Source organism: Methylophaga sp. UBA3192, from assembly GCA_002363955.1.
GTDB lineage: Bacteria > Pseudomonadota > Gammaproteobacteria > Nitrosococcales > Methylophagaceae > Methylophaga.
The window spans coordinates 629,317-686,987 of record DEXE01000006.1 but is presented as its reverse complement, the minus strand read 5'-3'; the positions used below and the strand labels follow the sequence as shown (position 1 = coordinate 686,987).

Sequence of the window (57,671 nt, the reverse complement as noted above, 5' to 3'; positions counted from 1 at the left end):
GGCCGGGGCCGATGACTATATGAGTAAGCCCTTTGATTTAACCGAACTGGTTGCCCGATTACATTCATTAAGCCGTCGGGCTGCAGGGCGTGCCACGCAGACCATCCAACATGGCAGTCTGCAGTTTGATCCAGCAACGTTGCAGGTTACCCTGAATAACAAACCATTGAATTTATCCCGCCGGGAAATCACTGTGTTGGAAACCCTGTTGCAACATCCGGGCAGAGTGGTCACTGCCGCACAGTTACAAGACAGACTTTATGGTTGGGCTGAGGGCATTGAAAGTAATGCGGTTGCAGTGCATATCCATAATCTGCGTCGTAAATTGGGCGATGAGTGGATCGAGACCGTCCGTGGTATGGGCTATCGGTTGGGGGGTGTCAATGAATCAGGCTAAAGCCAAAGATTATCTGCGCTGGCAGTTATTGTGGCGTATTGGAATTTCGGTATTGCTGATGTGGCTGTTGCTGGCACCATGGCTGTTGCTGAGCGTGCAGAAAGAAATGCAGAACACATTGGATAACCGGCTTGCCGCTTCAGCCAAAATGTTGATGTCCCTGATGTCGCAATATGATTTGGATCCACTGGTAAACGGTACTCAGCGCAGTCCGCTGTTTGATCAGACGGACAATCTGGATTTGCCGGCCACCCTGGCGTGTAAAGTGGCTAATGTGGCGGGCGATATTATTGCCGTATCACATGATGCTCCGGAAAGCGTGCTGACCACCACACAGCAAGGCTATCAGAATCGTATGCAGGATGGTGAACCGTGGCGTGTTTTTAATTTATCGCAAGCGGGCTTGACCATTACCACGGCTGAGCGTCTGGAAACCCGGGATACTCTGATGCGTTCGGTGGTTATTGCTGCCGGATTACCCTTTTTTCTGAGTTTGGCTGGTACTTTGGCAGTTGTCTGGTTTGGCATTCTGCATGGCTTTAAACCCTTGCATAGTCTGAGTGAGAGTATGGCGCGACGCAATACTGAGGATTTAACGTCTCTGGTATGGGAACAGCGTCCGGCTGAAGTCCGCCCTCTGGTCGATGAAATAAACCGTTTATTACAGCGTATGCAGCAGTCTTTATTGCGTGAGCGCCGGTTCACCGGCGATGTGGCTCATGAGTTACGAACGCCTTTGGCCGGGATCAAAACCCAGTTACAAGTCGCCCGTTTAACAGACGGTGGCAAAGCCATGCATGCCTTATTGCAGGCTGAAAAAGCGACTGACAGATTGCAACGTACACTGGATCAATTGTTATTACTGGCCAGAGTAGAGGGCGATGGTCAATTAACCGAAACAGCACGTTTACCGGTTGCTGAAATTAACAATATGGCGCTAAGTGATGTGCAGCATCTTGCCAAGCAACATCAAGTGACCTTGCGCTTCAATGATGACGTAGATGAGAAAATTCAGGCATCCGCTATTTTACTCTCGGCGGCATTACGCAATCTGCTCGAAAATGCCATTCGCCATGCACCGGAAAATAGTGTGGTGACACTTTCTGCCACCGAGCAGCAAGGTCAGTTGCACTGGACGGTGGAAGATGAAGGGCCCGGTGTTTCGGAAAAGTTGCTTTCAGAGCTAACCCGACGCTTTGTGCATGGACACCAAAACAGTGGAAGCGGTTTGGGGCTGGCCATTGTGGATGCTATTGTCAGACGATTTAAAGGTGAGTTACATATTAAAAACGGCGTGGCAAAAGGATTATTGGTGACCATCAGTATTCCTCTGCAATCCGGCGTTTAGACATCAGTGAGAGTATCAGGAAAACGTATGCGGATTGGGGTGCTGAAAGAAATCAAAACTCAGGAACACCGGGTCGGACTGACGCCTGCGGGTGTACGGGAACTATGCGCTGATGGCAATGAAGTTTGGGTTGAGCATTCTGCCGGTAAGGCAATTGGTTTTACCGATGCGGATTACCAACAGGCCGGTGCCAATATTGCCGAAAATGCAGCAGCCGTCTTCGCCAGGGCGACGCTGATAATCAAAGTCAAAGAACCTCAGCCAGCCGAAATCGAACAGCTAACTTCTGAACACACCTTGTTCACTTATCTGCATCTTGCACCGGATCGATTACAAACAGCGGCTTTACAACATTCCGGAGCGACCTGCATTGCCTACGAGACAGTAACCGATAACCAGGGAGGCTTACCGTTATTGGCCCCGATGAGTGAAGTGGCGGGACGCATGGCGATTCAGGCGGGCTCCCAGGCATTACTGATCCATGAAGGAGGCTTAGGTATTTTACCGGCAGGCGTTCCCGGTGTTGCTCCAGCCAATATTGTGATTATAGGCGGTGGCGTGGTCGGTGTTAATGCTGCCCGCATGGCAATGGGGATCGGTGCGGATGTCACTGTATTGGATAACTCACTGACTAAATTACAGCAATTGGATCTGCAATTTGGCCCGCGGTTGAAAACCTTATATTCCAATGCAGAGGCCATTGATAGTGTCGTACAACATGCTGATATGGTGATTGGTGCCGTGTTACTGCCGGGGGCCACAGCACCCAAAATCATTGAATACCGGCATCTTGAAATGATGAAAACCGGCAGCGTGCTGGTGGATGTCTCGATTGATCAGGGAGGCTGTTTCGCTTCTTCCCGTCCGACAACGCACGATCAACCAACCTATATCGAACAGGGCATCGTGCATTATTGCGTAGCCAATATGCCTGGCGCCGTTGCCCGAACCTCCACGCTGGCACTCACCAACGCTACGTTACCGTATATTCGGAATCTGGCCCGTCAGGGGAGTAAAGCCGCTTTTTTAGCGGACCGCCATTTGCTTAACGGACTGAATATTTATCAGGGTAAAATTACGCATCAAGCCGTTGCTGACGCGCAGGGTGAAGCCTATTCTGATCCATTTTTGTTAATGAGTTCTGCCTGATCATCCCAGATACGTTGCCAGACCCAATGCAATCCATTTATCGCATTACGGGGCATCGATAATTGTTTTGGTGGCAATGTAATGACTTCATCATTTTCAATTCTGGCCAGTTGAAAACGGAAAAAATACGCTGGCTCCATCCCCATCCTCAAATCGGTTGCCAAAATAATGTTTTCCAGCTGCTGCAACTTGAAATTATTCTGAGTAAACCAGTCTAGCCGTTCGAGATCAGATTGATCCGGTAGCAGACCTTTCAGTTCGCTGCCTCGCTCATACTGGGTAAATCTAAACGCTGCATCACCATCAAATACTGAACGAAATGCTTCGTAATAGACAGCTTCATCAATCACGACAATGCGCCATAACAACGTGTTTAAAGGGGCAGGGGTGATTTTAATATGCTGATATTCAATTTGCTGTTCTGCTAAAGCCTGTTGAGTTTGCCTGGTTACCCAGTGTTGGGCTGCCAGACTCCAGCCGAGATATGCCGTAGTAAGGATCAGAGCACCCAGCATGATGAAATGGCTTAGCCGGTTTCGGGCGGCAATTAAAATCGCCAGAAATCCTGCAACGAGTGGCAGGCTATATAACGGGTCAATGATAAATATACTGCCAATAGAGACAGGCGGAGGCATAAAGGGCCAGAATAGCTGGGTCCCGTAAACCGTCATTGCATCCAGTCCACTGTGTGTGACCCATACCAGCCAAATCAGCATAAACCATCGTCGAAAATCAAATACTGGCGCTAGCTTACACATTAACCAGGCAACAATGGGAGCCAGCAGACTTTGCATGAGCCAGGAATGCGTCCAGCTGCGATGTAATGTCATGGTATCCAGGTCATTGGCATACTGAATGAATACATCAAGATCAGGCAGGATGCCGAACGTCGCACCGTAAAATATGGAAGCCCTGGGGGCTTTGCGTCCGGCAACGCTGTAAGCCACTGCACTGCCGAGTAACGCCTGCGTAATCGTATCCATGAATTAATGACTCCCTTGTTATGAATGTTAAGCAGACCTGAACAGCGTATTTTTGGTTCGGTTATCTGCTTTGAATTTATTCGGCATAAAAATCTGGGAAGATATCTTGCCTAAGTAGGAATTAGTCATGTAAATTGCAGGAAATACCTCCTGAAATTAATGGAAAACCTGCTATGAAACAGCCGATGCCAAGCCCAACGCCGGGACAGGCCGATTTACAAGCGATTATTCAGGCCTTGAACACAGGGCAAGTGGGCTTTGCTGAATCAGCATCTAAAAAATTACTTAAATCCTATCCACGTTCATTTCCGGTTTTAAATCTGTATGGCAACGCTTTGGCCGCGCAAAACAAATTTAAAGATGCCGTCATGGTTTTTCGCAAGGCAACAGAAATTGACCCTAATGTACCTGAGATTTACTTCAATATGGGCATTTTGTTGACCAACCTGAATCGCATTGATGAAGCTATCAACAGCTACAAGAAAGTCTTGCGTTTGAAGCCTGAACTGACAGATGCTTTATATAACCTTGGATATGCATTACAGACCCAAAACCGTTTTGAAGAAGCCGGTAATTATTATCAAAAAGCCATTGAACAACAGCCGAATTTTCTTGAGGCCATCGCCAATCTTGGGGTCTGCCTGCAAGAACAGGGCAGACTGGATGAAGCGGTAGCGATTTATCAGCGGGCTTTGACTATTTCTCAAGATGCCAAACTGTATTTCAATCTGGGAACGGCGCTTAAGAATCAGGGAAAACTGGCCGATGCCATTGCTACCTATAATAAGGCATTGGAATTAAAACCGGATTATGCCGAGGTGCATAGCAATATTGGTGAAGTGTTACGGGATCAGGGCCGTTATGATGAATCGGTAGCGGCTTATAAACAGGCACTGGAGTTAGATCCGTCATTGCCGTTAGCCAATTACAGTCTGGCGGTATATCTCTATGACAGTGGAGATTTGCAGCAGGCTTTGAATTACTTCCAACGATCCCAGTATGCCGATTGGCAGGAACGTTCGTTGTATTGCCTCTATAAAACTGAGCGCTTTGAGGATTTCAAACAAGGTTTGGACCAGCTTAAAAAAGCTCGTCATAGCTCACCGTTTCTGGCGACATTAGCTGGGCATTATGCCGAGAACTTCGGTACGGTGAATGACTATAATTTCTGTAAAAGCCCACTGGATCTGGTATGCCATGTTCAGGTGCCGGAATTAAAAGGTGACAGCGAATTGTTAAAACAGCTGCTGGCGGATATTGAGCAGGCCGATATAGAAGAAAAAAGTCAGGGCCGTTTACATAATGGCGTGCAATCGGCCGGAAATCTGTTTAAACGTTCGGAAGCCAGCTTTCAGCAGATTGCCAAACTGGTGGCGCGAGCCATTGACGATTATCGTGAAAACCTGAAGGGCGAAAGTGGCATTTTTGCGAAAGGTTTTCCCAAACAAACAGTGTTTGCCAGCTCCTGGTACGTCAAAATGAAAACCGGTGGTCATTTAACCTCACATATCCACGAAGAAGGCTGGGTGAGTGGCGCGTTATATCTGGCCCTGCCTAAGCAGAAAACGCATCCCGATGAAGGCAGTATAGAGCTCAGCACGCATGGGGATGATTATCCCAAACAACATGACAATTTCCCCAGTAAAACCATTGCACCGGAAGTCGGGGATATTGTCATGTTTCCATCCTCGGTATTTCATCGCACCATTCCATTTAATTCGGATGAAGAACGGATCTGTATTGCTTTTGATCTGAAACCGGCCTGATCCGAATTAATGAATGCCAGCAGACATGAAACACCGCGCTCCACTGAGTGCGGTGTTTCGTACTTGACCTGTTTTATTGGTTTAGAAACGCAATTTAAGTATTTGTTTATATACGCTTTATTTAAAGTGAATTACTTTTGATTATAAGGTTTTGATTACGTCCAACACCTCATCGATATGCTGTTTGACTTTAACATTCCGCCATTCGTTGATGAGTTTGCCTTCTGTATCAATGAGGAAAGTGCTGCGAACGATCCCCATATATTCACGGCCATAATTTTTCTTCAGCTGCATGACGCCAAACAAATTACAGACTGTTTCATCAGCATCAGAGAGTAAATCAAAGGGAAACTGCTGCTTTTCCCTGAAGTTTTCATGAACACGTACGCTGTCTCTGGAGATACCGAATATCAATGTGTTGTGGGCATTAAATGTTTCAATATGGTCACGGAAATTCTGGCCTTCCAATGTGCATCCCGGCGTGTTGTCTTTGGGATAAAAATAGATAAGCACATTGTTACCACGTAAGTCGGAAAGCCGGATGGTTTTATCGCCAGTGGAGGGCAATTCAAAATCCGGTACGGTTTGCTGTAAATTAACTGTGGTCATTAAACGTTCTCCGTTAGTGATTATTCTGCTGGCAGTACCTTAACCAAAGCAGCCCGGTCTTGTCATCTACCGGCTGGCAAAGTACCATGCCAGTTTATTTTCGCGGAGTCTGATGAATATGTTCAGCGGCAGTATGGTAGCTCTGGTAACACCCATGCGGGCGGATGGCTCGTTAGACGGTGAAAGCCTGCGCAAGCTCGTCGATTTTCATATTCAAAATGGCACCAGTGCTATTGTCGCGGTTGGTACTACAGGTGAGTCTGCCACATTAAATGTTGATGAACATACAGATGTTATCCGACAGGTAGTCGAACAGGCTGCTGGACGTATTCCGGTGATTGCCGGAACCGGTGCCAACTCCACTGAAGAAGCGATTGAATTGTCGCATTACGCTAAGCAATTAGGTGTTGCGGCTGTTCTGTTGGTCACACCTTATTACAACCGACCGACTCAGGAAGGTTTGTATCTTCATTTTAAAGCGATTGCAGAAGCAGTTGATATCCCGCAGATCCTGTATAACGTTCCCAGTCGTACGGCCTGTGACTTGTTGCCGGAAACCGTCGGTCGGCTAGCTAAAATCGGTAATATTATCGGTATCAAGGAAGCGACTGGTGATGTGCGGAGAGTGAAGTTAATCCAGGATCTCTGCGACGATAATTTTGCGCTATACACTGGAGAAGATGCCAATACCGTCGATTTTATTCTGGCGGGTGGTCGCGGGGTTATCTCTGTAACAGCGAATGTAGCTCCTGCTTTAATGAGCCAAATGTGTGAAGCTGCTTTGAATGGTGATGCTGAGACTGCTCGTGAAATTAACGATAAATTATCTTTATTACATCAGCGGTTATTTTCTGAGTCCAATCCGATCCCTGTTAAATGGGCTCTCCATGAGATGGGAATGATTCCGGAAGGGATACGTCTACCAATGACAGTTTTGTCTGAACAATTTCATCAACCGGTTCGTGAGGCGCTGGTCACTGCCGGTGTTCTGAATCCATAAGTGAGTGAATGTAATTAAATGAACACTAATCGTTTTAAGTTGAAAGCCTGTGGTGTCTTGGTCGCAGTGAGCGTTTCAGGTTGTGGGCTGTTGCCATCACTTGATGAAGTTGCTCCTGACAATACTCAGAAATACCGTAAGGCAGAAACTATGCCGCCTCTCGATATTCCACCTGATCTGAGTACATCACGAATCAATGATCAAATAGCTGGCAACGAGCAAAGTTCGGCAACCTACTCAGAATACGAAGAAGCAGGCACTAATCCGTTGGCAGCCCGCTATAACATTACTCCAGAATCCAAACCCGCTTTATCCGGCGAAGGTGCTAACCGTCATTTAGTCGTTCCGGGTGATCGTGATGAAACCTGGCAACGTATTGAAGCTTTCTGGGCGGATATCAATATGAATATCCATCGTAAAGATCAGCGTATTGGCTTGATGGACACCCAGCCTGATGTTGATGGGTATGCTTATCGTATTCGTATGGAGCGTGGTGATGTAAATCGTTCTGCCCGTGTATTTTTAACGGGTACCGACGAAACCAGTCGCAGCAATCAGAAAGACGAGGCGATGCTTCGTCAGTTAGCAGACTATCTTGGTGGTTTATATCAGCAGGATAAAGCTCGCGAACAAGCTTCATTGCCAAGTTCTGCAGCCCAACAAACGGATGCCCGTGTGATTTTACTGGATGAAGCCGAAGGTCATCAGGCTTTACTGGTTGAGCAGGAATTCACCTCTGTCTGGGATCGTGTCGGTCGGGTATTGGATAGCCGTGGCTTTGCAGTAGAAGATCGTGATCGTTCACGCGGTACCTATTACGTGCGTTATCTGGATCCATTTAACGAAGCTGAAAAAGAAGAACGTGGCTTCTTTGGCCGCATGGCTTTCTGGAAAGATGATGATGAAGTGGCACCGGAAGAGTATTACTACATCAAGCTGATTTCTGATGCCTCCAATACACGCATTACCGTACTGGATTCTGAACAGGTTCGTACCAGTTCAGATACCGCTAAACGCTTACTTGGTTTGATTCAGGAACAATTGACACAATAATGCGTTTTGCATCACTTGGCAGTGGTAGCCGGGGCAATGCAACACTGATTTCACAGGGAAAAACCACAATTCTGGTGGATTGTGGTTTTTCAGCTCGTGAAACCGAAAAACGTTTGCGGCGGTTTGGTCTGACTTCGTCAGACTTATCGGCTATTTTAGTCACGCATGAACATGCCGATCATATTGGTGGTGTTCGCGTTCTGTCGCAGAAGTTCAATATTCCGGTTTATGCAACCCCTGGTACGGCGGCCTGTTTACCTACAGAGGTTATGCCGCATATCCATGAATTCAGCTGTCATGAGACTTTTCACGTCAAGGATATTCAGGTTTCGCCATTCCCGGTACCGCACGATGCGCGTGAACCCAGCCAGTTTGTATTTCATAACGGCGATTTCCGGTTAGGCCTGTTAACCGATGTCGGTTTTATCACACCAGTGATTGAATCTGCTTTGACGTTATGTGATGGACTGATGCTTGAAGCCAACCATGATATGGCCATGCTGGAGCAGGGCGAATACCCCGAATATTTAAAACAGCGGGTCGGCGGCCGATTTGGGCACTTAAATAACGTGCAATCTGCCGAATTACTTGCGAAAATTGATACCTCGAGTTTGCAGCATATTGTTGCCATGCATATCAGTGAAAAGAATAATTCACCGTCATTGGTGAGCCCTTTATTTGCGGATGCCCTGAACTGCACAACAGACTGGATCGGCATTGCTGAACAAGATGCCGGATTTGACTGGCGCGAACTAACTAAAGTCTAAGAGAAACCATCATGCAAAAATTACAGCAACTTTATGCCGGTAAAGCCAAAAGCGTCTTTGCGACTGACGATCAGGATTATGTTGTACTCAGTTTTCGTGATGACACATCAGCATTTGATGGTGAACGCATTGAGCAGTTAAGCCGCAAGGGTGAGGTCAACAATAAGTTCAATGCTTTTATCATGGAGCAGTTAGGCAAAGCTGGTATTCCTACACATTTCGAAAAATTGCTTAGCGCCAACGAAGCGTTAGTCAAAAACATGAAAATGATTCCGGTGGAATGTGTGGTGCGCAATGTCGCTTCAGGCAGTCTGGTGCGTCGTCTCGGGGTTGAAGATGGCATGGAACTTAATCCACCCGTATTTGAGTTCTTTCTGAAAAACGATGCCCTGCATGATCCGATGGTTAATGAATTCCATATCGCCACCTTTGGCTGGGCCACTGATGAACAGGTTCAACGTATGAAAGCATTGACCTTTGAAGTCAATCAGGTGCTGAAAAAACTGTTTGCTGATGCCGGAATGATTCTGGTTGATTACAAACTGGAATTTGGTGTGTTTAAGGATGAAGTTTATCTGGGCGATGAATTCAGCCCGGATGGCTGCCGTCTGTGGGATGCCGAAACCCGCAAGAAACTTGATAAAGATCGGTTTCGTCAGGGATTGGGTGGTGTGATTGAAGCCTACGAAGAAGTCGCTCAGCGGATTGGTGTGCCTTTATAGTTGATATAACCACAGCGACACGGAGAGCACAGAGGTTTAATAGATATTTATCCGCAGACTACGCAGATGCTCGCAGATTATTAGCGTCATAAAATCGAACTGACCTTGTTTCATTAACCTTAAGATTGATGAATTAAAAAACTCCGTAGGTTGGCGCTGAGCCTGCGAAGCCCAACATCTTGTTTATGTCGGGTTACATGTTGATGACCCAACAAACAATATTTATTAATCTCTATGTCCTCCGTGTCTCTGTGGTTTGTATTCTTTTAATCTGCGTCCATCTGCGTAATCTGCGGATAAATCCAGTGGATATGAAATAATCGTTGTTTCTATCCAACCCGCCTTGCCACTCGATCATTCAGCCGACATAATCCTTTTTTGTTTATTCGCCGGAACAGGGAAGCTTATGTCGCGCCATCTCTCAAAATACCCGTTATTGCCACAACAGCCGATTGAATGGTTGTTGGCATTAACTTTTATTATTTCTCCACTTTTCTACTCAGAAAATCTTGGGGGTGCGGGTTTTGATTTGCCATTTAATATTACCGTCTGGATAGCGGCGACATTAGTTATTGCCTATTCGGTCTGGTATTTGTGTGCTCAGGAAAAATTAATTCTCCCTGCGAATTACAAAGGTTTGCTTGCGTTACCGATCGGTATTCTTCTCGCCGCAGCATTAGCCGGTGTACATGATTCAATCACCTGGCTATTTCGTATTGTGTATGTGATGGCGGGTGTGATTTTTCTTTTCGGATTATTTCAATTTCGTCTAAAAAATACTGACAGAATTCTGCTATTAATTGCTATTGCGACGTTACTGCAAAGCTTTATTGGCATTATTCAGTTATTTCAGTTTCCAGTTTTGCAACATCGGATCCCTGGATCGGAACAAGCAATTGCTTCAGGGATATTTCAACAGGTCAATGTAATGGCCAGTTTTCTGGTAACAGGCATACTGATTTCCTTCTACTTATGCCTGCGGCCCATAGTCCATAAGCGGTTTTCTCTGAAAGTATTTTTATTGATAACCATCACTGTCGCGACTTATGTAATGGTAGCCACAGGTTCAAGAATTGGCCTTTTGTCCGGGACGACAGGTTTATTAATGTTACTAAGTTTCTATAGAAATCCGATCAGGAAAAACTGGAAAACGGTAGTTGCAGTCTTGTTAATGATAGTCGTTGCTAGTTGGCTGGCAAAAGAAGGTCTGCACAAGACCCTGGATAAATCTTACCGTGTTGTGGAAGCACAGTATTCTGATCAACGCCTGAGTATTTATAGGATTTCCTTAAACACCATTGCTGAAGAGCCGATATTTGGTCACGGAATAGGTCGTTTTGTTGAAAAATGGGGAGAAGCTTCGGCAAGTTTCGCACGAGATAACCCCAATGCAGAATTACCTCAATATATTACGCATCCTCATAACGAACTTTTTTTGTGGGGAATAGAGGGGGGGGCGGTTGCATTACTAGGGATAATTATCGCTTTGTTATCCGTAACAATTTTTATTGTAAGAGCTAAATATAATCGACTTTGGATTTATCTAGCATTACTAGTTCCGATAAGTATGCATACCTTAGTTGAATTACCATTTTATACTTCATCTCTTCATTGGTTTGTTTGGCTGTTTTTATTATTCGCACTGCTCAATCATCATTGCTTAGAAAAAAGGGTTGTTCTAAGTTCAAAAATGCGACTCACAATAAAACTTGCTCTTTGTCTATTTGTTCCACTTATTTTTTTATTCCTTTTTCATTCCTATCAATCTCAAAAAGGTATTAATGATTTTGCACGGAAAAAATCATCGGATGTGGCCTTAGAAGATGGTCTAGGCAACCCATATTTTAAAGTAAAAGCAGAGAGGCTGTTGATCAATGCCTACCTCATCAATGCTATTGAAAAAGATGATGATGAAAGTGTTTTGCAAGTACTGAATCTGCTAAATAAACATGTTGATATGAGACCAGAACCGCAGTTATTCGAAGCTCTAGCTAATGGATATGAATTCCTTAATTTAAATAATGAAAGATGTTTATCAATTAAGCATGGGCTCAATATGTTTCCTGCAAATAGAAGACTGCTTGATTTATACAAAAAATGTGAGGTTTAAGTGACGTAAAGTGTCACATATTGACTCTTTTTGTATCTGTGTTCGGTACGTAAATTTCGGCGTCTATGGTTAAGTGTTTGAAAAATATGGATTAAAACTTTTGGCATGCTCAGTGCAAATGCATTTATGAGCATAAGCTTAACGTTTTTACATACAGGGGATTGGAATATGAAAAAAACACAACAAGGTTTCACATTAATCGAATTAATGATCGTAATCGCCATTATCGGGATTCTGGCAGCTATTGCATTACCTGCTTATCAACAATATACAAATAAAGCGAAATTCTCAGAAGTTGTACTAGCAACATCTGGTTTGAAATCAGCTATTGAAGTTTGTGGACAGGTTGGTGGTTCTCTAGCAACATGTAACGAAGCTTCATCAGATGAAATTGACAATCTTGCTGATGGCGCAGCAGGTGGTCCTAATGTTGCCTCTGTTACAGTGACTGGTGATGGTGTTATTCTGGCGACTGGTGCTGGTGCAGCCCCATTAAACAGTACGTACCAAATGACTCCTCAGCTTGTTAATGGTCAAATAACCTGGACCAAGGGTGGTAGTTGTGTTGGTGAAGGTCTTTGCTAAATTCACTCTCACTATGTAATTTTAAAGCCCCGATTCTTCGGGGCTTTTTTGTATCTAACAAATTTATTTTCTTCTAACGAAAATCTACTGAATTCATTTTGCAAATCAGCTTTAAATTTTATTCAGAGCTATAATTCAAAAATCCTTTTTGACACTCGCCCATAAATTGCATTCAATTGCCCCATAAAATCTTAATTGGGGAATCCCGTGGAAAATCACCCGCAAAAAATTACAGTTGGCTGGCGTGAATGGTTAAGCCTGCCAGAGTTGGGTATCGATCGAATCAAAGCCAAGGTGGATACCGGTGCCAGAACTTCCGCGATCCATGCTTTTTCGGTTGAGCCGATTGAGAAAAACGATGAGCTATGGGTACGATTTGGAGTACATCCCAATCAACATGATACCGAGACCGAAATCTGGTGCGAGGCGCGTGTTAAGGATGAGCGTAATGTTACTGACTCGGGCGGTCATACTGAAAAACGTTATGTGATTGAGACACTACTTAGCGTTGGCGGGCATAGCTGGCCGATTGAAATTACCCTGACCAATCGCGATACCATGCTTTTTAGAATGTTACTGGGACGCACTGCCATGACGACTGGTAATATATTGGTTAATCCGGCATTGTCCTATCAAGCAAGCCCCTCATTTCACGACACAACTCAAGCGCCTAAAGATGAAGCGCTTGATGGAGAATCTGCATGAAAATAGCCATTTTGTCCCGTAATTCAAAGTTGTATTCAACTCGCCGATTGGTCGAGGCAGCTGAGGCACGAGGGCACGAAGTGGATGTTCTGGATGTGTTGCGTTGTTACATGAACATCACTTCGATGAAACCCGAAGTGCATTACAAAGGCGAAAACCTTACCGGTTATGATGCGGTGATTCCTCGGATTGGTGCTTCGGTGACTTTTTACGGTACCGCCGTGCTGCGCCAGTTTGAGATGATGAATGTATATCCACTTAATGAGTCGGTGGCCATCAGTCGGTCGCGCGACAAACTTCGCGCTCTCCAGTTATTATCCCGCCGCGGTATTGGTTTGCCGGTGACGGGCTTTGCCCATCGACCTGATGATGTCGACGATTTAATCAAGATGGTAGGTGGTGCGCCGCTGGTGATTAAACTTTTAGAAGGTACTCAGGGAATCGGTGTGGTACTGGCTGAGACTGCCGGGGCGGCTGAGAGTGTTATCGAAGCCTTTATGGGCATGAAAGCCAATATTCTGGTGCAGGAATTTATCAAGGAAGCGGGTGGTGCCGATATTCGCTGCTTTGTGGTGGGTGAAAAGGTAGTTGCCGCAATGAAACGTCAGAGCAAAGAGGGTGAGTTTCGTTCTAATCTACATCGGGGAGGTAGTGCCAATTTGATTCGGATTACACCGGCAGAACGTGCCACAGCGGTTCGTGCGGCCAAAACTATGGGGCTGAATGTTTGCGGGGTGGATTTACTGCGCTCTAATCATGGTCCTGTAGTTATGGAAGTGAACTCCTCGCCGGGCCTGGAAGGTATTGAAACAGCGACCGGTAAAGATATTGCCAGTTTGATTATTGATTTTATTGAAAAAAACTCGGTTTCCGGAACCACTAAAACCAAAGGCCGTGGTTGATGGCTGATGCATTGATCATTGCCGGGCAACAGATCATGCCCGGACAAAACAAAGTGGTCGATGTACCGCTGCCAGATTTGTACATGCATACCTCTTTGAGTATGCCGGTTCAGGTAATGCGTGGCCGTCGTGAGGGCCCTGTTCTATTTGTATCCGGTGCGGTGCATGGTGATGAAATTGTTGGTGTGGAAATTATTCGTCGGCTGGTGCGAAGCAAACGTCTTAAAGGGCTTAAAGGCACGTTGATCACTATTCCGGTGGTGAATGTTTACGGCTTTATTAATCAAACACGTTACTTACCTGATCGCCGGGATTTAAACCGTTGCTTTCCTGGGTCTGAGGAAGGTTCATTAGCGGCACGTTTAGCCAACCTGTTTATGAGCGAAGTGGTGAATAAATGTACCCATGGTGTGGACTTGCATACTGCAGCCATCCATCGGGACAATCTGCCACAGATCCGTGCGGCTTTGGATAACCCTGTGGTGGAGGAAATGGCAAGGGCATTTAATGCACCGGTTATTTTGAATTCGGGATTGATTGAAGGTTCATTACGCCATGCCTGTCAGCAGGTCAATGTGCCGGTTATCGTGTATGAAGCGGGTGAAGCTTTGCGCTTTAATGAACTGGCGATTCGTGCCGGAGTCAGAGGTGTGTTGGCGGTGATGCGCAAATTGGGTATGTTGACCGAATCCCGTACAAAACAGGCAAAACCTGTCGATCCGTTTGTCGCGCGATCCAGTAGTTGGGTGAGGGCGCCACAAAGTGGTATTTTCAGGATGCTGGTGCCCATGGGGGCGCAAGTGACAAAAGGCGATATTCTGGGCATGGTTGCTGCGCCCTATGGCGATGAGAAATCCGAAACCAAAGTGATCGCTATCTGCAGCGGTGTGATCATTGGCAGAACCAATATTCCGCTGGTGAATGAGGGCGAAGCCTTGTTTCATATTGCGCGATTTAACCGTCCTGATGAAGTTGCGGATAGTGTTGAAGCTTTCAATACAAACCTGCATCCATCAACGGATACCAGCGCTCCTGAAGAGAAGCCGATTATCTGAGTCTGCGATTCGCATCCTTAAGTAGTGATACTGTCATAATATTTTTGCAATTTATCCATAAAATAGTGACAATCCCGCGATTTAACTGAAGCCAAAGGGGGTCATACTGATGACACAAACCCATGCCAATCTTGATACAAACTCACCTGACGTCGCCTCTGATGAATGGAGTGCGCAACATAGCAGTAAGCTTTATGGTGTACGTGATTGGGGTGCGGATTATTTTGATATTTCCGCCGATGGCAATGCGGTTGTCAGTTTGCAATTTGGTGAAAAGACTATCCATGTTCCGTTGATTGATATTGTTAACGGAATGAAAGAGCGCGGTCTGGATATGCCCGCTGTATTACGCATCGAGAACCTGTTGGATCTGCGCATTACTCAGTTAAACGAAGCCTTTGCCCGGGCCATCAAAACCGCAGGTTATAAAAATCACTATCGTGGCGTATTTCCGATCAAGGTGAATCAGCAATGTCACGTTATTGAGGAAATTGCCGATTACGGTCGTCGATATCATCATGGTCTGGAAGCGGGCAGTAAGGCTGAGTTAATCATTGCTATTTCTCAGCTACGTGACCACGACAGTCTGATTATCTGCAATGGCTATAAAGACGAAGAATTTATTGAATTAGGACTGTATGCACGCCAGATGGGCATTCCCTGCTTTTTTGTGTTGGAAACCGCCACTGAACTATCCACCATTTTAGAACGCAGTAAAGCATTGGGTATCGATCCATTAATTGGCTTACGCATACGTTTGGCCTCTACTGTGGAAGGTCATTGGAATGGCGATAGTGGAGATCGTTCGATATTCGGTTTATCTACCAGTGCGCTACTCGAAGTGATTGATCAGCTTAAACAGGCTGATATGCTGCATTGCCTGCAATTACTGCATAGCCACCTAGGTTCACAAATTCCCAATATTCGTAATATTCGTAGTGGTGTGATGGAAGCCTGTCGTTTTTATACCGGTTTAATCGAAGAAGGTGCACCGATGGGATATATGGACCTTGGCGGTGGTTTGGCGGTCGACTACGAAGGTGCACGTTCGAATAGCACGCACAGCATGAACTATGGTCTGGACGAATATTGCTACAACATTATTGAAACGTTACAGGAATGCCTGGATCCCCTTGATATAGAGCATCCTGTGGTTATCACCGAGTCAGGCCGGGCTTTGATCGCTTATTCTTCCATGCTGTTATTTAATGTATTGGAAGTACGTGATCATAAACCAGGAACGATTCCGGAAGTCGCTCCCGCTGATAGCCCGGACATGCTGGTGAATCTCTATGCCGTGCTGGGCAATGTAAAACTGCAGAACCTGCAGGAGTGCTACAACGATGCCATTTATTATCGTGATGAATTACGTGAGTTATTCCATCACGGTCAGGCCACTTTACGTGAACGTGCTTTAGCTGAGAATGTTTCATTAGCCATTCTGGAAAAAATCTCGGAACTACTGCCTCAGGCACGCCGGGTTTCTGCGGAGTTGGAAAGCCTGCCGGAATTATTGTCCGATATTTATTACGGTAATTTCAGTCTGTTTCAATCATTACCGGATATCTGGGCAATCGATCAGATTTTCCCCATCATGCCAATTCATCGTTTGAATGAAAGACCGACTCGTGCCGCGGTCATTGCCGATATGACATGCGACTGTGATGGCAAAATTGATTCGTTTTCTTACGAAGACGGGATTCGCAAAACGTTGCCTTTACATCCGCTAATTGAGGGTGAGGAATATTATCTGAGCGTATTTCTGGTGGGTGCTTATCAGGAAACCCTCGGTGATTTGCATAACCTGTTTGGTGATACCAACGTGGTCAGTGTGCACATTAATGAAGATGGCAGCTTTGATTTCGTTCGTGAGTTCCATGGCGACAGCATTGCCGATGTGCTCAGCTACGTGGAGTACGATCCCAAAGTGATGCAGGAACAGTTCCGTAAGCTGGCAGAACAAGCTGTGCGGGATGGCAAGATTTCAGTACCAATGCGTCAACAAATGTTACGTGCCTTCAGCGATAGCATGAATGGCTATACCTTCTTTGAAAGATAACTGCAGATTTATAAGGATTCAGCAATGTCAAAAGTGATCATTATTGGCGCCGGTGGTGTTGGCGGCGTCGTTACCCATAAATGTGCTCAATTACCGGAAATTTTTTCAGAGATTATTCTGGCCAGCCGTAATGAAGACAAATGCAAAGCTATCGCTGCTCAGCTGGATAGACCCATCCGTACTGCCAAGGTCGATGCCGACAATGTGCCTGAGCTGACCGCTTTACTGGAAAAGGAAAAACCGGATCTGGTCATCAACGTAGCGTTACCTTATCAGGACTTGCACATCATGGATGCCTGTCTGAACGCTGGTGTCGATTATCTGGATACAGCTAACTACGAACCTTTAGATACTGCCAAGTTTGAATACAGCTGGCAGTGGGCTTATCGTGAAAAATTCGAAAATGCCGGTTTGATGGCATTGCTCGGCAGCGGTTTTGATCCCGGTGCCACCAACGTCTTTACTGCCTACCTTGCCAAGCATTATTTCGATGAAATCCATGAGCTGGATATCATTGATGTCAATGGTGGTGATCACGGTTATCCGTTTGCCACTAACTTCAATCCGGAAATTAATATCCGTGAAGTTACCGCAGAATGCCGTCATTGGGAAAATGGTGAGTTTGTCACCACGCCTGCCATGTCGAAAAAAGCCAGCTTTACCTGTCCGGAAGAGGTTGGTAACTACAATATTTATCGTATGTACCATGAAGAGCTGGAATCACTGGTAGTGAATTTCCCGACTTTGAAACGTGCCCAGTTCTGGATGAGTTTTGGTGACAGTTATCTGAAACATCTGGAAGTGCTGGGTAATGTTGGTATGACCGGCATTGAGCCAATTGACTATAACGGTCAGCAGATTGTGCCGATTCAGTTCCTCAAAGCATTGTTACCTGACCCTTCAACACTTGGCCCACGTACCAAAGGTAAAACCTGTATCGGTTGTGTGGTGAAAGGCGTTAAGGATGGTAAACAGAAAATTGTTTATCTCTACCAAATCAAAGACCATCAGGATTGCTACGCTGAAGTTCAGTCGCAGGCGATTTCCTATACCACCGGTGTACCAGCCATGATTGGTGCCAAAATGATGCTGGAAGGCAAATGGAAGAAACCGGGTGTCTGGAACATCGAACAGTTTGATCCGGATCCGTTTATGGAAGATATGAATAAATACGGATTGCCGTGGGAAGTGATTGAATTGGATAATTTCAATCTTGACGATTGACCTTTATAAAGCCAGAAAAAATTAACCACAGAGACACAGAGGGCACTGAGGAAAAAAATATACATCCGCAGATTACGCAGATGGACGCAGATTTCTAATTTTAAGAGAAATGTAGGTTGGGTTGAGCCTGCGAAACCCAACACCATCTATTCTTCTGCGTCTTGTTGGGTTTAATAAATTCAACCCAGCCTACACCTTGTTAAAAAACGTAGGTAGGGTTAGCGTAGCGTAACCCGGCAAAAATAATCTGCGAGAATCTGCGGATAAAAACTCTGTGCTCTCTGTGCCTCTGTGGTTAATAAGTGTTAATAATATAAATTAACTATCATTTTCAGGTGTTTGAAAATAATGCAATTTACTGATTTTACCAAGCTGGATTTATCTCGATTGCCGTCTCCTTGTTTTGTGGTGGACGAGGTGGCTGTTGAGCGTAATTTACGCATTTTGAATCACGTTCAAACGGCCAGTGGTGCCAAAGTTCTGGCTGCTTTGAAAGCATTTTCAATGTGGTCTTTAGCGCCGTTGACGGCCAAATATCTGAGTGGCACTTGTGCCAGTGGTTTGCATGAAGCGCGACTGGGTTTTGAAGAATACGGTGGCGAAGTGCATGTGTTTGCAGCAGCTTTCAGCCAGCAGGATATTGATGAACTGCTGACTTTTGCCCATCACATTGTGTTTAATTCCTGCGGGCAGTGGCTGCGGTTTCGTGAACAGTGCCTGACAATGCAAAAACAACGTCCTGAATTGCATTTTGGTTTACGTATCAATCCGGAGCATTCAGAAGGTGCAGTACCGATTTACGATCCGTGTGCACCCGGTTCACGTTTAGGCATTCCGTTATCACAGCTGGATGAAACGGCTTTGGATGGCATTTCCGGCCTGCATTTTCATACTTTGTGTGAGCAGGGATTTGAACCATTGCAACGTACAGTAAAAGCGATGGAAGCCAAATTCGGTCATTTGCTGCCACAAATGCAATGGGTAAATTTTGGCGGTGGTCATCATATTACGGCGGATGGCTACAATATTGATGGTTTAATCCAATTAATTCAGGATTTTAAACAACGGCATCAGGTCGAAGTGTATCTGGAGCCGGGTGAGGCTGTTGCTATTGGTACCGGTATTTTGAGTTGTGAAGTACTGGATATCAGCTGGAATCATCTGGATCAGGCTATTCTCGATACTTCGGCTACCTGTCATATGCCCGATACATTGGAAATGCCTTATCGTCCGGATATTACCGGTGCCGGTTTGCCTGATGAGAAGTCCCATACTTATCGGCTGGGCGGTTTAACCTGTCTGGCGGGTGATGTTATTGGGGATTACAGTTTTGAAAAGCCATTGGAAATTGGTCAACGTCTGGTATTTGAAGATATGAGCCATTACACCATGGTCAAAACCACGACGTTTAATGGCACCAAATTGCCATCTTTGGCTATCTGGAATTCCGAAACCGATGATTTACGTGTAGTCAAAAGTTTTGGCTACAGTGATTTTAAAGAGCGACTGTCATGACAGCAGAATTAAACGAAGAATTTCCGATTTTCCTGGGATCTGAGATTGATCAGGCTGATCCTAAACAGGCGATGTTTCATGTTTTGCCTGTCCCCTATGAAAAATCAGTTTCCTATGGTGGCGGTACAGCGAAGGGACCCTCCACTATCTTGAATGCCTCATGGCAGCTGGAAAAATGGGATGGTAAAAGCAATCCATGTGATTTGGGCATTTACACCTGCCCGCCAGTAGACTGCAGCGTAAATTCTCAACAGGTGATTGATAATATTGCCAATGCCACTGCTGAAATCATCCGTAATGGCGGTATTCCCGTCGTGTTAGGCGGTGAACATACTGTCACCTACGGCGTCATCAAAGGCTTGAAGGATGCAGGGATTGAAGATTTCGGCATTGTTCAGATCGATGCCCATGCCGATCTGCGTCATGCCTATGAAGGCGATATTTTGAGCCATGCTTCGGTAATGAAACGTGCAGTGGATATGGGTATTCCGTTATACCAGCTGGGAATTCGTGCCTTTTGTGAAGAAGAAATGCAGGTACGGGAAGAGTTTGGCGTGTATTACCAGGATGCCGATGAACTGGTTCCCAATAATATCAACAGCATTACCTTACCTGATGATTTTCCGCAAAAAGTGTTTTTTACAGTCGATATTGACGGCATGGATCCCAGTGTATTTCCATCAACAGGCACACCGGTACCAGGCGGCCTGAGCTGGTACCAGACATTGAATCTGTTTGAATCGGTCGCCAAACAACGTGAAATTATCGGTTTTGATGTAATGGAATTCGCGCCGATTGAAGGCTTTCATGCCTATGACTTCGCCGCATCAATGCTGACTTACAAGTTGATGGGGATTACTGCTCGTAGTCGTCAAAGCTGATTTTTGAAAGTAACCACAGAGACACAGAGGGCACAGAGGTTTTTTTGAGTTATCCGCAGATTTTCGCAGATTATTTTTGTCGGGTTACGCTACGCTAACCCGACCTACGATCCTGTTAAAAATTATAAATCTGCGTCCATCTGCGTAATCTGCGGATCTATTTTCTTTTATCTCTGTGCCCTCTGTGTCTCTGTGGTTAATTAGTCGTTTCTGCTTTTCTTTGAAGCGTTTACACGTTAAAATTCGCGGTTTTTTTACTCTCTGGGATCTGCAACATGAGCCAAGCTACAATCACATTGCTGCAAAACTACTACGATGCGTTCAACCGTCAGGATATGGATGCGTTTTTAAATATGCTGACTGATGACGTTATTCATGATGTTAACCAGGCTGGACGTGAAGTTGGTAAAGAAAAATTCTCTGCATTTATGGACCGCATGAATGCACATTACAAAGAACAAATCGTTGATATTTCCATCACCACTAACGAAGCCGGTGACCGCGCTGCTGTTGAATTCACCGTATTAGGTGAATACCTGAGCACCGATGAAGGTTTACCGGAAGCAAACGGTCAGAAATACAATCTGCCAGCGGGTGCGTTTTTTGTGATTCGTGATGGCAAAGTGGCTCGTATCACCAACTACTACAACCTGGAAGACTGGGTGAAACAAGTCGTCGGTTAAACTGCAGGACAATCAGCCAGGCTGGAATGTATTTTCCAGTCTGGCTTTTTTATATGCCTTTCCATTGCACGGATTGAAATAACTATGCTGGAATTGAAACGTTTATCAGGTGAAGCCCTGAATCAATTTATTCCTGAACTGGCCAGATTGCGTATTCAGGTTTTCCGTGATTTTCCTTATCTCTATGATGGGGACCCGGATTACGAGGCTCGCTACCTGCAAACCTATATCGAAGCGCCTGACAGCGTGATTGTTTTAGCCTTTGATGGTGATAAGGTCGTCGGTGCATCGACCGGCATTCCGCTTAAATATGAAACAGATGACGTCAAAGCGCCGTTTATCAACGCGGGTATTGATGTCGATAGCGTATTTTATTGCGGTGAGTCGGTGTTGTTATCACAATATCGCGGGCAGGGTGCTGGTGTAGCGTTTTTTGATCATCGTGAACAGCATGCACGTGAACTAGGCGGTTATGAATACAGCTGTTTTTGCGGTGTTCAACGACCAGACGATCATCCGCGCCGTCCGGCAGGTTTCAGACCGCTGGATAATTTCTGGCGTAAGCGTGGTTATGAAAAACATCCTGAGCTGCACACCACCTTTAGCTGGAAAGAACTGGATGAAGCGAATGAGTCGCCCAAGCCAATGACTTTCTGGATGAAGAAACTCTAGCAAAGATCTGTTTTCTTAATATCCGTTCGCTTGTGTAGCGAAAGTAATTTTTACAAATAGTTTTTTTTGGCATTGAAATAAGGCTGAAATGCCCAATCTTTAATGTCCCGTTAACGATTTCCCGAGTTTGGTGTCAATGAGCAAAGTTAAAGTCGCTGCAGCACAGTACGATATCGGTTTTTTCAAGGACTGGTCGCAATTCACTGATAAATTGACTCAGTGGGTGGCTGAAGCCGTTGAAGAAAAGGCCAAACTGCTGGTGTTTCCGGAATATGGCAGCATGGAACTGGCTTCGTTATTTGGTGAAGCTATTTATACCGATCTCGGTAAGCAGTTACATTCGATGCAGGATGTGTATGCGGACTGGCAGGATCTGCATCATCAACTCAGCAAACAATACGATGTCATGATGCTGGCCAGTACGTTTCCGGTCCTGCAGGAAGATGGCACATTTCGTAACCGTGCGAATCTCTATGCACCGGATGGGCTGATTGGTTTTCAGGATAAGTTGATCATGACCCGCTTTGAAAATGAGCAATGGTTAATTCATCCAGGCCAACAGATTAAAGTGCTGGATACGGATGTCGGGCGTATTGGTATCAGTATTTGCTATGACATTGAATTTCCCATGATCGCCTATCAACAAGTCAAGGCCGGAGCGGATTTAATTCTGGCACCAAGTTGCACCGATACCCAGGCCGGTTTTCATCGTGTACGGATTGGCTGTCAGGCACGTGCATTGGAAAATCAATGCTATGTTGTGCAGTCGCCTACGTTTGGTGAAGCTCGCTGGTCAGAAGCTGTTGATGTGAATACCGGGCGTGCCAGCATTTATACACCGGTGGATTATGGTTTTACCGATAATGGCATATTGATTGAAGGCGTGGCTGACAAGCCGGGTTGGGTCTGTGCTGATCTGGATTTGACAGAAATTGCCCGCGTTCGTGAGGAAGGTCAGGTCTTTAATTACCGGGATTGGCCTTTACAACACACATTATCCGGACCTGAGTAAATTCGTTAAACACTTTAAACACCGCTGTTATAGCGGTGTTTTTCTCTGTATCAGCCAATAGCCCTGCAAGCAGTGTGGATGCAGCCAGTTTTGGCAGGGTATAAAATATTGAATCTAATTTAGCTTTGAAATATACAGGAGTCATGCATGACTAGCCCCGCGCAAATTGAGGAAATCGTCAAAAACTATCAGGATCCATCAACGCTGATAACGTTGGGCGAGACTCGTGCCACGGTTAAGGTTGTGCAGGATCACAATCAAACGCAGGTTGATGTGATTCTGGGCTACCCAGTCAAGGGTTATTCGGCTGAACTGGCCCAGAACTTAAAGCAATTAATTGAAGCTGATGGCGCAACCAATGTCAGCGTCAATATCACTACTAAAATCGTAAAGCATAAAGTACAGCAAGGCGTTCCGGCGCTGGAAAATGTCAAAAACATTATTGCCGTGGCCTCGGGTAAAGGTGGCGTAGGTAAATCTACCACTTCAGTTAATCTGGCATTGGCTCTGGCCGCTGAAGGCGCAACCGTGGGGATTTTGGATGCCGATATCTATGGCCCCAGCCAGCCACGCATGCTGGGCACTACGCAACGTCCGGAATCAGTGGATGGCAAATCGATTGAACCCATTGAAAGCTATGGCATTCAAAGTATGTCGATTGGCTTTTTAATCGATGAAGAAGAACCGATGATCTGGCGTGGTCCGATGGTGACGCAAGCCTTGCAACAAATGCTGGGCGACACTAATTGGAAATCACTGGATTATCTGGTCATTGATTTACCACCGGGTACGGGCGATATTCAGTTGACGCTGTCACAGAAAGTACCGGTCAGTGGTGCAGTTATTGTCACCACACCACAGGATATTTCCTTGCTCGATGCCCGTAAGGCATTGAAAATGTTTGAAAAGGTCAAGGTCCCGGTATTGGGTGTTATTGAAAACATGAGTACCCATATCTGCAGCCAATGCGGTCATGAAGAACATATTTTTGGTGCCGGTGGTGGACAATCAATGGCGGAACAATATGGTGTGAATATGCTGGGCAGCCTGCCATTGGATATTCATATCCGGGAAGATGCTGATAATGGGCAACCGACGGTGGTAAAAGATCCGGATGGAGATATTGCTCTGGCTTATCGAGTTATAGCCCGTCGTATTGCAGCCAACCTGGCCATGCAGGGTAAAAATTATGCAGCGGCCTTCCCGAATATAGTTATCAAGAACGACTAATCAGGCTATCATCAACATCTTTTGGGCTTTATTGACGGACTATGAGCATAAAATCAGATAAATGGATCCGCCGCATGGCAGAACAGCACGGCATGATTTCGCCGTTCGAACCGGGCCAGGTGCGTGAACGTGAAGGACAGCGCATTATTTCCTATGGCACTTCCAGCTACGGATATGATGTACGCTGTTCCACTGAGTTTAAAATCTTTACCAATATCAATTCAGCGATTGTCGACCCGAAGAATTTTGATGCCAGCAGTTTTGTGGATATCAACTCCGATGTCTGTATCATTCCGCCAAATTCATTTGCGCTGGCCCGCACCATCGAATCGTTTAAAATTCCGCGTAATGTGTTAACCATTTGTTTGGGCAAATCGACCTACGCGAGATGTGGCATTATTGTGAATGTCACGCCGTTAGAGCCTGAATGGGAAGGGCAGGTCACGCTGGAATTTTCCAACACCACGCCATTGCCAGCAAAAATCTATGCTCATGAAGGCGTTGCACAAATGCTGTTCTTCGAGTCTGATGAAATCTGTGAGACCTCCTATGCTGATCGGGCTGGTAAGTACCAGGGTCAGCAGGGTGTGACTCTGCCTAAATCCTGATTACGATTATGTCCGTGCGTAGTATCAGCAGATTCATTTTCCCGGGGCTGCTGCTATTGCTTGGCGGCTGTGAAGATCGACCACAACAGTCTTATGAGTGGCAACATAGTGATGGCAGTTACGCCGCTGTTTTTTCCGCGGATGGAAAATTTCTCTTATCGGCTGATGTAGATGCGGCTGCCAGACTCTGGGATCTGCAAACCAATCAGGTGAAGTACAGCTGGCAAAGTGAGGCTAAGGAGACAGTTCGTAGCACTTCCGTGGCTTTGGCAAAATCCAGTTCGCTCGCTGCAACGGTGGAGTTTGATACGGTTATGTTATGGAATACGGCGAATGGTATGCCGGAAAACAGACTGACCTTCCCGCTCAGAATTAAAGCGTTGGATATCTCTGCTGATGGTCGTTATTTATTACTGGCTTTGGCTGATAGCACGGCCGTTTATTTTGATATAGACGCCAATCGGGTACGTTATGTGTTTGAACATGATGGTGCCGCAGTCGATTCCCCTGTGAAGCATCCCATTAACACTGTGGCCATCTCCCCGGATGGTAAAACGGCTTTAACCGGTGGTGATGATCGTACGGCCAGGTTATGGGATCTGCAGAGCGGTGAACAGTTACAAAACTGGGTGCATAGTAATACTGTAAATCTGGTGAAGTATGATCCGCAAAGCCGATATGTATTTACTGCCGCGGATAATGGGCATGCTTATCTCTGGTCATTGGCAGATGGCCGTCTGCAATCACAATTGCGCAGTTCTTCATGGCCTAAATCAATGCCGGTTCCGGACTTTCCGGTTTTTACCACCACCACAACCGCCGTCAACTTTTCACAGGATGGCATGCTCCTGGTGACCGGTCATGCAGCAGAACGACTTTGTGTCTGGCAACTACCTCAAGGTGATAAATTACGTTGCTGGAAAGTGACCAGACAAAATCCGCTTAATCCCGGAATGGTCATACAGGCGGTGTCGTTTATTGCTAATGACAGTGCTGTATTAAGCATTGCCGGTACGGGTGAGGCGCAACAATGGCAGTGGAGGTAACACATGTACAAGCTGGTATTTTTTGTTCCGGAAACCCATAAAGAACTGGTTAAAGAAGCCATTTTTAATGCGGGTGCCGGACATTTTGACGGTTATGACTGCTGCAGCTGGGAAACACAGGGAATGGGACAGTTTCGCCCACTGGCAGGGAGTCAGCCATTTATCGGTGAAAGTGGAAAAGTTGAACAGGTAAATGAATACCGGGTTGAAACGATTTGTTCGAACGACACTATCAAAGCGGTTGTCTCAGCTTTGAAACTTGCACACCCATACGAAGAGCCTGCTTATCAGTACTGGCCAGTAAATCAAGAGGAATTTTAATTTAATGAACGCACCTGCGTCCCCAAAAACGATTCGTCTAGCGGATTATACGGTTCCATCCTACCTCGTTGACAATGTTGATCTGCAATTTGAGCTGGATGCTTCCACAACGCGCGTTATCAGCATTCTCAGTATGCGTCGTAATCCAAAAGGTCCAGGTGAGGACTGTGTGTTGAATGGTGAGCATCTTGAGCTGGTCAGTATCAAACTTGATGGCCGTTTATTAACTGCCGCTGAATTTCAACGTTCCAGTACGCAACTGATTCTGCCGCAATTACCGGAAAAATTTCAGCTGGAAATTGTGACTGAAATTCATCCAGATCAAAACACGGCTTTAGAAGGTTTATATCACTCTGGTGCGTTGGTATGCACCCAATGTGAGGCTGAGGGATTTCGGCGCATTACTTATTACCCGGATCGTCCTGATGTCATGGCGGTCTTTACGGTCACCATCACAGCCGATAAACAGCAATGGCCGATTCTGTTATCCAATGGCAATTTGCAGGAGCAGGGCGATCTGGAAGATGGACGTCATTGGGTACGCTGGCATGATCCACACCCTAAACCCTGTTATCTGTTTGCTTTGGTGGCCGGTGATTTATATATGCAACAGGATAAATTCACCACAGCAAGTGGTCGTGAAGTTACCTTGCAGATATATGTAGATAAAGAAAATCACGATAAATGTGACCATGCTTTAATGTCTTTAAAGCAATCCATGCGCTGGGATGAAGACAGCTACGGGCGTGAATACGATCTCGATGTATTCATGATTGTTGCCGTCAATGATTTCAATATGGGCGCCATGGAAAACAAAGGGTTGAATATCTTTAATGCGGCCTGTGTTCTGGCCAGCCCGAAAACAGCCACTGATAACGATTTCTATACCATTCAAAGCATTGTAGGGCATGAATATTTTCACAACTGGTCAGGTAACCGTGTGACTTGCCGTGACTGGTTTCAGTTAAGCCTGAAAGAAGGCTTTACGGTAATGCGTGATCAGTCATTCAGTGCCGATTTGAATTCTGCTGCAGTGCAACGTATTGATGATGTTGATCAGCTGCGAAGCCTGCAGTTTGCCGAAGATGCCGGCCCGATGGCCCATCCAGTGCGTCCCGATAGTTATATCGAGATCAGTAACTTTTATACCGTCACTATTTATGAAAAAGGCGCCGAAGTCGTGCGCATGATCAAAACCCTGGTTGGCGATGAAGGTTTCCGCAAGGGCACCGATTTATATTTTGACCGTCATGATGGTCAGGCAGTAACCACCGATGATTTTGTCAAAGCCATCGAAGATGCCAATCATATCGATTTAACGCAGTTCAAACGCTGGTATACCCAGGCGGGAACACCTGAAATTACGGCCACCTGTTCTTATGATGAGCGCAGCAAGATTTTTGAGCTCACCTTGTACCAGACGTGTCCTGCGACGCCGGGACAATCCGAAAAACAACCGTTTCTGATTCCGGTGGCGATGGGGTTATTGGATTCACAAGGTAATAGCCTGCCATTGCAATTGATTGATGAATCAGAGGCTTACACCTCTGATACCCGGGTATTGGAATTACGCGAAACTGAACAGAAATTTCAGTTTATCGGTGTAAAGCAAAAACCTGTTGTGTCATTACTTCGCGGCTTTTCGGCACCAGTGAAATTATCCATTGAACGAGATAATGAAGAGCTGGCGTTTCTGATGGCACATGAGAAAGACAGCTTTAACCGCTGGGATGCCGGACAAAGCCTGTTTATTCAAATCATGCTGTCCTTAATCAACGACTTCCAACAGAACAAAACCCTGAATCTGCCGGAAATTTTGCTGACACAGTGTGCTGCTGTACTGGAAGATCCTTCAGCAGATCCTGCGCTGGTTGCACGAATGCTGACCTTGCCTTCAGAAAATTATCTGGCGGCGCAAATGACAGTAGCCGATGTTGATGCAATCCATCAGGTACGTGATTTTGTAAAACGCACTTTGGCGATGCAGCTTAAAGCACAGTTTGATGCGTTATATCAGCAACATAATCTGCCAAACATACCGTATCAGTTCAATTCAGAACATATGGGACGCCGCAGTCTGAAAAATATGTGTTTGGGATATCTGATGGCAACCGGTGACCCGATGCAGACACAACGTTGTCTGAAACAGATGAAACAGGCAGACAATATGACCGACACCTTATCGGGTTTACGCTTGATGGTCGATCAGCCCGGTAGCGAACGTGAACATGCCTTACGCGCATTTTATGAACAATGGCAGCATGATCGTCAGGTGGTTGATAAATGGTTGACGGTACAGGCTTTATCCAACCTGCCTGATACCTTGATCCGCATTAAAGGTTTGATGAAACATCCTGCATTCAGTATTAAAAATCCGAATAATGTGCGGGCATTGATTGGACAGTTCTGCCGGAATAATCCAGCAGGATTTCATGCAATAGATGGCAGTGGGTATCGTTTTCTGGCTGAACAGATTTTGCTATTGGATAAGATAAATCCACAGGTTGCCTCCAGACAATTAGGCGCATTTAATTCCTGGCGTCGTTATGATGCCAAACGCCAGCAAATGATGCGTGATGCTTTGCAAAATATTGCACAACAACAGGATCTCTCATCCGATGTCTATGAGATCGTCAATAAATATCTGGCGGATTAATGAAATTTGAATTACATCCTCAGCTAGCGGCTGACACCTTTGTGGTCGGAGATTTACCTCTTTGCCGTGTATTGTTAATGAATGATGCCAGGTATCCCTGGGTGATTCTGGTGCCACGTCGCATGGATGTCAGTGAAGTTTATGATTTATCAATGCAGGATCAGCAATTATTGTGGCAGGAGTCAGCATTAGTTGCTGAAAAACTGATGAAATTGACTCAGGCCGATAAAATGAATATTGCGGCATTGGGAAACGTGGTTCCACAGTTACATATGCATCATGTGGCTCGCTTTAAAACCGATGCAGTCTGGCCAAAACCGATTTGGGGTCAGGGCAATGCCAAGCCATACACTGACGCAGAAAAGCAAATGATGCTACGCAACATTAGTGAAATGTTCAGAGGGTTTCTGGTAAGGGTCTGATGATTTTTCATAACCGCCACTGCTGGAAGCTATTTTTTCGTCCAACAAGGCGGAAATGATGAGGTGTAGTTATTCTACATAAGTTATTTCCAACGCAGTTGGGCGGGAAAATAGCTCTAGCCCTTCGGGTTGAGGCTGAAAATGCACCACTCTTCGTTGCTCGTTGTTTATTTAGAATAACTAAACTGCTCTCCTCGCGCCTTGATTGGTGCATTTTCAGTCACAACAGAGGTGGCTATGAAAGATCAACAGACCCTAAAGGACAAAGCCTTAACGTTTAGACTTCATGTCGATAAAGAAGAGGCAATGCGCTATTATCGAGGCGAAGCCTCTGCCGTTGTTGCTATAGCCGATTCGGGACAGTCGTTGCAGTTTCCTGCTTTACATGTGCGTCGTTTCATTACCCAACACGGAATTCATGGCCGTTTTAGAATCCGTTTTGATGACAATCACAAACTGCTGAATCTAGAACGTATCTCCGATTGATGGCTAATCAGTTATAGAATTTATTGCTTTTTCGGGCTGTAGATAAGGTAGCTACCAGAAGCAATGTCAGGCCAGCTGAGTTTGTCCGGGCTAATCCATAGCCACCAGTATCCCAATCCTAATGGCAGCCATGAAAATATGCCAACAACAAATCTCAGAAATGCTTGCTGCCAGTTGATCCCGGTATTATTGCCGCTGATGAGATAAACCCGCCATGCACGCATACCAAGCGTTTGTCCGCCATGGGTCCAGAACCAGCCATAAAAAATAAATGCCACGCCCAGCAGATAGACAAAAAAGAATGGATTATTGGCACCGATTGCTTCACCTCCATTAAAGGCTACGGCTACCGCTGCGGCAACTAATAATACTGAGACTAACAGCATGCTGTCATAAAGCATCACCCCCAATAGTCTGAAAAGGCCGGGTTTATGCGATGTTGATATATTTTCGGTCATGACAAAAGCTCAATTTTATTGGGCGAATTCGGGCGTATAAAGTATCATTATCGCTTTAATTATCTGTGAATTGGGTTTCAAATGCTGCAATTGGTTGGCCGTCCGGCTTTCTCTGCTTTCCGAATTGAAAAATTGCTCCGCGCCATCCGCGCAGAAGTCACCACGGTAAGCGCATTAAGAAGTGAATATCAGTATTTCGCTGAACTGGAAGGTGACGGTCAACTTAGCGAAGCTGATATTGCCACACTCAGCGAAATGCTTGAAGCAAGCAAGGGTAATAGCAAAGTACAGGATCAGGAAAACCTGTTTTTAATTACACCACGTCCCGGCACTATCTCACCGTGGTCCAGTAAAGCGACGGACATTGTGCATAACAGCGGTTTGACCGATATCGTTCGGGTTGAGCGCGGTATTGCATTTTATGTCAGCAGTAAAGCGACCTTAACCAGCGAACAGCGCTCGATTATTGCCGCGAAGCTGCACGATCGCATGATCGAAACTGTGTTTGATAATGAAGATGATGCTGAGCAATTGTTCATGCATACAGCTCCCAGACCCTTATTGTCTGTTGATATCCTCAATGGTGGCCGTCAGGCATTGGTTGCAGCCAATCAAAATCTGGGCCTGGCCCTGGCTGACGATGAAATTGATTACCTGTTTGAAAATTTCACTGCCCTTAATCGCAATCCAAATGACATTGAACTTATGATGTTTGCTCAGGCCAACTCTGAGCATTGCCGTCATAAAATTTTCAAGGCCGACTGGGTTATTGATGGCAAAACGCAGGATCGCAGCCTGTTCGATATGATTCGTTATACCCACGAGCAACACCCAGAAGGTGTTGTGAAAGCTTATAACGATAATTCATCAGTTATCGAAGGCCCGCGCAGTCATCGTTTTCAGGTGGATATGAAAGACAATCACTACTGCTACGAAGGTGAGCAGCAGCATATCCTGATGAAAGTGGAAACCCATAATCATCCAACCGCTATTTCACCCTTTCCGGGTGCAGCAACCGGTGCCGGTGGCGAGATTCGTGATGAAGGCGCTACAGGTCGTGGTTCCAAACCTAAAGCAGGTTTAACTGGATTTTCGGTTTCTAATTTACAAATCCCCGGTTTTGAACAACCTTGGGAAACCGATTACGGCAAACCTGCCCGTATCGCTTCAGCGCTGCAGATCATGGTTGATGGTCCATTAGGCGGCGCAGCATTTAACAATGAATTTGGCCGTCCTAATCTTTGTGGGTATTTCCGTACTTATGAAGCCAAAGTTCCGTCGGATAATGGTTTTGAAGTACGTGGTTATCACAAACCAATTATGGTAGCCGGTGGCTTGGGTAGTATTCGACCTCAGCATGTTGAAAAACACATTATGCAACCTGGCACCCAGCTGATCGTGCTTGGTGGTCCGGCGATGCTGATTGGTCTGGGTGGCGGTGCCGCTTCATCTGTTGCTTCCGGTACCAGTGAAGAAGGTCTTGATTTTGCTTCAGTACAACGGGGCAATCCGGAAATGGAACGTCGATGTCAGGAAGTCATAGATCGCTGTGTGGCGTTAAATGACAAAAACCCGATTGTTTCGATTCATGATGTGGGGGCGGGTGGTTTATCCAATGCCTTTCCTGAACTGGTAGATGACAGTGGCCGTGGTGGGCGTTTTGAGCTGCGGGTGATTCCCAACGATGAACCGGGTATGTCACCGATGGAAATCTGGTGTAACGAGTCACAGGAACGTTATGTGCTGGGTGTAAATCCAGAAGATGTTGAGTTATTCCAGGCGATTTGTGAGCGTGAGCGTTGCCCGTGGGCTATCGTTGGTGAAACCACAGAAGACCAGCATTTATTGCTCGGTGATGCGCAATTTGAAAATCATCCGATTGATATGCCGTTATCGCTGTTGTTAGGCAAACCACCCAAAATGCTGCGTGATGTTAAACATCACAGCAAACCCAAACCCGAACTGGATTTGAGCGGTATTACCGTTAGCGATGCCTTGGAAAGGGTCTTAAAACTACCGACAGTGGCCAGTAAAAACTTCCTGATTACCATTGGTGATCGCAGCATTACCGGTCTGGTTGCCCGTGATCAGATGGTGGGTCCATGGCAGGTTCCAGTGGCTGACTGTGCCGTTACATTGGCCGATCATCATGGCTTGCTGGGCGAAGCCATGTCGATGGGTGAACGTACGCCTTTAGCGGTGATTGATGCACCGGCATCGGGTCGTATGGCAATTGGTGAAGCGTTAACCAATATCGCTGCCGCCGATATTGAGAAAATCAGTGATGTCAAACTGTCAGCAAACTGGATGGCTGCCTGCGGTCATAGTGGTGAAGATGCACTTCTGTATGACACCGTCAAAGCCGTCGGTATGGAGTTGTGTCCACAATTAGGCATTGCGATTCCAGTGGGTAAAGATTCGCTATCGATGAAAACTGTCTGGGAAGATCGTGGTGAAACCAAAGCAGTTACTTCGCCACTATCACTGATTATTAGTGCTTTCGCGCCAGTGACAGATGCAAGCAAAACGCTTACTCCTCAATTACGTACCGATTTAGGTGAGACCCAGTTAATTTATTTGGATCTTGGACATGGTCATAACCGTTTGGCGACCTCTGCATTAGCTCAGGTATACAACCAGGTTGGTCATCGTGGTCCGGATGTCGATGATGCACGCAATCTGAAAAACTTCTTTGCGGCAATGCAACAGCTGAAACAGGATGCCTTGGTATTGGCTTATCACGATCGTAGTGACGGTGGCCTTATTACCACGTTGTGTGAAATGGCGTTTGCCGGTCATTGCGGTCTGAATATCCGCATTGATGGCTTAGGTGACACTTTGCCTGTGTTGTTTAACGAAGAACTGGGGGCGGTGATTCAGATTAGGGCCGAACATCGGGATGCTGTCTTAGAAGTCCTGCAACAGTTTGAGCTCAGCAAACATAGCCATCTGATTGGCGAAGTAACAGCAGAACAAACGATCCAAGTCAGTGTTAATGGTGAGCAGGTATTAAACCAGTCTCGTCATGTATTACAAAAATTCTGGTCGGAAACCAGTTACCGCATGCAGGCTTTGCGTGACAATCCAGACTGCGCCGGGCAGGAATATGCGGCATTGGATGATGCGCAGGATCCCGGTTTGCATGCCAGACTGAGTTTTGATTTGAAAGAACAAGTGGCAGCTCCCTTTATTATCAGTGGTCATCGTCCAAAAATGGCGATACTGCGAGAGCAAGGGGTAAACGGACAAATGGAAATGGCCGCAGCGTTTGACCATGCCGGCTTTACTGCTGTTGATATACACATGAGTGATATTGTGGAAGGCCGCGTTTCCCTGGCTGATTTCAAAGGTCTGGTTGCCTGCGGTGGTTTCTCTTACGGTGACGTATTGGGTGCAGGGCGTGGCTGGGCCAGTACGGTGTTGCATAATGCCCGGGCTCGCGATGAGTTTGCGGCATTTTTTGCCCGTGAAGATACCTTCTCTCTTGGCGTATGTAATGGCTGTCAAATGCTGTCACAACTCAAATCACTGATTCCTGGCAGTGAACATTGGCCGCGTTTCAGCCGCAACCTTTCTGAACAGTTTGAAGCACGCTTCTCATTGGTTGAAATCACTGAGTCACCATCAATCCTGTTACAGGGTATGGCGGGTTCTGTCATGCCCATCGCCGTAGCACATGGTGAAGGTCGCATTGATTTCTCTGAAGGTGGCAGCATGAATGATGCCCTGGTGGCAATGCGTTTTGTCGATCATTATGGTCAGGCGACCGAGCGTTATCCATTTAATCCAAATGGTTCTGAAAATGGCCATACCGGTTTTACCACAACAGATGGTCGTGTCACTATTATGATGCCGCATCCGGAACGAGTAATTCGTAGCGTTCAGCATTCATGGCATCCAGATGACTGGGGCAAAGATGCTCCCTGGTTACGGGTTTTCCATAATGCACGCCGATGGATAGGCTAAGTCATGGATACCCCTTTGAGTGATCAAAGGGGTATTTTTTTGCCTGTGTATATAAAACATTTGCAGTGCAGGTTATGAGTGATTTATCTATCCATAATTTATCACTAACGAGTCGTTTGGCTCGTTTGCTTTTGTTTATGGCGCTACTGGTGGCGCAGGGCGTGTTATTTGCCGCGACAACGGTACAAACCGATCTTGAAAACTGGCAATACCGTTGGGGAGATTCTCCTTTTATTGACGGCAAACCAGAATGGGCTATGCCGGATCAGCAAAACCATTCTGACTGGCTGGCTATACCCAAACCAGCACATCCCCCCAATCGACAGGGCAGAGAAAATATCTGGTATCGCACCACGCTGCCAGAAACAAATCTGATTGATCCGGTGGTGTTTATTTCCAGTATTGATTTAATTGCTGAGGTTTATCTTGAACAGCAACTCATCTATCGCTTTGGGAATTTTGATGCTGATGGCAAGGGCGATTATCAAGGCTGGCCCTGGCACATAATTGGGTTACCTGATGATTACGTCGGCAAAACCTTATATTTCCGTGTTTATTCGGATTACACGGATATTGGTTTATGGGGAGAAAAGAAACTGCTGGAACGCTCAGCCGCTTTACTGAATATATTGAAAAATTCCTATACGGATTTAATTGTTTCTGCGTTCTTTTTCTTTATTGCGCTGCTTGCTTTTGCATTTTCTGCCATGCGTGGAGATAACCGCGAATTTATTTATCTCGGTCTGTTTTCGCTGGCCAGCGCCGGAAACCTGTTAGGGGAGAGTCAGGCAGTACAACTACTGATTTATGCTCCACTGGCTAAAACCTATCTAGCGGCTATTTCGTATTTTTCGATCCCGATTTTTATCGCCTTGATTCTGAACTACTGGCTGGCTGAACAGGGCGACAAGCTTATGCTGCGTATTGCCCAAATGCATATCACGTACGTATTGATTTGCCTTGTATTGTCTTTGTCGGGCATCTGGCATCTGGCTTATTTTTACCCGATTTTTGACATGTTGTTTATCGTGACGTTGAGCATCATGCTGTGGATTTGTGTCCGTCATTTTAAGGTGATGAGTTTTGAACAATGTTTGGTCATGGGAGCATTTGGTATTTATGCCATTTTTTTCCTGATTGATATGTGCATAGCACATGGCCTCTTGCCATGGATAGATTTTCCTTTGGCCTACGGGGGGCTAATCTTTGCCCTGATGCTGGTGATGATTTCACTGAGACATTATCGCCAGACGCAGCAGGCATTAACGGAATTAAATGTCATGCTGGAGAAGCGGGTATCCGAACGTACAGCATCTTTACAGAATTATGTGCAACTTGAACAGCAGCGGGCCAATCAGCTTGCATTGATTAATGAGTTCAGCCTACGGCTGGAAAGCATTATCAGTCGGTTGCAACGATCCCAGAGTCTTGAGCAAGCTGGCAATCTGATTTGCCATGAACTACATAACGTTTTTGCGCCGATACAGTTACATGTAAACATGGTTAATGAATTTGCTGATTTATCCCCACAAGCTGTGCTCAACGATAAATATCGAATTGATGTTGAGGATTTGCAGCTTGGCAAACAAACGTTTATTACTTTCAATTTACCCGACATTTCCTCAGAAACGGCGGAGACCCGGCAATCGATTGAACAGTTTGTTTCTCGCGCTATCGATAGACTAAGCGTGACATTAAGCGGTATTAAACTCAGAGAAGATCTGCACATTATGTCGTTTGAAGATGCACTGACCGGATTGAAAAACCGTCGCTTTTTCGATGATGCCCTGCAGCGGGAAATTCAAATTGCCCAGCGCCACCGACAGGCCATTTCGCTGTTAATTTGTGATATCGATCATTTCAAAGAATTTAATGATCAGTTTGGTCACGATGCGGGTGATCTGGCATTACGCGAGGTTGCATCTTTAATGCTGGAACACTTCCGAGAAACAGATATACCTTGCCGGTACGGCGGAGAAGAATTTGTGGTACTCATGCCAGAAGCCAACCTCAACGACGCATTGGAACGGGCAAAATCCTTGTTGCTTAAAATATCCTCAAAAACAATAACCTATAATGGAAAAGACTTGAGCAACCTGACTATTTCGATTGGTATCAGCAGTTGGGACGGCAAGGGTAAATTGCCAGCGCAGTTGTTACCGGATGCTGACAAGGCACTGTATCGGGCAAAACTGGCTGGACGTAACCGTGTTGAAATTGCTACCGGAAACATTCTGTAATTTTTTCGACTTTTGCCGGTGCTTTTGACTAACGCTGGAATGAAAGTTTTTGTAAAGGTGTGGCCTATCACCGTAAAAGTAGAATTTAATCGTCTAAAATACAGTCATATTGATAAAGCGATAGTAAATATTCATAAGGAGAAAATATGAAACGACTTTTAACAATGATCTTTGCAATGGTATTTACGGTCAGTATGGCTGGCTGTCAGCTCAATAAACAATCAGTGGGCGCTGGCGTGGGTGGTGTAGCCGGTGGTGTACTGGGTTCAAATGTTGGTGGTGGTACCGGTCGAACGGCAGCCATTATAGGTGGTACTTTGCTTGGTGCGATGATTGGTGGGCATATTGGTGGCGAAATGGATGAACTGGATAGACGTCGTACTTATGAAACATTTGAGAACACCCCAACGGGTCGTACCAACTCATGGAATAATCCGGATACCGGCGCACAATACAGTGTGACTCCTACACGCACTTATGAAACGAATAATCGCCCATGCCGTGAATACGAGATGGATGCCTATATTGATGGCCAGCGTGAAGTGGTTAAAGGCACGGCCTGTCGCAACGCCAATGGAGAATGGGTTAACCAGTAAGCGCTATGCGACAACACATTGATAAAAAAACCGACTTACGTCGGTTTTTTTATGGTTGAAATATCCAACAGACCGCCTTGTGTCAGCAGGCTTATTTTTTACAGAGCGGCCCAATTTGATAAAAACGTCGACATTTGAACTCTTGTTCACATTGAGATAGTTGGCTGGAGAATAATCTGCTTCGCTCGCCAACCTGACGTGCAGTATCTATCACACGCGGTTTCTGCCGGTAACTTGCGAGACGATAGCCAGTTTGACCTTCATGATAAGCCAGATAAAGGTGAGTCGGATTATCCAGGGTGATATTGAGCCTATTTTGAGTGCGCTGGTTATACCAGCCGATAAAGTCCGTGGCATATTTCATATGCGTGCGCCTGGCCAGTGGATTGCCAACATCCTTCATATATTCTCCCCAAACCGGATTCTGTGCCTGAGCATATCCGTAGGCTGACGAAGACCTGCTCCAGGGAATAAATCCCAGTAACTTGCGCCTTGGGGGGCGGATATTGCTACGAAAACCCGACTCGCTGTGAATAAAAGCCATCTGCGTTGCTATGGGGGTTCCCCATGTTTTTTCCGAGGCTTTTGCATAGTCATACCACTGTGGTTGTTCGCGGAATATGCTGCATATATTATTTTGATTAGCCGGAGGATCAGGGGTTAAAAGCGAACAGCCTGTCAAAAAAGCAAACAAACCGGACAATATCAAGCATTGAAATGCATTGGCATAACGTCGTTTAAATAATCGGTTATTGATAAGCGGTTGATTGGTCATGTTTTGATGATGGGTGAAATAACCAGATTCCTGAATATCAAAAAAACGCATATAGTTGCAGGTTAGCAGGCTCTGGAGATTGAAGCGTCAGATTATCCACCAGCTGAAATGTTTTTATTAAAACTTATTTGTTATCAAAGCCTTTGTAAATGGAATTAAGTTTAAGTATACAGGCCATGACTGGCTTATTAATGAGCCTGGCGGTACTGGCCGCCATGCCGAGTGTCAGTGTGTTTACAGTCTCATCCAGAGCCGCTTTATATGGCTTCAGGCATGGTATAGCCGTCACTTTTGGGATTGTTCTGGCGGATATCCTGTTTATCTGTATCGCACTGTATGGCATGACTCTGCTGCTACCGTGGATTGGAGAGTGGGAATGGCTCATTCGGTTTATTGCAGCAGGCTATCTTTTCTGGCTGGCGATTCATTTATGGCGAAGAAAGCCACTACCTGTTGTTGATGAACCTGTAGATTTTGGACGACAAACGTCATTAAAAACCAGTTTTATGATGGGACTGATGGTGACATTACTGGATCAAAAAGCCATCCTGTTTTATATGGGGTTTTTTCCTGCATGGCTGGATTTGAATCAGTTAACCAGCATCGACACCGCTATCATTCTGTTGCTGACAATACTCGCTGTTGGCGGAGTTAAAAGTATTTATGCCTATCTGGCAGCAACAGCGGGTCAGACCTATCTAACCAAACGCCTGACAGGTTGGCATAAACTGGCCGCAATACTGTTATCTATCGTGGGTGTAATGATTGTTTTTTCGTTATAGGCAAAGAGATAAAAAATAGTTTATTTCAGTAATATCAGTGTTAAACACGATCCAACGAAATTCAATAATAAAAAAACGGTAGACAACAGGATTATTTTTTGTCATTTGTTATAAAACGATAAAAAACGCTTTATAAGAAACTGATCTGCAAGCAGTTCACCGGGGGGGATAATGATTGATAGAACATTGTTGAATAAACCATCTGCCATCAGGTCTTTTCTAATGTTCTCCAGTCAACGTAGGTCATCATTTCAATGATTATTGGTTTAAAGCCTATCTTGCCGTTAAGCCGATATCTTGATTTTAATGTCTTCAAGGCAATGCTGCTTGTAGGCTTTGCCTATTATTTTGGTGCGTTAATAGGGATTCATCAAACCATAACACCTGAAGGTATCGCCATTTTATGGCCGCCTAATGCAATTCTGCTCGCTGCTTTTTTAATTTATCCCTGTCGTTATCTGCCTTTTGTTGCTGTGGCCGGCATCATTGCCGAACTGATAGCGGCTATTCCGGCGTTTCCAGTCTGGTCAGCTATTGGCTTTTCATTGATAAATATTTTGTCGGTGTCTTTAGCTGCATTTTTGATTCGACGTAAAAGTGGTCAGGATTTTAATTTTGACCGGTTAAAAAACGGTGCTTACTTTTTATTCTTTGCACCCTTTCTATCGGCTGCTTTGGCTGGAATGTTCGGTGCTGGGATATATTTGTTACTTGGAAGAACGGATACCAGTTATCTGAGTTTATGGCAGATATGGTGGTTCGGTGATGCATTGGCGATGCTGATATTAACGCCATTAATCGTTGTTTTATGGCGATGGATTCAGGCAGGATTACCGCATTTTAAACTGCATTTTCTGTTGGAAGCACTATTGATCTGGATGGCAGTCATTATTATTGGGTATCAAAGCTTTAGCGTTGAATCCTATGAAAAAGCATTCCTGTTTTTTACCCCGATATGGTTGGTTCTGCTTGGTGTGGTGGCGGCCATCAGACTGGGGGTGGTTGGCGCTTCAGCGACCGTTACATTGATAACGATTTTTGCTGTTGAACATTTAATGCGTGGTACGCATCCTATTATTGTGAATACGCCGCAGAATGCCGTTTGGTTGACGCAGGAATACCTGGCCATAATCGCCATTGTTTCGGTTGGTTTAGCCCTACTGATTCAGGAAATTGCTGAACAGCGTGATGTGCTTGAGCAACACGAAAATGCGTTGAAAGCACAGAATCAATTTTTAGAAGAAAGAGTAAATGAACGTACGATAGCGCTGAAAGAAGTGAATCAGGCACTGCAGCAGGCTAATAATCTGTTGGCCAAGAGTGCTGCCACAGACGAGCTGACCGGCATATCCAATCGGCGGCATTTTCTCAGTGAAGTGAAACGCGAATTACATCGGTTAAAGCTGGATGGACAAACCGCCAGTGCCATTATGATCGATCTGGATCACTTTAAACTGGTTAATGATAATCTGGGGCATGAAGCCGGAGATATGGTGTTACGCGAAATTATCACGCCAATCAGCACTGCAATTAGACCTCGGGATTTATTTGGTCGTATGGGCGGAGAAGAGTTCCTGGTGTTTTTATCCGGTGCTGACCACCAAATGGCAGATATTGTGGCAGAGCGTATCCGAAAGGAAATCGAAAATCTGCAGGTAGTCTATCGAGAACAGAAAGTCCAGATAACGGCGAGCTTCGGTGTAGCAGAATGGGATGGTCATGCTGATCTCGATGAACTGTTCTATCAGGCAGACAAAGCGCTTTATCATGCGAAAAACCGTGGAAGGAACCAGGTTTTCAACTTGACTGAAACAGAAACCAATCCTGACACAAAATCAGTGCATGAAGACCACACAGAATTACCATAAAACCGTGTTACAAGGCCGGAACTTAACTGTTTAATTCAGGTAAACGGCTGGCTCCCCAACTGCGATGAATGCGTTCAATAACGCGTTGTAACTCTTCGGTTTTAACCAAAGCAAACTGTCCCGGTTCGAGCGGATCGTAATGAAAGATATACAGTCGCGAGGCAAACTCTTCAAATGGTAATGAAGCTTCGCCGAAACGTTCAGAATGCCCTGAAGTACTGACCTGAATGTCATCCCCCCAGTTCTGGCCACTGTCATTATTGGGATTGTAAAAATAGACCCGCATGACATTATCCGGATCCAGAGTGACCCTTAAAATAGTGATGGCATGCCAGCCTACAAAGCGCATAGCACTGTCGGTGACAGCGATACCGGCTGGCTGAGGATGAATCAGTGGTTGGTTGTCATTGTAATAGGGATGATAACTGGCATAAAAATGTCTGAGAAATACTTCAAGTTGCATTAATTTGCCTGAAGCTACATCGACATTAATACTGAAACCACGTCCACACCACCAGCCGTGAAATTCAGGGTTGACCCAGCGATGCGGATCGCCTTCGCGGTCGATACAGCAACGACCCATTTCAGCATAAATCCGATCCAGATGCGGGACCAAAATTAATGAGACTGGATCCAAATCCATTGGCAAATGACTGGCGATACCCGAAAGACTATCTTGTGAAGAGATCGCCTTGCCTTCGAAATGCATAATGATTTCATCATCACGTGCAGCCCAGACGACCATCTGCAACAGATAATCTGGATCGTTATAGGCCCACATCGACATGGCACGTGCCGACTGACAGGTAGGGTTATTACCCTGGCCAATACCTAATGGTTGTCCGAGCACGCACAACACGCCCGCCAGTAATCGATTGCTCGCACACGGTGAATCGCCAAATAAGGAATTCAGTCGTTGCTCGGCAGCGGGGGATAAAGGCAGTGATAACTGGCGCCACAAAGAGGGGGCCATAGCTGATTGATAAAGAATGCCACGCTCCAGCATCAATGCCAGACCATAAATACCCTGAGCGGTTTCAGGATGAATAGCCTTGGCAATCAATGCCCGAACCAGATCACTATAAGAAAGCAGACAATCCCGACCTGTTGAAGATAATCCTAATGCCTCACTCAGCAAATAATCAGTCTCTTCCGATAAATGACGGAGTAATACTGAATGATAGGGCGAAACCAGGCCGGTATCGTGCATCGCACGAGCAAATCCGCTGGCTTCGTACTGTAATGCGGCATTATCCATGCTCTGCAGCCGTTGCTGATAGATTTCGACACCCGGGTCTTCACGACACGCCTGAGTCGGGCCAAACAGACTACTGATCAACCGATCAGCACCCTGACCACTGTTGCCCATATCAATATCGGGACTTTGCCGGCAGATGGCAATTTGCGTGACCATCTGTTTGACATGCTCAACTTGAATAGGCCGTTGTTGCAGAATCCGCCAGATTTCATCAATCAACTGATCAATGACATGCTCATAGCCAATACTTTCTGCCAGATGTTGCAACAGACCCCGACTGATATCCGCTAAGCGTCCTTGTAACTCGCGTTCAGCTTCATCAGCCACGGAAAATAAGCGTCTCAGATTAACCGCGAGTACCTGTGTCAGAAAGTGATGTGCCTGTTCTGACGAAATCTCCGGGTGTACGAAGTCTTGTTTGGCTACCGCCAAAAACCGTAATTCACTCAAGGTTTCAATGATCACGGTATACACATCATTGCTCAGCAATGCCGGGGCACTGAGCGCCGGTATCAGGATTTGCGGTTTGGCATAATCCGAATTATCAAAGGCTCCAGCCTGTTCAATACGATCAATATACTGCGTAATAAGTTTAAAACCGTCATCTGCATGTAATACCCGTTTTACGATATCAAACAAGCGTCCAGCCTTAGTGGGTTTACTGAAACTTGGCGCCTGTTGCAGTTGTTTAATGGCTTCTTCCAGCCGTTCAATCAGCAAAGGATGATTCGGATCTGGATTTTCAATGACATTGGATTCAATCAAACTGTTTTCCTACTTTTTCTGCTTGCAACACGTAATGCCAATAACGCCAATCGACTAAATATAGAAATCCAATGATTCCTGTTCTTTTAGCAAATCACGCATGACGAGCGGATCCTGGCCAAAGAAGTATAACAAACCCCAATGGGTACCGAAGGCGGTCCGTTTGGTGACGGTTTCTTCAAGTGGTGCAGTAAGCTCATGGAAATCGAAATAGGGATGATCTTCGGTGTCTTGTGGTATTTCCAAACGACTGACTACGCGACGACGGGGGTAGACCCCGAAACATCCAGCGACGCCTTTTGCGTCAACCACTTCTTTGGGAAAGAAACTGCTGATTTCTTCTTCCGTTGTTTTTGGATCAAACGACAAAATCAAAGCGTGGTAAGCGTTAAAGCCATAAGCCCGCTCTAATAGTTCGAAAACCTTAAAACCTGGCGGGCGATAAGCAACCTCACCGAAGTACATTTCGCCATCACTCGTCACAAAGTATTCCGGATGCACAAAGCCAAACTCAATATCAAAGGTTTTAATCAGTTTTTCAATTTGTCTGGTAATTTCCGGACGATATTGTTCAAGTTCCGGGGTTGCCGGTACAAACACTGAATAACCCAAGGTCACATATTCAGAAATATTCAGAAAACGGATTTTGCCATTATGGATCCAGGCCTCGACAGCGAACTCCCAGCCATCCAGATGTGATTCCATTAAAACTGGAAACTCTTCATCCGGGATCATATCCACTTCATCAGGGGTACGAATTACCCGATGTCCAAGACATCCGGCTTTATCAAAGGCTTTAAGATGAATAGGGTCGTTGGGATCACCATCAAGTTTGAGCAAGGTCTGATTGACACGTTTCAGAAAACGCACCACATCATCTTTATCATGGGCCTCTTCGAAAATACCGACCCGGATTCCACCCAGTTGAGCGCGACGTTTCATCAGAGCTTTATCGCGTAATAACAGCGACTGACCAAATAATCTTGGGTTATCCATTAACACCGAATTGATGGCACCGGCCCATTCAACCGTTTCCTCAAACAAGGGAATCGCCACATCAACACCGGCTTCTTGCAGGGTCTGGGCAATTTCCAAAGAACGATCATTGAGTCGTTCAAAATTCCATTTGATGTAGGGAATGTTGTGCTCAGTGCAGTATTCTTCTGCCCAATCAGGCGCGACAACAACATATTGTCGGTCAAATGATTCGGCAGCTTCAACAGCGTTCAGACTCCATCCTAATAATGCAATATAACCTTTATCCGGATTGAAGCTGTGTTTCGCTGATTCTGCCATAAATTACCACCTTTTGAAATTTAATAAATAAAACAATACCTTACAGATTTTGGGGCGATATTGATAATCGTCGCAAGCAATTATAAAGTCATTGAAAGACGTCATCGTCATGCAGGGTGCCATTGTCCACGGCAGATAAAACGTGACCCTAAAGGGGACTGTTTAAGCAGTAATTGGTTTCATTTGCGCGTATTTGACAGAGTAGTACGGTAACGATTATGCGTTTTTTGAATAAATGGCGGCATATCGATGTGGATTAAAGGCACAGGCCATGAGCAGGGCGATCATTCCTAATCCAGCGAGTGCAATCCAGGCCATAGAAAAGCTCTGTAATGAATCACGAATCCAACCTGCAATCCAGGGTGCTATCGCGGCAATCATTGAACCGATACCCTGGACAAAACCAGCAAGTTTTCCCGCCAGCATAGAATTCGGTTGATGGTCCATCGTCACAATCAACGCCATTGGAAAAATGCCGCCAATTCCCAGCCCGGCAATCGCTGACCAAAGCCAAAGACTGATATCCGGTCTCAAAGCCATACCACCAAAACCGATGATTTGGAGAATACATAAAATAAACAAAATCCGTCGTCTATCAATGTTTTTTGCTGACAGAGCAGGGAACAGCAGACCGGCAACCACTTCCATCGCAGTTAATAAGCCCAGCATCAATCCGGCTTGTTTCGCGTTAAAACCCTGTTCAATGGCATAAGGCGACAACCAGGCTAACACGCAAACATAACAGCTGGAACCGAGCGAAAAAAAGACAGCCAGATACCAGCTACGAGAATTGCGCCATAATCCGGGCGTTTTGATATCCGTTGAATTTTCATGCTGAAAACATCGCGCATCAGGTTTAAAAAGCAGCCAGGCTATCAATGCCACCACGGCCAGCAGACTCCAGCTACCGAGTCCCATTTTCCAGCCATATTCCGCTTCAATAAATGGCGATAAAGAAGCCGATATTGCTGCACCAGCCATAATTCCAGTGATATAAAACCCCATCATTTTGGGATGTTGTGATCCATAAATATTCTTGATGACCATCGGCATTAACGCCTGAATTAAGGCGATGCCCAAACCCGCTAACAAAGCAGTCATAATCAGGACGCTGGCGTTAACGGCCCATAATCTTAATGCTGCCGAGACGACAAGTAACAGAATTGAAAAAATAATGATCTGATTGACCCCAAAACGTTTGGCCAGGGTATAACCAATCAAACAGAATAGACCCATCGCAAATACTGGTAATGTGGTCAGTAACGAGGCGAGCTTAAAGCTCATTGGTATATCTTGTTGAATAGCCGGAAGCAAAGGCCCAACCGAGGCAAGAATCGGACGAAGATTCAGAGCAATAATTACAATTACAGTGGCCAGAATCATTTTCTGGAAGTCTGAATATTTGTAGTCTACGGCAGACATTCATTACCTTTAATAATTTGAGCTGAAGACGGGCTATTTATCGGGATGTAAAGTTAGCTGCTTTCTAAAGTTGAATTTCTAACAGGACTGATATCATGAGCAAAATTATGCTCAGCCATGTTTTGCAGTGCCTCCAGACTATTCAACTATCGTTTGAATGACACCATTTCATTTTTTATAAGATATCTTTATATCAGGGACAGGCAGGTATTTAGTGTTGATAAGTTATCAGTCAGACAACGGTCAGCTAATTGTTTAATAGTTTCAGCTCAAAAAACAGTCTCTAAACACGTTAACTGGTCACTCTGATTCGTTTCTACTCTTCTAACGTGCTGAGTGCTACATCAGGAAAAAAACCAACGTCATTGGATTACGATCCTGTCTTTCATCATGAATGACATAAATAGGCACATTTTTGTCAGTGCCAGTGATGCTTGAACCGTCAATACTGAAGCTAATAAATTTCTTTCGCTGAGTCTTGGCCAGTTGCTGCAGTATGTTTTCTGCAATAGCTGGATCAAGTAGATCAGTCAGCTGCCATTTTTTTGCTTTTGGCTTCAATGATTTTTTGAGTTTTTCACTGACCTTTTTGATTTGCAGATTATTATCGAGTTGGATGACTGCAAATTCATCCTGGTCAAACACGGCCTGCCATTGCGCCAATGAGGTTTTCAAGTCCCTTTCAGTGTTTTTCAGATCAGTAATATCCTGATTAACTTCGATAGCACCAATGATCTTGTTGTCGTTATCACGAAGCGGAGTTGCATACATGATGATGGTGCGCTGTTCACCGTCAAATGCCTTTATATTAACTACTTCTGGTGAACTGGTTTCACCATTTTTGACGGCGCGGGCGAGTGTCCAGTCTCCAGCACCTAATTCCTGACCATTTTTTTCCCACCACCCCTTATATTCACCATATTGTTCAAGTCCCACATATTTTGCCCCCCCCCAGATGCGCTGCACCTCAGGGTTGGCCAGACTGATTTTTCCGGTTTCGTCAGCCATCCAAAGTCCCAATGGAATAATGTCGATTATTTTCTTTAAAATATATTCGTTTTTTGCAAGAGCCGTTTCTGCTTCTTTACGTGCCGTAATATCATCACTGATACCAATGACTTTAACCGGACGTTTCGCGGCATCATAAACAAGTTCAGCTCTTGACGAAAACCACCTCGTTTGACCTTGATCATCAGTCACTTCGAAGTCCCAGTTATAGGGTTGGCCGCTGCCGAAAATATCAATTAACTGTTCGATTGGTAGTTTTGTGAATGGCATTACGCAATTGGGTAAGTGATCAACCGCGACGCCAAATAGATCCGTGGCATTCTCCGAACAGGTGACCGTGCCCGTTAGAACATTCCATTCCCAATTGATGATTTGCGCCATTTCCAGCGCTGCCTTCATGCGAGTTTCGTTTTCGAGAATCTGATTCAGGTATTCCCGGCGTAGATCTTTCATTGCCCCATTTTCAGGCTCAGCAGATTGCAAACTTTCGATAGCTTCATCGCCATATCTTAGCCAAACCCAGTTTACTTCCAGAAAATCAGCCAGTGAACGCAGGTTCTCGTATTCAATCTCTCCACCTTTGGTCCATCTGTTCACAGAAGGCACAGAGGTATCAACCGCATTAGCAACTTGAGCTTGAGTTAACGACTTTTGCTTTAGTAACACCTTCAGGCGTTCGCCAAATCCGTTTTTTTTCATCGTAATACCAGAATCTTAAGGCCTTGTTATTGAAATCGTTTAATCGCCGCAAAGCATGTTACCACGAACATTTAAGGACTTTATAATCGACTGTAAATTACTTTACAAGTAATAAATTACTTGACAGGTAATAATTGTCAGGAATATAACTAATAACGCATGCAGGAGGTTTTTCCTGAAAGTGATGTGGCAAGGCAAATCAATACGGCTAAATCATTGAATGCACTTAATTAAATATTTTTGGAGTTAAAAATGAATAGCAGACTTACAACGATCGGGGCTGTAGCACTGGGGCTTTCAATGGGGAGTTTGGCAATGGCGCACGGTGCAGTTGAGCATGAAACCGAGAACAAACGTTTAAAATTTTTTGAAAATGCACAGCAAATGGAGCTTGCTTCAATGGAAGAACCGGGCGTTGCGGCATTTTTTGATGACATCGTGGGTTCAGGTAACCCGAAATCACCGATCTCGTGTGGTTTGTTCAAAATCGATGCGGGTAATCCACTTGTTTATACCTACGATTATGACGACATCAAAATGATGCTCGAAGGCAGCATTACCTTTTCTGACGGTGAACAAGAAGTGACTGCTGAAGCGGGTGATGTTTTGTTTTTTCCTAACGGCTCAACCATCACTTTTTCTACAGAAAGCTCAGGGCTTGCATTTGCATGTGGTCAACGGGCGGAGTTTTAGTCAAGGGCGTATTTCAACGGATGTTTAACAAATAAAACAGCAAATAATAATAACAATGCTGGCAAACATCCTCCTTCTGAAGGAGTGAGAAATGAATAAAATTAAATTGAGCAAAATACTTTCAATAAGTCTGTCGGTAACTGCTGCTGGAGGTGTTCTTGCAGCAGATTTAACTGATCTGACAGGTGGCGATCCGTTTTTTTATACCAGCGATCAATTGATCACTGAGGACAACAAGCAAAAAGCTTTATTAGGTATTGGTCGTCCGGATAAAACGCATTCGCAAATTCCGCATTTACCTGTTTATTTGGGCTACATGAGTACCAACTCTACCTATCGATTCGTCAATGTAGTTGAGCAAGTTTTTACAATGATTGGGGAAGGTAAACATGGTTTGTGGCGGATACAGGAAAATGGCACCGTCCGTTTTTACCTGAAAAGAGATGGCGAAGGTCTGGCCAAAAATGCAGATATTCTGGCAGCAGAAAATTATCAGCATATTGAGGATAACTACAGTCATTATCTGCCAGATGAAAGCTGGTCAGGCTATAAATATCCTGATCAAAAGTTTAATGAAGATGGCAAGTTAAACTATGTTGATTTGCCGATTAATCATCCGATTTTTGATAATCAATATGATCAGCATGAACCGATTGATTTGGCGAACTGGTATTGCACTATGTCGGGTAACGATTACCCGTATGCCAAAAAGGCGTTGGATTTTGCCTTCAGCCAGCCGGGCGCAAATCAGATTGGGCCGTTAGGTAAACGTGCGGGTCTGGATGTAAAAGAAAATTACGCAAAAGTCCTGCGGCTAAACCATTTCCCGGATGCCCGTTCATGGGTAAACGTTGGCCAACAGGGTAAAGATTCATTACACGTTGACTGGAAAGCAGTCGATGCCGCGAAAACACACGGCGAATTTTATCTGGTTGAAAGAACCTTTTTTAACAAACCTTATATCTTTCTAACAGCGGTTTATGACAATCAGGATAATGCCGATCATCGTTATGTGCGTCCAGCTGGGCCTTATTATGAATCATTAGGCGATAACACCAATGATCTGAAAAATACGGTCACAAAAGCACCTCGCTTTCATCTGGAAAATGGAGAAATTGGAAAAGCCATAGGCTTACCCATTTATGGTGTCCATCATCCGGATAGGGCAGCGTATGACTCAGGCGGCGCATGCCCGTTAAAAGGTGGAGATTGGGGAAGATACCCTGATCCTTCAGGTGGGTCATCATGGCCAACAACCTATGAAGAGGTAACGCCCCTCTGCGATGCCTTGTTGGTCGATATCAAATTCTATTCCAATCTTGATGGCCGGGACTGGACAGATCCGCATAAATACTTGGCAAATTCTGGCATGGGGACAGAAAAAGTGACCTACAAAATGCAACCTGGTCATTACGGTATTTTTAGTGACCCCTATAACACTTCGCGCGGCATAGAAAACACAGAAAGTCAGGATCTACCTGCTGAGCTAACAGTAACTTTCCCAACGGCTGAACCACCTGTCGGGTTTGTGAAACCTGCTGTATCTAATGTCGTTAAGGGCATGGTGCCTAGTGAGTTCTCTACCTGCCGGCCAGTACTTCAGGCTTCACTCGTTGAAAAGGTTAACAACAAATGAAAACGTTTAAATTAAATTACTTAGCTTTACTCGTGGCGGGTACAGTGTTCAGCTCGACCAGTTTTGCAGATTCTGGACAAGCCGAGGTTGGCCCGGCTAAAGCAGCCAAAGAATCAGTGGCATTTGTCGAGTATCTGGATCGTGAGGAAGTGCTCGGCGGCAAGTTCTCAACCTGGGTGGAGTTTGCCTCAGATTATGTGTTTCGAGGTGAATCTGAAACAAATGACGGGAAGATACCATCGTTAAAAGGGTCGATCACATGGACACATAATACTGGTGTTTATCTTGGATATTATCTGGCTAACAACTTATTTCCTGGCAATGATTCAGAGGGCAATAACCCTAAGATTAATGCCATCTGGGGACCCTATATTGGTTACACCACCCAGGATATAGCTGGCACTGGCATCAACTACAACGGTATGTTTTTCCAATACGTGTATCCCGGCGATAGTGATTCAAACTACCTTGAAATGTTCAACTATATTGATAAACAGTTTGGCAGGCTAAACTTGAAACTTGAATATTCTCCTACCATTACCGATTGGTTTGGTGTTGAAGATTTGCAATCACACAATATTGCGATTCATCCCAGTTTTTCGCTTCCAAATGGATTTACATTATCCGGTGGGGTTGGCTATCAGTTTTTTGATAATAAAGGTCCAAATCTCGATGCTAATGGAAATGGCAAAGAAGAACTCGACTGGACACACTGGAATATTGGTATCAGCAGAAATGTGTTCGGTTTTAATGTCGATTTAAGGTATCACGACACTGATATTAAAAAGGGCGAGCACGATTTTTACGGCTTTGATAATAATCACCAGATTGTTGACGAGCGTTACGTAATATCTGTATCTAAATCCTTTTAGGCCTTATTCGTCTTCAAATATTCATAATTGATAAGCGCTTTCAGCTGGAGCATTAGCGTGTTCCTTTGTCGACCGTTAGTAATAGCGGTCGACTTTTTTGCTTATAAATACACAAACGTTTTTATAATGATTTAGTCGATAGGTAATTTTGTTATTTTGCAAAGCATAAATGATTACCTATAAGCGGATACATCATTCAATTTTTCATTTACGGTAGCTCAGAAAGTCGTATTAACAATATCACTTTCATCTATCAGGAATAGATTTCTGATATAACGTATCCAGCAACGCAAATATCGCTTGTTGACTTTGTCTCAGCTGATTGGTGTTATCAAACAAGACTTGTTTGCTCTGTACATAATCTGCTTCTGTTAAACCATTGCTTTCCAGTGCCAGAAATGCTTCTACCGTGCCGGGTTCAGCTTCCAGATGAAACTGTAATGCCCAAACATGTTTGCCGTAGAAAAATCCCTGTGAAGGGGTTATCGCACTGCAAGCAAAAGAAGTGGCATTGACCGGCAATTCAAAACAATCCCCATGCCAGCTCAGAGGCACTAAATCTTGGGGCATCCAGCTGGCGGTTGCATTTGTCTTGCTGACCGGATACCAGCCAATTTCCAGTTGGGTATTGGGATACACCTTAGCGTCTAAAGCGGAAGCTATTAACTGGCTCCCCAAACAAATACCCAGGACGATTCTGCCGACTTCTATTGCCTCACGGATCAGTTGTTTTTCGGCAATCAGCCAGGGATAGTTGGTTTCGTCATAGGTGCTCATTGGCCCACCCATAATCAATAACCAGTCAAACTCATCGACTGAAGGTAAAGGGTCATTCAGATCAAGCCGGAAGGTGAGTAATTGAAAAGGTTTGTCCGCAAACCAATGTCGCATGGAGCCAATACATTCGCCATCAGCATGCTGAAAGACAGCGACTTTTTGCATTTGCAACTCCAAAATATTAAATAAATATCAGATAGCTAAATAAAGTTATCTGTCAAAAGCAATGACGATGGTTTACCACGCTACGAGCATTATGTTCACAATAACGAATAGCTCCCTAAAATCAAAGTACAAACTGATTTTGGCCAACCGTTATTATCAAAATTTCTGTAGAAATGAGCTCATAAAACTTTTAGTAATATTGTTGATCCTTAAAAAAGTATCATTGCGTCAGGCTAAGTAACTGAATTAAAAAATTAAATCCCCAAAAGCCCCGTTTTTGCTTAGTTTGCGCACAACTCTGGTGCAAACTGGTTTACAGCAGCTGATTTATAGGGCTACTATCACTCCGGCAACCCAAAAGAAAATAGAGTTATAAATAAAGTTTTGTCGAGGAACGGGTTGTTAATTTTTATAAAAATCAACGGAGAGAACGTATGTCAAAGTTAACTGCTTTATCAATTAGTATTGCTGTATTAGGTGGCATTTGGGCGTTTCTGGCATTAGGTCCATTGGCCGGTTTTGTTCTGGTTTGGGCGGGATTTATTGCCTGGGCGTGTTTCTTTCATACTGGTGCAGATATGCCAGCATTACAAAAAACCATTGTCGGTATGAGTTATGGTGCTGTGATCGCCGGTATTGCTCTATTATTAGCGACAACCAATCCTCTGGGTATTCCGGGTGCTGTTGGACCAGCTATTTATATTGCTGTGACGGTATTTTTCCTGGTTATTGTGGCAAGATTTGATTTGTTATCGGTGGTGCCTGCCAATGTCTATGGTTATGCCGCAACCGCTGCGTTTGGTTTGCAGACAGCCAATGCCGGGAGTGCCATCACCATGAATATGACTAATCCGGTTTTGATTATTATTCTCTCCACGATTCTGGGTGCTGTGTTTGGTTTGTTATCAGCCAAACTTGCTGGAGCAATCGAAAAGAAAGCATAAATTAAGCCGCTAAAGCGGTTTTTTTATTTTACCTACAGGGTCAGCATAATTGATGAATATCTCAATTATTGCTGGCCCTGAACTTTGAGTATTTTTGTTCCCCACATTGATAAATTAAAACCTGGATATTTATGCGCTCGGCTATTTTTATATTATTAATTTTAACGTCCATCACACTCGCTACTTTTCCGACTTTCTTTACCTGGGCCAATCGAATTGAACCCAGTTTGCTTGGCTTGCCGTTTGCTTTTTTATGGCAAATTGGTCTGGCGTTATTAGGTGCTTTTTTTCTGGCGTGCTGGTATTTGGCTGAGAGTCAGAGCGGTGATTTGGATATTGAGGTTGAAGCGGAGGAATTGAAATGATTCCAATGCTGATGCTGATCAGTTTCTTTGGGCTGATTTTGTGGATAAACCGACGTCAAATGGGCGTGGATACACTGAATGATTATGCGACAGCAAGTCATAGTATTGGTGTATTAGGTATTACCCTGGGTTTCCTTGCTACATGGTATGTCGGTGCCGGTTATACGGTATTTTCCGGCTTTGCAGTGAGCTTTGGCATGATTGGCATGTATGTCATTCCCTACGGCATAGTCACCATGCTGGTAATGTATCTGGTGGCGGAAAAATCCTTTATCTGGGGTAAAAAATATAACATCCGCACCCAGTCTGAATTATTAGGACTGCGCTATCGCAGTGATATGATTCGGGTGTTAACCGGATTTGCCGGTGTGGCGTTATCAGTGCCCTGGTTACTGATGGAGTGGTACACCATTGGCTATGTGTTTAACTATGCCACCGATGGATTTATCAGTCCGTTACTGGGCATGATTATCGGCATATTTGTAGTGGTGTTTTATGTCGCACTCGGCGGCATGCGATCCGTTATCACGGCCAATATTATTCAGGGCCTGTATATGCTTATCGCTGGTTCAGCCATTCTGCTCTGGGTCATCTACACACAACTGGGCGGCATTGAAGGCGCGATGCAGCGTATTCTGGAACAAAGCCCGGAAGCATTAACCTTTCCCGGGCCGGGTTGGGACATGTCACCTAATTATTGGATGGCGATTGTGATTACCAGTGGTCTGGGCGGCTTTATGTGGCCATGGGTCTATAACAAATTATTCGCTGCCGACAGCATTCGAACCATAAAACAATCGGTGTTATTCGCACCGACCCTGGGTATTCTGTCGTTTGGTTTACTATTCCTGCTGGCGATGGCTTTACATCCTTTACCCTTTGCCCAGCAAAATCCACAGGAAGCCATGTTCTGGATTCATAGTCAGGCCGGAGCGTGGCCTTTGGGCTTTTTTGCCGTCTTGGTGATGGCAGCGAGTCTGGGGACGGTCAGCAGCATTTTAAATGCCATGTCGACGGCTATTTCAGGTGATCTGGCTCAGGTTATCAATCGCAATATCAGTGAAAAAACAGCCTTGCAAATCGCGCGTTGGTCAGTGGTGTTTATGAGCATTGGCGCCTTGATTGGTGCATATATTCGTGAAGGGCAGTTAGTGTTTCTGGCATTGATGACCTATCAAGGCATGATTGTATTATCACCAGTGGTTTTACTCGGTTTGTATTGGAAACGTGCCAATAAAATTGGTGCGGTCAGCGGCTTTCTGGCGGGCATGGTTGTTTCGTTTGGTTTAACCATAATTGATCCGGCATTTATCCAGACTTATGGTTGGACACCCGGTGTATATGGTTTTTTAACTACACTGAGTATCATGCTGATCGCTGGCTATTGTCGCCCGGTTGAATCACATGTGGAAAAACTTTGGCAGGATATTGCCATGGCAAAATCAACCCCACCGAACCGTAATTTTAACCCCGTCAAATCGACATAATGTTTAAATGGATAATGCAGATCAATTGGTTATTTCGAAAAACGCTGGTGGTGTTATGCCTGATATTCCCCGGTATAATGCCATCCGTTGCTGTTGGTCAGCAAAGCGCCGGTAATGTCGTGTTATTACATGGTCTGGCCCGCACAGCAGGGTCGATGGACTCAATGCAGAAACGGCTCAGCAAAGCGGGCTATAACGTTTGCAATATTGATTATCCATCACGCAAACATCGCATTGAGACGTTGACCCGCGAGTTTGTGATACCGGAAATACAACAATGTTTTGCCAATTCTGAGAAAGCTATTCACTTTGTCACCCATTCATTGGGCGGCATTATTGTCAGACAAATAGCTGCTGAATATGAAAATATTCATATCGGCAGGGTGGTAATGCTGTCCCCTCCTAATCAGGGTAGTGAAGTAGTCGATAAGCTCGGCACCTGGGGGCTGTTTCAATGGATTAACGGGCCTGCTGGAAAACAACTTGGTACCGCAGAGGATTCATTACCTAATCAATTGGGACCTGCGACTTTTGAGTCAGGTGTTATCACTGGAAACCGATCGATCAATCTGATTTTATCGTCACTGATTCCAGGGCCGGATGATGGCAAGGTTTCCATTGAAAATGCCAGGCTGGAAGGTATGCAGGATTTTCTGGTTGTAGAGCAAGCTCACCCGTTCATTATGAGCAATGCCACAGTGCAATCACAAACATTATTTTTCCTGAAAAATGGTCAGTTTCAGCATTAACTGACGGTCATTCGTATATCCGGGCAAATATCCCGCTGTTAGCAGTCAAAAAACTGTTTGGCTTGTGGTTTGTCACTGTTATGGTGAAAGACACTTTTTTAAGGAGTTATACATGCTGTTTAGGACTCGTTCTATCAAATATTTTCTGATTTTTCTGTTAATGACCAGTACGGCTGTCGTCATGGCTGAGGATCATCAAAAACATGATTACAAAACGTTGGTACTGGATATTCTGATTACTGGTGATAGTACCGTCACCGGTGATAAAGCCGAGAATGCAGAAAAGATTGCTAAATTCAGTGAACACCTGCGTACCGAATTACAGGACAAAACACGGTTTACTATTATCAATGATGCTGACTCACTGGAAAAAGTGAAATCCGCTGATGAAAAGCAGGATCTGCATAACTGTAATGGTTGTGAAATTACATTGGCGAAAGAGCTTGGGGCAGAGATGGTTATTGTGCCAAATGTATTCCGGATGAGTCATTTGATTTCAACATTACATGTCGAATTTAAAGATGTTAATACCGGCAAAATGATTAAGCGTAAATCCTATGATTTTCGGGGCAATACGGATCAAGCCTGGGAACGTGCGATTAAGTACGCTATGCGCGATTTAAAAGACTGGGATAGAAATTGATCCGAATAGGCAATTTTACCTTATTTAACTGAACACGTTATTTTCAGTGCTACTAGATAAATAAATCTGATTTGACGCAAATTTACAATTCAACAAATCTGGTTACCGACATAATTCACTGCGTTATTTAAATGCGGAGTGAATTATGTCAAGAATCAACCAGGCAAAAGTTTATCGGCTGTTTCCTGCTTTACCTCAAGGACTTGGTTTAATAGCCGATGCAGTCGATAACACAATCCTGGACAAACGCCTGATCTGCTTGCTGGAAATCCGGGCTTCTCAGATAAATGGGTGTGGCTTTTGTCTGGACATGCATTTCAAACATGCTCGCGATTTGGGTGAAGATCAGCAAAGATTGGATGTCATCGCTGCATGGCGTGAAGTCCCCTGGTTCTCTGAACAGGAAGCAGCAGCACTAAACCTGTGTGAACGGCTTACACAACTACCATCCCATCAGGTATCCGAAGCAGATTATTCCGATTTAAGCCAGCATTTCTCTGAAACCGAACGGATTGCACTCGTGGCGACTATTGTGAAAATTAATAGCTGGAACAGGATAGTGGCGGCTTTCCATTTTATTCCTGAACGCAAAATACCCAATGCATAGGAGAATATGAGCATGTTAAATAAAAACAGTGTCTTTGCTATATTTATGCGGCTTGCCCTGATTATTGTGTTTTTTACGCCAGTCGTTAATGCGACCGAAATTACTGATCTCATGTCACACCACCTTCAGGCTCCATTTAATGAAGAAATTGAGATGATAAAGGTACGGTATGCCCCAGGAGAAAAATCTGAACCCCACAGACATCGCGCTCATACCTTGGTCTATATGCTTGAAGGGACAGTTGAAATGCAGGTTGAAGGTGGTGAGCTTGTCAGATTAGTTGCTGGTGATACATTTTATGAATCGCCTGAAGATATTCATCTGGTTTCTCGTAATGCCAGTGAGGAGAGTGATGCGGCGTTTTTGGTGATTTTTATCAAATCCCAAGGTGCCAAAACAGTAATCCCCATGAATGAACTGGATGGATAAAATAAAAATACAGGGTGTTCCAGCATGCTGAAATGGAAATGCAACCTCATGCAAACAGCTAATGACATTCAAGAGCTTGTTTATCTTGGCTATCAACGTGTTTTGCCCAGCGTCAAACTGTCGCCCTGGATCGAATGTTTCTGGTCTGCCAAAACCCAATTGCAACAACGCCACCAGGAAAAGTTATATCCAGATGGCGGCAGCAGTCTGATATTCCACTTTAAAGGTGATGCCGAGGGTAGCTGGTTTAGTGCTTTGCAAAGGTTTCACTCCATCAGTTTTGAATCAGCAGTAGATAGTTTCGGTATTCGTTTTAAACCTGGAGGTGCAAACGCATTACTGGGTTTGCCAATGAACGAAATGGTTATGGATATCTTGCCGGCGAAAGACATTCAGCTTAAAGGGCTAGATCTTTTATTTGAGCAACTGGTTCATGCCGATTTGCAAAGTCGTATCCATCTGACAGAAGCTTGGCTGCTTAAGCAATTTATAAAGCAGCGACCGGTTTCGGGGCCGGTACAACACCTTTGTCACCAATTTGAAGTTGCCGATGCAGATCTTATTTCTACCTTGAACAGAATGGGAATAACTCGTCGACAAGCAGAGCGCTATTTTTACCATCAGGTGGGTATTGCACCCAATCAGCTCAAAATGCTATTGAGAATTAAGAAAGCTCGACATCTACTCAAACTGAATCCTGAGCAACTACTGGTGGAAACGGCATTAAATTGTGGGTACTTTGATCAGGCGCATTTTACCCATCATTTTAAAAAAATTACCGGTTATGGACCAGGCCAATACAGGCTAAAACAGCAAAACCGAATTTTTAATAAAGAAATGATTATTCAGGTGGTGCATAAATAGTGATAGCTTCGAATGGAATAACCCCAGCCTGAAGCCGGGGTTATTATTAACAGATACATCAGTAAACCCTGCAAAAGCAGGAATCAATGCTATTTGATTTTTTCAAATGCCGCATTTTCATGGCGGATGATGGAGATAATCAAGCCAACAAGAATCGCCGCAGCGCCAAGGGCAAATAACACCAATGCAAATGGATTATCTGCAAAGGTAAAGTAGGCACTGACGTTTTCCCAGGTTGTAATTGAACTTCCCATAATTAAAGCTCCTTATGCTTCAGAACTGGCTAATTTATTTGGTACTTCACTGGTAGTCATTGCCGTCATTGCTGGAACGCTACCTTC

At 44.9% G+C, this 57,671-nt stretch carries 54 protein-coding genes (2 of these 54 only partly in view); 43 read left to right on the top strand and 11 right to left on the bottom strand.

The features are described from left to right. The 3 genes in view from B2337_RS10300 to ald are tightly spaced (at most 27 nt apart) and all read left to right on the top strand, a layout consistent with a single transcriptional unit that may run on beyond the window. A protein-coding gene (locus B2337_RS10300) for a response regulator (protein ID WP_292359102.1) crosses the window boundary here: on the top strand, positions 1-397 show its 3' portion. It extends 275 nt beyond the left edge of the window; the window shows 397 of its 672 coding nt (coding positions 276-672); its start codon lies beyond the left edge, outside the window; the stop codon is at positions 395-397. Then, positions 384-1,745, top strand: coding sequence for an ATP-binding protein (locus B2337_RS10295; RefSeq protein ID WP_292359103.1), 1,362 nt, complete (start codon positions 384-386; stop codon positions 1,743-1,745). The genes B2337_RS10300 and B2337_RS10295 overlap by 14 nt, the downstream gene beginning before the upstream one ends. 27 nt (positions 1,746-1,772) lie before the next feature. Then, positions 1,773-2,894 carry an alanine dehydrogenase gene (ald, locus tag B2337_RS10290; RefSeq protein WP_292415238.1) on the top strand — a complete coding sequence of 374 codons (1,122 nt, stop codon included), beginning with the start codon at positions 1,773-1,775 and terminating at the stop codon, positions 2,892-2,894. Here ald and B2337_RS10285 read toward each other — a convergent pair. After that, complete coding sequence (locus tag B2337_RS10285; RefSeq protein WP_292415237.1) at positions 2,858-3,877, bottom strand: metal-dependent hydrolase; 1,020 nt, start codon at positions 3,875-3,877, stop codon at positions 2,858-2,860. The two genes, ald and B2337_RS10285, sit on opposite strands and share 37 nt — an antisense overlap. Before the next feature lie 173 nt (positions 3,878-4,050). Here B2337_RS10285 and B2337_RS10280 point away from each other — a divergent pair, with 173 nt between their 5' ends. Continuing rightward, positions 4,051-5,643: a tetratricopeptide repeat protein gene (locus tag B2337_RS10280; RefSeq protein ID WP_292415235.1), complete on the top strand. Its 1,593-nt coding sequence runs from the start codon at positions 4,051-4,053 to the stop codon at positions 5,641-5,643. A gap of 141 nt (positions 5,644-5,784) precedes the next feature. Here B2337_RS10280 and bcp read toward each other — a convergent pair whose 3' ends face one another. Beyond that, positions 5,785-6,252, bottom strand: coding sequence for a thioredoxin-dependent thiol peroxidase (bcp, locus tag B2337_RS10275; protein ID WP_292359111.1), 468 nt, complete (start codon positions 6,250-6,252; stop codon positions 5,785-5,787). Between the two features lie 118 nt (positions 6,253-6,370). Between bcp and dapA the strand changes: the two genes are divergently transcribed. The 23 genes from dapA to B2337_RS10160 all read left to right on the top strand — a co-directional run bounded on the left by dapA (position 6,371) and on the right by B2337_RS10160 (position 29,966). Then, positions 6,371-7,252, top strand: a complete 882-nt coding sequence (gene dapA / locus B2337_RS10270) for a 4-hydroxy-tetrahydrodipicolinate synthase (RefSeq protein WP_292359292.1) — start codon at positions 6,371-6,373, stop codon at positions 7,250-7,252. Between the two features lie 18 nt (positions 7,253-7,270). After that, the gene (gene bamC / locus B2337_RS10265) at positions 7,271-8,305 is read left to right on the top strand and encodes an outer membrane protein assembly factor BamC (RefSeq protein WP_292359113.1); all 1,035 of its coding nucleotides are present in this window, start codon (positions 7,271-7,273) and stop codon (positions 8,303-8,305) included. Next, a complete protein-coding gene (locus B2337_RS10260; RefSeq protein WP_292415233.1) occupies positions 8,305-9,072 on the top strand; it encodes an MBL fold metallo-hydrolase in 768 nt (255 codons plus the stop codon). Before bamC ends, B2337_RS10260 begins: the two co-directional genes overlap by 1 nt. Before the next feature lie 11 nt (positions 9,073-9,083). After that, the gene (gene purC / locus B2337_RS10255) at positions 9,084-9,794 is read left to right on the top strand and encodes a phosphoribosylaminoimidazolesuccinocarboxamide synthase (protein ID WP_292415231.1); all 711 of its coding nucleotides are present in this window, start codon (positions 9,084-9,086) and stop codon (positions 9,792-9,794) included. 406 nt (positions 9,795-10,200) lie between these two features. Next, complete coding sequence (locus tag B2337_RS10250; RefSeq protein WP_292415229.1) at positions 10,201-11,904, top strand: PglL family O-oligosaccharyltransferase; 1,704 nt, start codon at positions 10,201-10,203, stop codon at positions 11,902-11,904. 168 nt (positions 11,905-12,072) lie between these two features. Then, complete coding sequence (locus B2337_RS10245; protein ID WP_292415227.1) at positions 12,073-12,489, top strand: pilin; 417 nt, start codon at positions 12,073-12,075, stop codon at positions 12,487-12,489. Positions 12,490-12,696: 207 nt separating this feature from the next. Further along, positions 12,697-13,194, top strand: a complete 498-nt coding sequence (locus B2337_RS10240) for an ATP-dependent zinc protease (protein ID WP_292415226.1) — start codon at positions 12,697-12,699, stop codon at positions 13,192-13,194. Beyond that, the gene (gene rimK, locus B2337_RS10235) at positions 13,191-14,096 is read left to right on the top strand and encodes a 30S ribosomal protein S6--L-glutamate ligase (protein ID WP_292359125.1); all 906 of its coding nucleotides are present in this window, start codon (positions 13,191-13,193) and stop codon (positions 14,094-14,096) included. Before B2337_RS10240 ends, rimK begins: the two co-directional genes overlap by 4 nt. After that, positions 14,096-15,151, top strand: a complete 1,056-nt coding sequence (locus B2337_RS10230; RefSeq protein ID WP_292415224.1) for a succinylglutamate desuccinylase/aspartoacylase family protein — start codon at positions 14,096-14,098, stop codon at positions 15,149-15,151. Before rimK ends, B2337_RS10230 begins: the two co-directional genes overlap by 1 nt. 109 nt (positions 15,152-15,260) lie before the next feature. Beyond that, positions 15,261-17,210, top strand: coding sequence for a biosynthetic arginine decarboxylase (gene speA / locus B2337_RS10225; RefSeq protein WP_292415222.1), 1,950 nt, complete (start codon positions 15,261-15,263; stop codon positions 17,208-17,210). A gap of 24 nt (positions 17,211-17,234) precedes the next feature. Beyond that, entirely contained in the window at positions 17,235-18,434 is a 1,200-nt protein-coding gene (locus B2337_RS10220; RefSeq protein ID WP_292415220.1) for a saccharopine dehydrogenase family protein, read from the top strand. Between the two features lie 348 nt (positions 18,435-18,782). Next, a complete protein-coding gene (gene nspC / locus B2337_RS10215; protein WP_292415218.1) occupies positions 18,783-19,949 on the top strand; it encodes a carboxynorspermidine decarboxylase in 1,167 nt (388 codons plus the stop codon). After that, positions 19,946-20,830: an agmatinase gene (gene speB / locus B2337_RS10210; protein ID WP_292359133.1), complete on the top strand. Its 885-nt coding sequence runs from the start codon at positions 19,946-19,948 to the stop codon at positions 20,828-20,830. The genes nspC and speB overlap by 4 nt, the downstream gene beginning before the upstream one ends. A gap of 275 nt (positions 20,831-21,105) precedes the next feature. After that, on the top strand, positions 21,106-21,513 hold the full coding sequence (locus tag B2337_RS10205; protein WP_292415216.1) for a ketosteroid isomerase-related protein: 408 nt from the start codon (positions 21,106-21,108) through the stop codon (positions 21,511-21,513). An 84-nt stretch (positions 21,514-21,597) separates the two neighbouring features. Then, positions 21,598-22,185 carry a GNAT family N-acetyltransferase gene (locus B2337_RS10200; RefSeq protein WP_292359137.1) on the top strand — a complete coding sequence of 196 codons (588 nt, stop codon included), beginning with the start codon at positions 21,598-21,600 and terminating at the stop codon, positions 22,183-22,185. Between the two features lie 136 nt (positions 22,186-22,321). Further along, positions 22,322-23,197, top strand: a complete 876-nt coding sequence (locus tag B2337_RS10195) for a carbon-nitrogen hydrolase family protein (protein ID WP_292415214.1) — start codon at positions 22,322-22,324, stop codon at positions 23,195-23,197. A gap of 147 nt (positions 23,198-23,344) precedes the next feature. Beyond that, positions 23,345-24,427 (top strand): iron-sulfur cluster carrier protein ApbC, encoded by a 1,083-nt coding sequence (apbC, locus tag B2337_RS10190; RefSeq protein WP_292415212.1) that lies wholly within the window; start codon positions 23,345-23,347, stop codon positions 24,425-24,427. Positions 24,428-24,468: 41 nt separating this feature from the next. Continuing rightward, positions 24,469-25,035 (top strand): dCTP deaminase, encoded by a 567-nt coding sequence (gene dcd, locus B2337_RS10185; RefSeq protein WP_292359142.1) that lies wholly within the window; start codon positions 24,469-24,471, stop codon positions 25,033-25,035. Between the two features lie 8 nt (positions 25,036-25,043). Further along, complete coding sequence (locus B2337_RS10180; protein WP_292415211.1) at positions 25,044-26,081, top strand: WD40 repeat domain-containing protein; 1,038 nt, start codon at positions 25,044-25,046, stop codon at positions 26,079-26,081. 3 nt (positions 26,082-26,084) lie between these two features. After that, positions 26,085-26,402: an NGG1p interacting factor NIF3 gene (locus tag B2337_RS10175; RefSeq protein ID WP_292359145.1), complete on the top strand. Its 318-nt coding sequence runs from the start codon at positions 26,085-26,087 to the stop codon at positions 26,400-26,402. A gap of 4 nt (positions 26,403-26,406) precedes the next feature. Beyond that, positions 26,407-29,058: an aminopeptidase N gene (pepN, locus tag B2337_RS10170; RefSeq protein ID WP_292415210.1), complete on the top strand. Its 2,652-nt coding sequence runs from the start codon at positions 26,407-26,409 to the stop codon at positions 29,056-29,058. Then, positions 29,058-29,480 carry an HIT family protein gene (locus B2337_RS10165; protein ID WP_292415208.1) on the top strand — a complete coding sequence of 141 codons (423 nt, stop codon included), beginning with the start codon at positions 29,058-29,060 and terminating at the stop codon, positions 29,478-29,480. Before pepN ends, B2337_RS10165 begins: the two co-directional genes overlap by 1 nt. 237 nt (positions 29,481-29,717) lie before the next feature. Continuing rightward, positions 29,718-29,966 (top strand): DUF2835 domain-containing protein, encoded by a 249-nt coding sequence (locus B2337_RS10160; protein WP_292415207.1) that lies wholly within the window; start codon positions 29,718-29,720, stop codon positions 29,964-29,966. A gap of 20 nt (positions 29,967-29,986) precedes the next feature. Here B2337_RS10160 and B2337_RS10155 read toward each other — a convergent pair whose 3' ends face one another. After that, positions 29,987-30,424: an RDD family protein gene (locus B2337_RS10155; protein ID WP_292359153.1), complete on the bottom strand. Its 438-nt coding sequence runs from the start codon at positions 30,422-30,424 to the stop codon at positions 29,987-29,989. A gap of 81 nt (positions 30,425-30,505) precedes the next feature. Here B2337_RS10155 and purL point away from each other — a divergent pair, with 81 nt between their 5' ends. The 3 genes from purL to B2337_RS10140 all read left to right on the top strand — a co-directional run bounded on the left by purL (position 30,506) and on the right by B2337_RS10140 (position 37,226). After that, on the top strand, positions 30,506-34,390 hold the full coding sequence (gene purL, locus B2337_RS10150) for a phosphoribosylformylglycinamidine synthase (RefSeq protein ID WP_292415204.1): 3,885 nt from the start codon (positions 30,506-30,508) through the stop codon (positions 34,388-34,390). Between the two features lie 74 nt (positions 34,391-34,464). Continuing rightward, complete coding sequence (locus tag B2337_RS10145) at positions 34,465-36,630, top strand: diguanylate cyclase (protein ID WP_292415202.1); 2,166 nt, start codon at positions 34,465-34,467, stop codon at positions 36,628-36,630. Between the two features lie 146 nt (positions 36,631-36,776). Beyond that, complete coding sequence (locus B2337_RS10140) at positions 36,777-37,226, top strand: RT0821/Lpp0805 family surface protein (protein ID WP_292359159.1); 450 nt, start codon at positions 36,777-36,779, stop codon at positions 37,224-37,226. A 91-nt stretch (positions 37,227-37,317) separates the two neighbouring features. Here the strand turns inward: B2337_RS10140 and B2337_RS10135 are convergent, their stop codons facing one another. Further along, complete coding sequence (locus tag B2337_RS10135) at positions 37,318-38,052, bottom strand: hypothetical protein (RefSeq protein ID WP_292415200.1); 735 nt, start codon at positions 38,050-38,052, stop codon at positions 37,318-37,320. 98 nt (positions 38,053-38,150) lie between these two features. Between B2337_RS10135 and B2337_RS10130 the strand changes: the two genes are divergently transcribed. Together B2337_RS10130 and B2337_RS10125 are read left to right on the top strand one after the other, a co-directional pair. Then, complete coding sequence (locus B2337_RS10130; protein ID WP_292415199.1) at positions 38,151-38,783, top strand: LysE family translocator; 633 nt, start codon at positions 38,151-38,153, stop codon at positions 38,781-38,783. A gap of 254 nt (positions 38,784-39,037) precedes the next feature. Beyond that, complete coding sequence (locus tag B2337_RS10125; RefSeq protein ID WP_292415197.1) at positions 39,038-40,651, top strand: sensor domain-containing diguanylate cyclase; 1,614 nt, start codon at positions 39,038-39,040, stop codon at positions 40,649-40,651. Positions 40,652-40,673: 22 nt separating this feature from the next. On the opposite strand, the gene B2337_RS10120 is transcribed toward B2337_RS10125, so the two are convergent. The 4 genes from B2337_RS10120 to B2337_RS10105 form a co-directional block, all read right to left on the bottom strand. Further along, positions 40,674-42,674 (bottom strand): hypothetical protein, encoded by a 2,001-nt coding sequence (locus B2337_RS10120; RefSeq protein ID WP_292415195.1) that lies wholly within the window; start codon positions 42,672-42,674, stop codon positions 40,674-40,676. Between the two features lie 54 nt (positions 42,675-42,728). Next, complete coding sequence (locus B2337_RS10115; protein ID WP_292359169.1) at positions 42,729-43,970, bottom strand: ATP-grasp domain-containing protein; 1,242 nt, start codon at positions 43,968-43,970, stop codon at positions 42,729-42,731. A 216-nt stretch (positions 43,971-44,186) separates the two neighbouring features. Further along, a complete protein-coding gene (locus B2337_RS10110; RefSeq protein WP_292415194.1) occupies positions 44,187-45,392 on the bottom strand; it encodes a cyanate transporter in 1,206 nt (401 codons plus the stop codon). Positions 45,393-45,731: 339 nt separating this feature from the next. After that, positions 45,732-47,099, bottom strand: a complete 1,368-nt coding sequence (locus tag B2337_RS10105; RefSeq protein WP_292415193.1) for a PAS domain S-box protein — start codon at positions 47,097-47,099, stop codon at positions 45,732-45,734. A gap of 252 nt (positions 47,100-47,351) precedes the next feature. On the opposite strand from B2337_RS10105, the gene B2337_RS10100 reads away from it, so the two are divergent. The 3 genes from B2337_RS10100 to B2337_RS10090 all read left to right on the top strand — a co-directional run bounded on the left by B2337_RS10100 (position 47,352) and on the right by B2337_RS10090 (position 50,300). Next, positions 47,352-47,792, top strand: coding sequence for a cupin domain-containing protein (locus tag B2337_RS10100; RefSeq protein ID WP_292359174.1), 441 nt, complete (start codon positions 47,352-47,354; stop codon positions 47,790-47,792). A gap of 91 nt (positions 47,793-47,883) precedes the next feature. Then, positions 47,884-49,428 (top strand): hypothetical protein, encoded by a 1,545-nt coding sequence (locus B2337_RS10095; RefSeq protein ID WP_292415192.1) that lies wholly within the window; start codon positions 47,884-47,886, stop codon positions 49,426-49,428. Beyond that, a complete protein-coding gene (locus tag B2337_RS10090) occupies positions 49,425-50,300 on the top strand; it encodes a TorF family putative porin (protein WP_292415191.1) in 876 nt (291 codons plus the stop codon). Before B2337_RS10095 ends, B2337_RS10090 begins: the two co-directional genes overlap by 4 nt. Before the next feature lie 246 nt (positions 50,301-50,546). Here the strand turns inward: B2337_RS10090 and B2337_RS10085 are convergent, their stop codons facing one another. Beyond that, positions 50,547-51,242 (bottom strand): type 1 glutamine amidotransferase, encoded by a 696-nt coding sequence (locus B2337_RS10085; RefSeq protein ID WP_292415189.1) that lies wholly within the window; start codon positions 51,240-51,242, stop codon positions 50,547-50,549. 434 nt (positions 51,243-51,676) lie between these two features. On the opposite strand from B2337_RS10085, the gene B2337_RS10080 reads away from it, so the two are divergent. From B2337_RS10080 to B2337_RS10045, 8 genes are all read left to right on the top strand, one after another. Further along, complete coding sequence (locus B2337_RS10080; RefSeq protein WP_292359182.1) at positions 51,677-52,186, top strand: DUF1097 domain-containing protein; 510 nt, start codon at positions 51,677-51,679, stop codon at positions 52,184-52,186. A gap of 131 nt (positions 52,187-52,317) precedes the next feature. Next, positions 52,318-52,551, top strand: a complete 234-nt coding sequence (locus B2337_RS10075) for a hypothetical protein (RefSeq protein ID WP_292359184.1) — start codon at positions 52,318-52,320, stop codon at positions 52,549-52,551. Continuing rightward, positions 52,548-54,038 carry a sodium:solute symporter family protein gene (locus B2337_RS10070; protein WP_292359186.1) on the top strand — a complete coding sequence of 497 codons (1,491 nt, stop codon included), beginning with the start codon at positions 52,548-52,550 and terminating at the stop codon, positions 54,036-54,038. The genes B2337_RS10075 and B2337_RS10070 overlap by 4 nt, the downstream gene beginning before the upstream one ends. Positions 54,039-54,052: 14 nt before the next feature. Continuing rightward, complete coding sequence (locus B2337_RS10065; RefSeq protein ID WP_292415187.1) at positions 54,053-54,787, top strand: esterase/lipase family protein; 735 nt, start codon at positions 54,053-54,055, stop codon at positions 54,785-54,787. A gap of 112 nt (positions 54,788-54,899) precedes the next feature. Next, positions 54,900-55,430, top strand: a complete 531-nt coding sequence (locus tag B2337_RS10060; protein WP_292359190.1) for a DUF3280 domain-containing protein — start codon at positions 54,900-54,902, stop codon at positions 55,428-55,430. 145 nt (positions 55,431-55,575) lie between these two features. After that, positions 55,576-56,037 (top strand): carboxymuconolactone decarboxylase family protein, encoded by a 462-nt coding sequence (locus B2337_RS10055; RefSeq protein WP_292415185.1) that lies wholly within the window; start codon positions 55,576-55,578, stop codon positions 56,035-56,037. Between the two features lie 12 nt (positions 56,038-56,049). Then, a complete protein-coding gene (locus tag B2337_RS10050) occupies positions 56,050-56,466 on the top strand; it encodes a cupin domain-containing protein (RefSeq protein ID WP_292415184.1) in 417 nt (138 codons plus the stop codon). A 48-nt stretch (positions 56,467-56,514) separates the two neighbouring features. Further along, positions 56,515-57,330, top strand: a complete 816-nt coding sequence (locus B2337_RS10045; RefSeq protein WP_292359196.1) for an AraC family transcriptional regulator — start codon at positions 56,515-56,517, stop codon at positions 57,328-57,330. 89 nt (positions 57,331-57,419) lie between these two features. On the opposite strand, the gene B2337_RS10040 is transcribed toward B2337_RS10045, so the two are convergent. Then, on the bottom strand, positions 57,420-57,584 hold the full coding sequence (locus B2337_RS10040) for a hypothetical protein (RefSeq protein WP_292359198.1): 165 nt from the start codon (positions 57,582-57,584) through the stop codon (positions 57,420-57,422). Positions 57,585-57,596: 12 nt separating this feature from the next. Continuing rightward, positions 57,597-57,671 carry the final stretch of an ammonium transporter gene (locus tag B2337_RS10035; RefSeq protein ID WP_292359200.1) on the bottom strand. It continues 1,293 nt past the right edge of the window, so 75 of the gene's 1,368 nt are visible here — the last part of the coding sequence; its start codon lies beyond the right edge, outside the window; its stop codon occupies positions 57,597-57,599.

What these genes read in the sequence shown, in the direction of transcription:
- B2337_RS10295 (WP_292359103.1), top strand. Translation starts at nt 384, where the DNA reads ATGAATCAGGCTAAAGCCAAAGATTATCTGCGCTGGCAGTTATTGTGG.
- ald (WP_292415238.1), top strand. Translation starts at nt 1,773, where the DNA reads ATGCGGATTGGGGTGCTGAAAGAAATCAAAACTCAGGAACACCGGGTC.
- B2337_RS10285 (WP_292415237.1), bottom strand. Translation starts at nt 3,877, where the DNA reads ATGGATACGATTACGCAGGCGTTACTCGGCAGTGCAGTGGCTTACAGC.
- B2337_RS10280 (WP_292415235.1), top strand. Translation starts at nt 4,051, where the DNA reads ATGAAACAGCCGATGCCAAGCCCAACGCCGGGACAGGCCGATTTACAA.
- bcp (WP_292359111.1), bottom strand. Translation starts at nt 6,252, where the DNA reads ATGACCACAGTTAATTTACAGCAAACCGTACCGGATTTTGAATTGCCC.
- dapA (WP_292359292.1), top strand. Translation starts at nt 6,371, where the DNA reads ATGTTCAGCGGCAGTATGGTAGCTCTGGTAACACCCATGCGGGCGGAT.
- bamC (WP_292359113.1), top strand. Translation starts at nt 7,271, where the DNA reads ATGAACACTAATCGTTTTAAGTTGAAAGCCTGTGGTGTCTTGGTCGCA.
- B2337_RS10260 (WP_292415233.1), top strand. Translation starts at nt 8,305, where the DNA reads ATGCGTTTTGCATCACTTGGCAGTGGTAGCCGGGGCAATGCAACACTG.
- purC (WP_292415231.1), top strand. Translation starts at nt 9,084, where the DNA reads ATGCAAAAATTACAGCAACTTTATGCCGGTAAAGCCAAAAGCGTCTTT.
- B2337_RS10250 (WP_292415229.1), top strand. Translation starts at nt 10,201, where the DNA reads ATGTCGCGCCATCTCTCAAAATACCCGTTATTGCCACAACAGCCGATT.
- B2337_RS10245 (WP_292415227.1), top strand. Translation starts at nt 12,073, where the DNA reads ATGAAAAAAACACAACAAGGTTTCACATTAATCGAATTAATGATCGTA.
- rimK (WP_292359125.1), top strand. Translation starts at nt 13,191, where the DNA reads ATGAAAATAGCCATTTTGTCCCGTAATTCAAAGTTGTATTCAACTCGC.
- B2337_RS10230 (WP_292415224.1), top strand. Translation starts at nt 14,096, where the DNA reads ATGGCTGATGCATTGATCATTGCCGGGCAACAGATCATGCCCGGACAA.
- speA (WP_292415222.1), top strand. Translation starts at nt 15,261, where the DNA reads ATGACACAAACCCATGCCAATCTTGATACAAACTCACCTGACGTCGCC.
- B2337_RS10220 (WP_292415220.1), top strand. Translation starts at nt 17,235, where the DNA reads ATGTCAAAAGTGATCATTATTGGCGCCGGTGGTGTTGGCGGCGTCGTT.
- nspC (WP_292415218.1), top strand. Translation starts at nt 18,783, where the DNA reads ATGCAATTTACTGATTTTACCAAGCTGGATTTATCTCGATTGCCGTCT.
- speB (WP_292359133.1), top strand. Translation starts at nt 19,946, where the DNA reads ATGACAGCAGAATTAAACGAAGAATTTCCGATTTTCCTGGGATCTGAG.
- B2337_RS10205 (WP_292415216.1), top strand. Translation starts at nt 21,106, where the DNA reads ATGAGCCAAGCTACAATCACATTGCTGCAAAACTACTACGATGCGTTC.
- B2337_RS10200 (WP_292359137.1), top strand. Translation starts at nt 21,598, where the DNA reads ATGCTGGAATTGAAACGTTTATCAGGTGAAGCCCTGAATCAATTTATT.
- B2337_RS10195 (WP_292415214.1), top strand. Translation starts at nt 22,322, where the DNA reads ATGAGCAAAGTTAAAGTCGCTGCAGCACAGTACGATATCGGTTTTTTC.
- apbC (WP_292415212.1), top strand. Translation starts at nt 23,345, where the DNA reads ATGACTAGCCCCGCGCAAATTGAGGAAATCGTCAAAAACTATCAGGAT.
- dcd (WP_292359142.1), top strand. Translation starts at nt 24,469, where the DNA reads ATGAGCATAAAATCAGATAAATGGATCCGCCGCATGGCAGAACAGCAC.
- B2337_RS10180 (WP_292415211.1), top strand. Translation starts at nt 25,044, where the DNA reads ATGTCCGTGCGTAGTATCAGCAGATTCATTTTCCCGGGGCTGCTGCTA.
- B2337_RS10175 (WP_292359145.1), top strand. Translation starts at nt 26,085, where the DNA reads ATGTACAAGCTGGTATTTTTTGTTCCGGAAACCCATAAAGAACTGGTT.
- pepN (WP_292415210.1), top strand. Translation starts at nt 26,407, where the DNA reads ATGAACGCACCTGCGTCCCCAAAAACGATTCGTCTAGCGGATTATACG.
- B2337_RS10165 (WP_292415208.1), top strand. Translation starts at nt 29,058, where the DNA reads ATGAAATTTGAATTACATCCTCAGCTAGCGGCTGACACCTTTGTGGTC.
- B2337_RS10160 (WP_292415207.1), top strand. Translation starts at nt 29,718, where the DNA reads ATGAAAGATCAACAGACCCTAAAGGACAAAGCCTTAACGTTTAGACTT.
- B2337_RS10155 (WP_292359153.1), bottom strand. Translation starts at nt 30,424, where the DNA reads ATGACCGAAAATATATCAACATCGCATAAACCCGGCCTTTTCAGACTA.
- purL (WP_292415204.1), top strand. Translation starts at nt 30,506, where the DNA reads ATGCTGCAATTGGTTGGCCGTCCGGCTTTCTCTGCTTTCCGAATTGAA.
- B2337_RS10145 (WP_292415202.1), top strand. Translation starts at nt 34,465, where the DNA reads ATGAGTGATTTATCTATCCATAATTTATCACTAACGAGTCGTTTGGCT.
- B2337_RS10140 (WP_292359159.1), top strand. Translation starts at nt 36,777, where the DNA reads ATGAAACGACTTTTAACAATGATCTTTGCAATGGTATTTACGGTCAGT.
- B2337_RS10135 (WP_292415200.1), bottom strand. Translation starts at nt 38,052, where the DNA reads ATGCGTTTTTTTGATATTCAGGAATCTGGTTATTTCACCCATCATCAA.
- B2337_RS10130 (WP_292415199.1), top strand. Translation starts at nt 38,151, where the DNA reads ATGGAATTAAGTTTAAGTATACAGGCCATGACTGGCTTATTAATGAGC.
- B2337_RS10125 (WP_292415197.1), top strand. Translation starts at nt 39,038, where the DNA reads ATGATTATTGGTTTAAAGCCTATCTTGCCGTTAAGCCGATATCTTGAT.
- B2337_RS10115 (WP_292359169.1), bottom strand. Translation starts at nt 43,970, where the DNA reads ATGGCAGAATCAGCGAAACACAGCTTCAATCCGGATAAAGGTTATATT.
- B2337_RS10110 (WP_292415194.1), bottom strand. Translation starts at nt 45,392, where the DNA reads ATGTCTGCCGTAGACTACAAATATTCAGACTTCCAGAAAATGATTCTG.
- B2337_RS10105 (WP_292415193.1), bottom strand. Translation starts at nt 47,099, where the DNA reads ATGAAAAAAAACGGATTTGGCGAACGCCTGAAGGTGTTACTAAAGCAA.
- B2337_RS10100 (WP_292359174.1), top strand. Translation starts at nt 47,352, where the DNA reads ATGAATAGCAGACTTACAACGATCGGGGCTGTAGCACTGGGGCTTTCA.
- B2337_RS10095 (WP_292415192.1), top strand. Translation starts at nt 47,884, where the DNA reads ATGAATAAAATTAAATTGAGCAAAATACTTTCAATAAGTCTGTCGGTA.
- B2337_RS10090 (WP_292415191.1), top strand. Translation starts at nt 49,425, where the DNA reads ATGAAAACGTTTAAATTAAATTACTTAGCTTTACTCGTGGCGGGTACA.
- B2337_RS10085 (WP_292415189.1), bottom strand. Translation starts at nt 51,242, where the DNA reads ATGCAAAAAGTCGCTGTCTTTCAGCATGCTGATGGCGAATGTATTGGC.
- B2337_RS10080 (WP_292359182.1), top strand. Translation starts at nt 51,677, where the DNA reads ATGTCAAAGTTAACTGCTTTATCAATTAGTATTGCTGTATTAGGTGGC.
- B2337_RS10075 (WP_292359184.1), top strand. Translation starts at nt 52,318, where the DNA reads ATGCGCTCGGCTATTTTTATATTATTAATTTTAACGTCCATCACACTC.
- B2337_RS10070 (WP_292359186.1), top strand. Translation starts at nt 52,548, where the DNA reads ATGATTCCAATGCTGATGCTGATCAGTTTCTTTGGGCTGATTTTGTGG.
- B2337_RS10065 (WP_292415187.1), top strand. Translation starts at nt 54,053, where the DNA reads ATGCAGATCAATTGGTTATTTCGAAAAACGCTGGTGGTGTTATGCCTG.
- B2337_RS10060 (WP_292359190.1), top strand. Translation starts at nt 54,900, where the DNA reads ATGCTGTTTAGGACTCGTTCTATCAAATATTTTCTGATTTTTCTGTTA.
- B2337_RS10055 (WP_292415185.1), top strand. Translation starts at nt 55,576, where the DNA reads ATGTCAAGAATCAACCAGGCAAAAGTTTATCGGCTGTTTCCTGCTTTA.
- B2337_RS10050 (WP_292415184.1), top strand. Translation starts at nt 56,050, where the DNA reads ATGTTAAATAAAAACAGTGTCTTTGCTATATTTATGCGGCTTGCCCTG.
- B2337_RS10045 (WP_292359196.1), top strand. Translation starts at nt 56,515, where the DNA reads ATGCAAACAGCTAATGACATTCAAGAGCTTGTTTATCTTGGCTATCAA.
- B2337_RS10040 (WP_292359198.1), bottom strand. Translation starts at nt 57,584, where the DNA reads ATGGGAAGTTCAATTACAACCTGGGAAAACGTCAGTGCCTACTTTACC.